Source organism: Streptomyces curacoi (genome assembly GCF_001513975.1).
GTDB classification, from domain to species: domain Bacteria; phylum Actinomycetota; class Actinomycetes; order Streptomycetales; family Streptomycetaceae; genus Streptomyces; species Streptomyces curacoi.
On the sequence record NZ_KQ947985.1, the window covers coordinates 624,187 to 679,796 of the forward strand.

Consider the following 55,610-nt stretch of genomic DNA (forward strand, 5'->3'; position numbering starts at 1 on the left):
AGCCGTCGAGCGTCGATGTGCGGCTGGACCGGTACTTCCGGGTGTTCGAGAACCACCGGTACCCGCACATCGACCCCTCCATCGAGCAGGCGGATCTCACCCGGCTCGTGGAGCCCGAGGGCGATGAGCCGTTCATCCTGCATCCCGGGGAGTTCGTCCTCGCCTCGACGTACGAGGTCATCACGCTGCCCGACGATCTTGCCTCCCGGTTGGAGGGGAAGAGCTCGCTCGGGCGGCTGGGGCTGGTCACCCACTCCACCGCCGGGTTCATCGACCCGGGGTTCAGCGGGCATGTCACCCTCGAACTGTCCAACCTCGCCACCCTGCCCATCAAGCTGTGGCCCGGCATGAAGATCGGGCAGCTGTGTCTGTTCCGGCTCAGCTCGCCCGCCGAGTTCCCGTACGGGAGCGAGCGGTACGGGTCCCGGTACCAGGGGCAGCGTGGGCCCACCGCCTCCCGGTCCTTCATCAACTTCCATCGGACTCAGGTGTGAGTGACGGTATGAGCGAGACAGGTGTGCGGGAGAATCTGACCTACGAGCGGTTCGGCGGTGCCATCCGCGAGCTCGCGCAGACCATCGCCGACGACGGGTACGAGCCGGACATCGTGCTCAGCATCGCCCGTGGCGGCGTGTTCGTCGCCGGTGGGCTCGCCTACGCCCTCGACTGCAAGAACCTTCATCTGGTGAACGTCGAGTTCTACACGGGCGTGGGGACGACCCTCGAAATGCCGGTCATGCTCGCTCCCGTTCCCAACGCCATCGACTTCACCGACAAGAAGGTGTTGATCGCCGACGACGTCGCCGACACCGGCAAGACGCTGAAGCTCGTGCACGACTTCTGCCTCGATCATGTCGCCGAGGTGCGGTCCGCCGTGATCTATGAGAAGTCCCACTCACTCGTGAAGTGCGAGTACGTCTGGAAGCGCACCGATGAGTGGATCAACTTCCCGTGGAGCGTCGAGCCGCCCGTCGTGAAGAGGGCCGGGCAGGTCCTCGACGCCTGAGGCGTCTGGGGCAATTCGAGTCGCCCAAGGCGTCTGGGTCACTCCGAGTCGCCCAAGGCGCCTGGCTCAAGCCGAGTCGCCTGAGCGGCACACCGGGATCCACCGGTTTTCGAGAAGCACAACGGAAAGGGCCCCCGGCCACGAACGCCGGGGGCCCTTTCGCAGCTCCGCAGTGCCTAGAACGTGCCCAGCTTCACGATCGACAGCAGCGCGACCAGCTGGATCGCGCTCGCGCCCAGCGCCTTCGGCCATGGCAGGTCGTGTGACTTGGACACCATCAGCGTCAGCAGGGCGCCGGCCGCCACCCAGGTCGCCCAGCCCAGGGCCTGGACGAACATCGCGTCGCCGCCGGCGAACATCGCGAAGACCAGGCGGGGGGCGTCCGTGAGGGACATGATCAGCATGGAGAGGCCGACCGTGGGCTGCCAGGCTCCGTCGCCGCCCAGCTGGCGGGCCAGGGTGTGGGTGACCACGCCCAGGACGAAGGACGACAGGACCATCGCGACGGCGGTCGTGAGGACGATGGGGACCGCGTTCGAGAGGGTCGCGTTGATCGCGTCCTTCCTCGCGCCGTCGAAGCCGAAGACCGCCAGCAGACCGTAGAGGAAGGTCACGATGAGGGCGGGGCCCCACATCGTGTAGTCCCGCATCTGCAGGAACGTCTGGCTGGGGGAGAGGAAGATGCCGCGGAGCAGTTGCTTCCAGTGCAGGCGGGGGCCGGCCGGGGCGGCCGGGGCCGAGCCGGCGTGGTAGGTCTGGCCCTGGCTGTAGGGGTCGTCGTTGATCGAGAACGCCCGGGTGTGGCCCGGGTTGTTCGCCGCGTACGGGTCCGGGGCGTCGCCCGGTCCCTGCGGGTACCCGCCGTCGCCGAAGTACTCCGGCTCGCCGTGACCGCCGGCGCCGGGGCCGCCGTAGCCTGCGCCGCCGGTCGCCTGCGGCCAGCCGCCCGCGCCGCCGGCCGAGCCGCCGTACGGCTGCGGCGACGGCGGGGGATAGCCGTACGACGGTCCCTGGGGCGCCTGCTGCCCGTACGGAGGTTGTTGGGGGCGCGTTTGCGGGGTGCCGTTGTTCCGGCTGCCGCGTCCGATCCTGAATCCAGCCACGTCTTCGAACGTACCTGGTCCCGGAGAGTCGCGTGCCGGGCCCGGTGGGTCGGGCCCGGCTTTGCTGCCGAGCTGTGACATCCCCTAAGGGGGTTGGCACGCCTTTCCCTTACTTCTCCCGTAAGGGAGTTCACCCGGGGACGGCGGGTCAGCCCGTCAGTACGTCGCCGAAGTACGCGAGGCCCGAGGGGCCGCCCAGCGTCGTGCTGCCGAAGGTCTTCGCGCCGGTGGCCGTGCTGCCGGTGGAGCTGCCGCGCAGGGCCCAGACGGCGCCCGCGCCGCCGTTCTCGCCGCGGGCGCCGGTGATCAGCTCCGCGCGGCCGTCCTTGTCGACGTCGGTGAGGAAGGCCGAGTGGCCGAAGTAGTCGTAGGACTCGGCGCCGCCCGGTACACCGCTGGTGTCCTGCGAGAAGGACTTGGCGCCGCTGCCGGTCAGGCCGGAGGCCGAGCCGCGCAGGACCACGACCGAGCCGGCGTCCGTCCTGCCGCTGAAGTCCTCGTTCGCGACGCCGGCCGCGATGTCGGCGTAGCCGTCGCCGTTGGTGTCGCCGGCGGCGAGGCTCCAGCCGAAGGCGTCGTTCTTCTCCGAGGCGCCCGGCACGCCCGTCGTGTCCTGCGTGATCCGGACCGGGGTGCGGGTGCTCAGGCCGTTCGCGGCGCCGTACGTCACGGTGATCGCGCCGCCGAGGCCGCCGTTGGGCTCGCTCGTGGACTTCTCCATGAAGTTGCCGGTGACGATGTCGCCGTAGCCGTCCTTGTCGACGTCGGCGATGGCCGCGTCGTAGCCGCCCGCGACCTTGCCGCCCGGGATCGGGCCGGAGGGGTAGCCCTTGTAGAGGACGCTGCGGGTGCGCTGGCCGCCGGTGATCTCCTCCTGGCCCATGACCAGGAGGTCCGTCATGCCGTCGCCGGTGACGTCGCCCGCGACGAGCTTCTCGGTGCTGACGCCGGTCTGCTCCTGGGTGTCGATGGAGAGGCACTCCACGACCTCGCCGGAGCGGGTGAAGGGGCCGTTCCAGATGTTCAGGGCGGGAGAGGAGACGCTCGCGGCGGCCAGGTCGGTGGCGCCGTCGCCGTTGAAGTCGCCGGCGGCGACGGACCAGCCGAGCTCGTAGATGTTCTCCGGGAGCGGCGACTTGACGTCGGTGCCGCTCTTGATGCCGGTCGCCCCGCCCCACAGCACCGTCAGCACGCCGAAGTCGTCGGTCGAGCCGATCCGTTCGCTGTGCACGCCGACGACGATGTCCGTGTAGCCGTCGCCGTCCAGGTCCCCGGTGGTGAGGCGGTCACCGAAGTGGTCGCCGGTCTCCGGGACGCCGGGGATGCCGTCGGTGAGCTGGCTGACGACCTGCCGCTTGCCGGTGTCCAGGCCGCCGGCGGTGCCGTAGACGATGCCGACGTAGCCGGCGTTGCTCCTGCCGTCGATCTTGGCGAGGGGCGCGCCGACGGCGAGGTCGCGGTAGCCGTCGCCGTTGAAGTCGCCGGACAGGCCCGAGGGCGCGGCGGTCGCCGTGGCGGCGGGCAGGGCGGTGAGCAGGCCGGTGGTGAGAGTGGCGGCCAGCAGGAGGGTGGTGCGTTTGCGCATGGTGAAGTCCGTAAGTCCGTTTCGGGTGTCAGGAGTCGAGGGCCGCGCCGTACGCCGGGCTGCCCGCCGTGGACACGCCCGTCGTCCCGGGGCCGGAGGCCGCCGCGAGGCCGGCGGTGGTGATACGCGTGCGCACGGTGAATCCACCGGCGGGCCGGCGGTGTGTCACTGGGCGATCACCGAGCCGAAGCTGCGGCCGTACTTGAGGGAGACGTCGGCGGCGGTCAGGCCCTTGGCGCCGGTCGTGGTCAGGCCGGTGGCGGTGCCGCGCAGGGTCCACACGCCGCCGGCGGAGTTCTCGCCGTCGACGCCGATGACGAGGTCGGCCTTGCCGTCCTTGGTCAGGTCGGTGAGGTCGACGGCGGAGCCGAAGCGGTCCCAGGCCTCGGCGGTGCCGGGCACGCCCGAGGTGTTCTGGGTGTAGGACGTGGCGCCCGTGGTGGTCAGTCCGGAGGCCGAGCCGAACAGCACGGTCACCGAGCCGGCCTCGTTCGCCGTGCCGAGGTCCTCGCCGGAGGCGCCGACCGCGACATCGGCGTAGCCGTCGCCGTTGATGTCGCCGGTGCTCAGCGCCGCGCCGAAGGCGTCGTCGGCCTCGCCCGCGCCGGGGACGCCGGCGGTGTCCTGGTGGACGACGGTCGGCGTCTGCGCGGGGTCGGGGCCGTTCGGGCCGCCGTACCAGACGGTGATCTGGCCGCCCAGGTGGCCGCCGGGCTTGTGGCTCGCGGGGTCCGTGTGGTCGCCGAGGACGAGGTCGCCGTAGCCGTCGCCGTTGATGTCGGCGATCGAGCCGGGGAAGCCGTCGGCGTTCGGCAGCTCGTTCAGGGTGTACCCGGCGCCGGGGCCGGAGCTGCGGTAGTAGAAGATCTGGCCGCCGGAGTCGCCGTCCACGGCGTGCGGGTAGACGCGCTCGGCGGCGCCGTCGCCGGACATGTCGCCCGCGGTCACCTCGAAGGTGGTGCCGAGTTCGCCGACGCGGTAGTGGCTCAGCGGGCCGCCGGTGCGGGTGAAGGGGCCCAGGTACAGGCGGGTGTGGCTCTGGCCGGTGAGGGTGACGTCCGTGTCGCCGTCGCCGTCGAAGTCGCCGGCCGCGATGCCCCGGGAGAAGCCGCCCCACTCGGCGAGCGTGGAGGGCTGCGGCAGGCCCTTGCCGCCGGACAGCCCGGACGGGCCGCCCCACAGGACGGTGCCGGAGCCGACGCCCTGGCGGTCGCCGATGCTCTCGCCCGAGGCGCCGACGACGAGGTCGGAGTAGCCGTCCCGGTCCAGGTCGGCGGCGGCCAGTGCGGCGCCGAACACGTCTCCCGACTCGGCCGTGCCCGGCACCCCGGTGGAGTTCTGGGTGATCACGGCCTTGCGGGTGGCGGAGACACCGGACGACGAGCCGTACAGCACGACGACGGCGCCGGCGCAGCTCGCGGAGCCGACATCGGTGCAGGGGGCGCCGACCGCGGCGTCACGGTAGCCGTCGCCGTTGAAGTCGCCGGCCAGCCCGGAGGGGGCGGCGGTGGCGGGGCCGGCGGGCAGGGCGGTGAGGAGGCCGGTGGTGAGGGTGGCGGCGACGAGGAGGGTGCGCTTGCGCAAGGGGAGGCTCCGGGGCGGGAAAGGGGCCGGGCCCGGGGGCCCGGCCTCACAGGTGGTACGACGGGGTGGGGTGGTCTGCGGGCCGCTCAGTCGGCGAAGTTGGAGCCGAAGTACGGCGCGCCGGTCGTCGAGACGCCGGACGTGCTCGGGGAGACGGTGCGGGCGCCGGTGGTGGTGATCTTCGTGCCGTTGGAGGGCAGGTAGAGGACCGCGCCGTTGCCGCTGTTCTCGCCCGAGCCCGCGATGAGGTCGGCCCTGCCGTCGCCGGTGACGTCGTCCAGCTTGACGTCCATGCCGAGCGCGTCGTCGTCCTCGTCCTCGCCCGGGACGCCCGCGGTGCTCTGGGCGAAGGACTGCGCGCCGGAGCTGGTGTTCAGGCCGTCCGCCGTGCCGTAGAGGATCGTGACCATGCCGGTGTCCACGGCGCTGCCGATGTTCTCGCCGGCGACACCGACCGCGAGGTCGAGGTAGCCGTCGCCGTTGACGTCGCCGAGGTCGAGTTCGTAGCCGAAGTAGTCGTTGCCCTCGGAGGTGCCGGGGACGTTGCCGGTGTTCTGGGTGATGCCGGTGGCCGACGAGGTGAGCGGGCCGCCGTCGGAGCCGTACGTCACCCAGACCTTGCCGCCGTTGGCGGAGTCCGGGACGGTCGTGCCGTCCTCCGTGGTGGCGTTCCAGTAGGCGCCGCTGACGATGTCGCCGTAGCCGTCCTTGTCGATGTCGCCGATCGCGGTGATCACGCCGGGCTTGAGGGCCACGGCCTGGGAGACCTGCAGGCCGCTCGCGCTGCCGGGGATGAAGTAGTTGCGGTTCCAGCCGTAGTCGGTCTCGGTCTCGAAGCCGTCGACGACCAGGTCGGTCTCCGGGCCGCCGTTGATGTTGCCGGCGGTCAGGTTCAGCGGGCCGCCCGCGTCGCCCCGGATCGCGGGCTTGAAGGTGTAACGCCCGCCGGCCGTACCGGAGCTGCTGAATCCGCCCTTGAAGACGTGGACGGTGGTGGCGGAGCTGCCGACGGCCAGGTCGGCCTTGCCGTCGCCGTCGAAGTCGCCGGCGGCGAGGGTCCTGCCCCAGCGGTCGTGGGAGGAGGGGGCCGGGTCGGCGACCGTGACGCCCTTGCCGGTGATGCCGGAGGCCGAGCCCCACAGGATGGCCAGGCCGCCGCCGTCGACGTCGCTGCCGACGTCCTCGCCCGGCGAGCCGACGGCGATGTCGTCGTAGCCGTCGCCGTTGAAGTCGGCGTACGCGGTGTCCGCGCCGAACCAGTCGCCGGACTCGGCGGTACCCGGGCTGCCGGTGGTGTTCTGGCTGACGGTGGTGCGCTTGGCGGAGGACACGCCGCTGCCGGTGCCGTAGAGGGCGACGATCTGGCCGGCGCCCTTCTTGCCGCCGACGTAGGCGTCCTGGGCCGAGAAGGCCACGTCACCGATGCCGTCGCCGTTGAAGTCGGCGTGCGGGACGGCGGTGGAGTCGGCGGCGGTCGCCGTGGCCGCCGTGAAGGTGAGCAGTCCGCCCGTGAGCGCGGCCGCGGTGGCCGTCGCGAGGGCGAGACGCAGGTGGTTCTTGTGCATGCGGGTTCTCCTGCTGCATGCGGGGACGCCTGGCGGGCATCCGCAGTCATTGGGGTGCGGACCGCGCCGTGTTCGCCGGGAGTTGTCCTCGGGTTCACGGGCCGGTCGGCGATCAGGAGACCTGCGGTGGGGCGCAAGGGTTGTACGTGAGTTCGGTAAATTTTGAGACCGCTGGGACTCCTCGTGATCCGGTGCCTGTGAAAGCGACGAGCCCGGGACCGTGATCACCACCCCCGGCCACCGGACTCGCCGCCCTCATACGTCACCTCAGTCGCTGAACGCCCCGCCCATCTCCGGCAGCTCCGTCAGCCCCGTCGTCGTCGGCCCACCGGCCGAGCCGCGCAGCAGCACGCTGACGTCCGCCGCACCGATGCCCAGGTCCGCCTTGCCGTCTCCCGTCACGTCACGCAGGCGGAGCGCGTAGCCGAAGGACTCGTGCGAGTCGGCCGCACCCTGAACCGTCTGCGGGATCCACGAGGACCGCGCACCGTCCAGGCCGCCGGAGCCGCCCCGGAACACATGGACGCCGCCCTGGTCCTCCAGCCCGTTCACGTCCTCGTGGGGCACGCCGACCACCAGGTCCGCGTAGCCGTCGCCGTTGGTGTCACCGGCCGAGACGGCGTAGCCGAAGTTGTCGTCCGCCTCGGGGCTGCCGGAGACGCCGGAGCTGGCCTGGTTGTACGTCATCGAGCCGCTCGGGCCGGAGGAGGTGCCGCGCCAGACGCTGACGATGCCCTTGCCGCCGTTGTTCTCGGGCAGGCCGACGGCGATGTCGCCGTAGCCGTCCTTGTTGAAGTCGCCGATCGCCGCGGTCCAGGGAGCGCTGGTGTACGTCTTGGAGGCGCCCGAAGTCAGGCCGCCCGAGGCGCCCTTGAGGAACCAGACGCGGGGGACCGGCTTGTTGTCGATGAACTGCTCGCCGAGCACCACCAGGTCGGTCTTGCCGTCGCCGTTGACCTTGCCGGCCGCGAGGCCGGAGGAGTACCAGCCCTGGCCCGTCTTGTCGATCTTGCTGACGCTGCCCGTCGTACCGGACTTCGTGAAGCCGCCGCGGTACAGCCAGGCCTCGCTGCCGCCGATGGCCGCGAGGTCGGGCGAGCCGTCGCCGTTGAAGTCGCCGGTGGCGAGGTCGCGGCCGAAGTAACTGCCGGCGCCGGACTTCGGGGTCACGTTGGTGCCGCCGGACAGGCCGGAGCGGGAGCCCCAGACGATGGTGACCGAGCCGCGGTACTGCGCGCTGCCGACCGACTCCATCGGGTTGCCGACGACCAGGTCCGCGTAGCCGTCCTTGTTGAGGTCGGCGCTGCTGATCGACTCGCCGAACATGTCGTCTTCTTCGCCGGTGCCGGGGACGCCCGCGCTGTCCTGGTGGACGACCTGGGTGCGGGAGGTGTCGAGGCCGCCGGCCTTGCCGTAGACGACGTTGACGGCGCCGCCCTCCCAGCCGTCGGCGCCGGAGATGCCCTTGAAGTAGTGGCCGTACGCCACGTCGCGGTATCCGTCGCCGTTGAAGTCGTCGTAGTGCTTGGCGACCGCGGCGGACGCCGGGGCGCTCAGGGCGAGCGGGGTGAGGCCCGCGGTGAGGAGGGTGGCGGCCAGGGCCGCCGAGGTGTGTCTGCGCATGGGTGGAGGGAGCTCCTTGGGTCTAGCCGGCCATGATCATGCCGAGTCGGGGGTCGTCGCCGGTGGAGATGCCGAAGGCGCTCGGGCCGTACGTCGTCGCGCCGGACGTCGTGATGCCCGAGGCCGAGCCCTTCAGGACGGTGACGAGGCCGTCGCCGTCGTTCTCGCCGTTCGCGGCGGTCACCAGATCGGCCTTGCCGTCCTTGTTCAGGTCGGTGAGCAGGGTGCTCTCGCCGAAGAAGTCGTTCGTCTCGGCGGAGCCGGGCACACCGGCGGAGTTCTGGGTGAGGGTCACGGCATCCGCGGTCGGACCCGCGGCGGCGCCGTGGTGCAGGTGGACGGCCCCGCCGACCGCCGCCTCGGTGGAGTCGTCGGGGTCGCCGAGCGCCAGGTCCTTGTGGCCGTCGCCGTTGATGTCGCCGACGGACGGGATGCCGGGCCACGGCAGCTGGAGCGTGGAGGTGACGCCGGAGGAGGAGAGGTACGACACCACCGCCGGGCCGTTGCCGGCCATCGTGCCGCCGGTCGCGGTCTGGGTCCAGCCGGTGACGACGTCGCCGTAGCCGTCCTTGTTCAGGTCGGCGATGGCGAGCTGGGTGCCGTACGGCAGTTCGCGCTGCCTGGTCGGGGCCGAAGTCGTGCCGAAGTAGAGGTGGTTGTGGTCGAGGTGGTTCTCGGAGGAGAGCTTGGAGCGGCCGCCGACGACGAGATCGGCCTTGGCGTCGGTGTTGACCTTGCCGGACACGAGCCGGCGTACGCCCCCGCTGCCGGTCCAGGTCGTCGTGTAGGTGATCTTCGCGCCCGTCGTGCCGGACTTGCTGAAGCCGCCCTTGATGATCCACTGGGTGGTACCGGTGGCGCCCACCGCGAGGTCGGGCCGTCCGTCACCGGTGAAGTCGCCGACGGCCAGGGCCTGTCCCCAGCGGTCGTGCTTGGTGGGCGCCGGGTCCTTGACGGTCGTCGCCCCCTTCAGACCGGTCGACGAGCCCCATACGATCACCACGGCACCGCCCTGCTCGTCGTCGCCGACCGTCTCGTACGGGGCGCCGACCACGAGGTCGCTGTAGCCGTCCTTGTTGAGGTCGCCCACCGCCACGGCCTCGCCGAAGCCGTCGTAGTCCTCGGCCGCGCCGGGCACACCGGTGGTGTTCTGGCTGACGGACGCGGTACGGCCGACGCCGCCCGAGGAGCCGTACGCGATGCCGACGGCACCCGCCCACCACATCCCGCCGACCCGGGCCTGGGTGGCGGCGGCGACGGCGTCCTTGTAGCCGTCCCCGTTGAAGTCGGCCGCGTACTGTCCGGTCGCGGCCGTCGCCGGCGTGGCCGTCGTGAGGGTGAGCAGACCGCCCGTCAGCGCGGCGGCGGTCGCCGTCGCGAGGACTAGGCGCGGGTTGCGCTTGTGCATGCGGGGTTCTCCTGCGGCATGCGGGGATGCCCGGCGGGGCATCCGCAGTCGGTGGGACGCCGGTCCGTCCGTGTGTGCCGGGAGTTGTCCCCGCGGTCACGGTCCGGTGGCGATCAGGAGACGCATGGTGGGGCGCAAGGGTTGTACGTGAGTTCGGGAAATTCTTGAGGCGGCGAGGCGATCGAGGCGATCGAGGCGATCGAGGCGGTCGAGGCAGATTGGCCCAGTGGGTTGCCGAGCAGGTTGGCCGAGGCGGGTTGGCCGAGGCGGGTTGGCCGAGGCGGGTTGGCTTTTGCGGCGATGCGCCGCCTCGGCTAGGCCCGGACCCACCGCCTCAGCGCCTCGACCGTGTCCTCCGGCGTCGTGTTGAAGCACAGCCGGATCCCCGGCGCCGTCTCGGTGAGGACGTTGACGAGCCGCTCGAACAGCAGGGTGTGCTCCGGCATCATGCGGACGCCGCCGCCGATCATCGCCAGCCCGAACGCATGCTCCTGGAGGTGCTCCCGGACGGCTGCCTCCGCGCTGTCCGCAGAGGCGTCGATCAGGCACGGGACGGCGTCGAACCCCGCCTCGCGCAGCGCCGCGTTCGCGGCCTCGATCCGGGCGGTGAGCCCCGCCTCGTCGACGCCGTCGGGCATCCGGCTGTAGTCGAGCGCGCGCGGATGCAGCCCGATGGACAGCACCTTGGTGCCGGCCGGCAGCGGAGTCGAGGTCGTCGGACGGTCCACAGGCGGTGGCCTTTCTGCTCGCGGGACGGTGATCTCCCCGGTGTATCACGGGAGTTGGGCGGACGGCCCGCTCGGTTCGAGAGCCTTGCGCAGGAGTGCGCCGAACTCGGCGGGGTGCGTGGTCAGGCCGGTGTGGCCGCCGGGGAAGTGCAGAAGGTCCGTGCCGAGACGCTCGGCCAGGCGGGCGGCCGTACGGTGGGGCAGCTCGCCGCGCGAGTCGTGGCCGCAGGCGAGCACGAGCCGGTCCGACAGCATCCGCAGCCGGGCGAGGTCCGGGACGTGGGCCATGAAGCGGGGCACGATACGGCCGACGAAGTACGGCAGGTTGGCCATCGTCCGCTCGGCCCGCGCCGCCGCCTGTGGCGGGAGTTCGAGCTCGGCCTTCTGTTCGGCGGGGTCGCCGTCCTTCTGCAGGCCGGCGGCGAGAATGGCCATCGCGGGCATGAGCCCCTCGGTGCGGAGCGTCTCCTGCACGCGGGCGAGGAGCGCGCGCTGGGCGGCGGCGTCGGGCAGGACCTCCACGGTCGGCGGCTCGTGCGCCACGACGCGTGCGACGCGGTGGGGATGTGCGGTGAGCAGGTGCAGGGCGGTGATCGCGCCCGAGCTGGCGCCGAACACCCGGGCCGGCTCGTCGGGCGACAGCAGCTCCAGCAGCCGGTACGCGTCGTCGGCGTGCTCGGCCACGTGCTGCTCGGCCTCGGGGTCGTCCAGCGGGCTGCGGGACATGCCGCGCGGGTCGTAGGTCGCGACCGTGTACTCGGCGGCCAGGTCGTCGGCGACGCCGTCGAAGGAGGCCGCGCCGCCCGCCCCGCCGGGAATCAGCAGCAGGAGGGGGCCCCGGCCGCGCACTTCGTAGTGCAGGGTCGCGCCGGGCACGCGCAGGCTGCCGGTGGCCGGGTCGGTCATGAGAGGGCTCCTTTTCTGGGCAGGGCTCAGCTTTCCTAGGGGCTCTAGGTATAACCTAGAGTCCCTAGGAAACCAAACGGAAGGCGTGCCCCTACGGCAGTCCCTACGGCCGTTCCAACGGCAGTTCCGACGACAGTCCCTACGGCACCAGGAACCCCGAGCTGGAGAACGTCACCGACGGCTCCGCCGCCAGCAGCCCCTTCTTCGTCCCCGGATACACGGCCACGGTGTCCTTCGTCTCGCCGACGTACGACCGCACCACCAGGTCCGCCCGCCCGTCCCCGTCGAAGTCGCCGGCCGTCACGACGCGCGTGGTGCCCCGCGCGGGCGGTGCCACGGTCACCATGCCCGACGTCGCGAGTCCTGCCGTACGGCCGCGCAGGACCCGCAACCGCGAGCCGCTGGAGAGGAGTTCGCTCAGGCCGTCGCCGTCGAAGTCGGCGGCGTCGAGCATCGAGCCGGGGACATCCAGGGTCGCGCGTACGGCGGCTGCCGGGAGGTCGTAGCGCAGCAACGTTCCGTCCATGGTGCCGATCGCCGCGTCCAGGCCGGACTTGTCCTTGCCGAAGGTGCCGAGGGCGACGTCGATGCCGGCGGGAAGGACGGCTCCCGTGCGGGTCGGGCCGGCCGGGCCGCCGAGGACGATCGCCGATCCCCCCGTGCCCTGCGCCGTACGGACCACCAGGTCGTCGTACCCGTCGTCGTTGACGTCGGCCGCCGGGCCCGTGGGGGCGTTGCCGGGTGCCGGGACGGGCGCGCCCGCGGCCCGTGGGGCGCCCTTGCGGCTGAACGGGCCGCGCAGAAAGCTCAGTTGGCCGCCCGACGCGTGCACGACCAGGTCCTGCGCGCCGTCGTCGTCGAAGTCACCGCACACCGGCTGGTCGGGCCAGTCGTTGCCGACCCGGGCGCGAGCCGGGATCACCAGCTTGACCGCCTTGCCGGTCAGGCCGTTCGGCGAACCGTAGAGGAGCTGCAACGGCACCGGGGGCCGGCCCTGGCCGTCGTAGGGCGGGTCGGTGGAGACGACCAGGTCCGTGAAACCGTCGCCGTCCAGGTCGCAGGACGCCTCCGCGTCGAAGACCGCGGGGAGCCGGCCCTTGGTCGGGGCCGCCTGCCGCCGGGGGCTGAGCAACTGCCGCGCGCCCGGCACGAGTCCGCGCTCGCTGCCGTAGACGATGCCGATGCCCGCGTCGTCCGCGTGGGCCTGGGCCTTGACCAGGTCGTTGAGAACGAGGTCGCGGTGGCCGTCGCCGTTGAAGTCGTCGGGGGTCTTGCTGCCCTTGCCCTGCGGGACGGGCAGTCGGGCGGGGGCGTCGGCCACCCGGACAGGGGTCTTGCGGGCCGCGGCGGGGTCGTCGCCCGGGGTGGGGCCGCAGGCGGCGAGGACGAGGGCGAGGGCGGTCCCGGTCACGGCCGCCGTGGGTCTCCCGTATTTCCCGTTTCTTCGCGTGCGCACCGCTCACCTCGACAGCATCAGGGGGAACAACTGCGCAATCATGCACGCGTTCGAGAGGGGGCGACAGCCCTGCGCAGGCCTTCTCGGCCCGGGGCGGGTGAGCGGGTGTGCTTTCCGGCCAACGAGTGCTTCGGGAATAACGAGTGCTTCGGGAATGTCGCCGGAGCTGTCACAGACCTGACCGCTGCCCTGTCCTGCTGGTGTGCGCCGTGGCGCACCGGGACCGGCGGGCGTCGCCGGTTCCCGTCGGGAAGTGAATCGGCGAACGGAGACAGTGATGAAGATCGTGGTCGTCGGCGGTACCGGCCTCATCGGCTCGCAAGTGGTGGCGCTCCTGCGCGACCGTGGTCACGAGGCCGTGGCGGCCGCCCCCTCCACGGGCGTCAATACCCTCACCGGCGAGGGCCTGGCCGAGGCCCTCAAGGGCGCCGACGTGGTCGTGGACGTGTCGAACTCGCCGTCCTTCGAGACCGAGGCGGCGCTGGACTTCTTCACCCGCTCGGCGCGGCACCTGATCGAGGCCGAGAAGGACGCGGGGGTCCGCCACCACGTCACGCTGTCCATCGTCGGCGTCGACCAGGTGCCCGACTACGGCTACTACCGGGCCAAGGTCGCCCAGGAGGAGGCCGTGCGCGGCAGCGGCGTCCCCTACAGCATCGTGCGCGCCACGCAGTTCTTCGAATTCATCGCCCCGGTGATGGGCATGTCCACCGAGGGTGCGCAGGTACGCCTGCCCTCCACGCGACTGCGTCCGATCGCTTCCGCCGACGTCGCCGCCGCCGTCGCCGAGGCGGCCCAGGGGGAACCGTCGAACGGCGTGCGCGACGTCGCGGGCCCCGAGGTCCACCGGCTCGACCGGCTCGGTGAGCTCACCCTGGCGGCGAAGCCCGACGGCCGCACGGTCGTCACCGACGAGACCGCCGGCCTGTTCGCCGGCATGCCTGACGGGGTTCTCGTCGGCGACGGCACCGCGCACCTCGCGTCCACCCGCTACGAGGACTGGCTGATGCGGAACTGACCCGTGGGCTACGGGCGGCCGGTGAGCCGGTGTGCCGACCGCTCGTACGCCCTCAGCTTGCCGGGGGCCAGGACCCAGTAGAGCCCGTCGACACCGTCCGCGCCGACGGTGACGCTCACCAGGGCGACCGTGACGCCGTCCTTGACGAGCCGCAGGCCGGGCCGGCCGTTGGCCTCGGCCACCGCGTAGTCGGCCCCGGGGAAGAACTTCCCGGCGAAGGCGGTGACCCTGGCCACGCGCTCGGCGCCCACGATCGCCAGCCGTGCCACGCCGCGCATACCGTTGCCGTCCGCGTAGGCGACGACGTCGGCCGACAGCACCTCCTCCAGCGCGGCGACGTCACCATGCCGCGCCGCCGCGACGAAGGCCTCGACCAGCCGCCGGTGCTCCGCCGTGTCGACGGGAGCACGGCGCTCGGCGGACAGCCGCTTGCGGGCCCGGCTGACGATCTGCCGGGTGTTGGTCTGGCTCAGCCCGAGCATGCCCGCGATGTCCTCGTACGGGTAGTCGAACGCCTCCCGCAGCACATAGGCCGCCCGCTCCACGGGGTTCAGCTTCTCCAGGACCAGCAGCACGGCCAGCTCCAGCGCCTCCCCGCGCTCCGCGCCCACCTGCGGATCCACACCGGTGTCCACGGGCTCCGGCAGCCACGGCCCCACGTAGGCCGCGCGGCGAACCCGTGCCGACTGGGCCACGTTGATCGCCAGCCGCGTGGTGATCTTCGCCAGGAACGCCCCGGGATCCAGCACCGCGCTCCGGTCGGCGCCCTGCCAGCGCACCCACACGTCCTGCACCACGTCCTCCGCCTCGGAGACGCTGCCCAGGACGCGGTAGGCGATGCCGAACAGCCGGGGACGCAGCCGCTGGAACGCGTCCGCCGCCTCGTTCAGCGAGTCGTGGCCGACCGGCTGCCGCTCGTCCATGGTGCCGATGCCTCCGCAGGTCGACCGCCGTGCTCCGGGACGGGCGCACCTCCGGCGCGAGGACGGCCCGCTCGCTGGATCCTACGGCGGCCTTGTCGGGCAAGCAGTCCGCCGGCGCGGGAACCGGATCGCGCGGCGCGGCGTTGAGAAGTACACGAGGCAAAGCCAGGAGTGGTCATGGCGTACGGATCGCAGTACGGGCCTGGGTCTCGGTATGGACCGGACGGCTCGGAGCGCCGCGCACCCGGGTCGCGGGGTGCGCGGATCAGGGACGCCGGCGTTCTGATGGCCGGCTGGGTCGCCCTGCTGTGGGTGCTGGAGGCCGTGGACGTGGCGAGCGGCCACGCCCTGGACACGTTCGGCATCAGCCCGCGCGAGGTCGGCGAGTTCCGGGACGTCGTGCCGGCCGCGTTCGTGCACTTCGGCTTCGACCATGTGGCCGCCAACAGCGTGCCGCTGCTGGTGCTCGGCTTCCTTGCCGCGGTGTCCGGCATACGCCGGTTCCTCGGCGTCGTCGCCGTGATCGTCCTCGCCGGCGGTCTGGGCGTGTGGCTGACGGCGCCCGCGTACTCCACCACCGCGGGCGCGTCCGGCGTCGTCTTCGGGCTGTTCGGCTATCTGCTGACGCGCGGCTTCGTCGATCGCCGCGTCGGGGACATCGTCGTGGGCCTCCTGGTCGGCGTGGTCTACGGCTCGCTGCTGTGGGGCGTGCTGCCGACGGCCGCCGGGGTCAGCTGGCAGGGCCATCTCTTCGGACTGCTCGGCGGAGTGGCCGCGGCCTTCGCCTTCCGGCGGCAGCGCGGAGCCTGACGAGGCCGGTGGCGTGCGGAGTCAGTCCTGGCGTATGGCGTCGGTGCCGGGTCCGCCCGAGAGGGTGCCCCTGCCCGGGCCGCCGTACAGCTTGTCGTTGCCGCTGTTCCCGTACACGGTGTCGTCGCCGCTGTTGGCGGAGTACGGCTGGCAGCTCAAGGACCCGGCGTCCCAGCGCCCGTCGACCGGACTGAAGCTGAGCCGCGTGGCGTGCGGGCAATGTCCTGGTCGTCCGCCTGGCTACCGTGGCCCGGCAGGCCGGGATGTGCCGCGCACCATGAACACATCCACCGGATCCTCCGTCTCGACGGTGAACCCGTGCCGCTCGTACAGCCGTCGGGCCGCGCTGCCCTGAAGGACGTTCAGCCGGACGGGGACACCGCCGCGGTCGCACCGCTCCAGCAGCTCGCGCAGCACGCCGGAGCCGATGCCGCCGCCCTGGTGACGCGGGGCCAGATAGAAGTGCTCCAGCCAGTGGGCGTCCCCGGCCGGTCGCAGGGCGACGCAGCCGGCGAACGTACCGCCCACCTCGATCACCCAGGTGTGGGCGGGGTCGAATCCGTCCCGCAACCGCTGCCGCACCCGCCGGTCGTCGTACCGCCCGAGCCGTTCCAGATCCGCGCGCAGCACCACGGCCCGCAGCTCGGCCACCGCCTCGACGTCCGACGCCACGGCCGGCCGTATCTCCCAGTCCGCCATGATCGGCACGCTAGCGCGCCCGGAATCCCGTTGAGATGCCGCCGTACGTCGGGAAGGGTCCGGGGACATGGAGTTCTTCTGCTACCACCGCGACCGGCCGGGCTCCGTCGCGCTGCGCCACGAACTGCTGGAAGCGCACTGGTCCTACATGGACCGGTACGCGGCGGAGCTGATCGCTCGCGGCCCGACCTTCGCCGCCGACGGGGAAACCCCCACCGGCAGTGTGCACATCGTCGACCTGCCCGACGCCGCTGCCGCCCGCGCGTTCGCCTTCGACGAGCCCAACTACCAGGCGGGCGCGTACCGGGACGTGCTGCTGCGCCGGTGGCGCAACCTGCTGGGGCGCACCATGTGGGAGTTCCCCGGCGGCCGGACCGGTGGCAGCCGCTACCTGGTGCTCGGCCTCGGCTCGGGGGAGCCCGCCGACCTCGTCGTCCCGGCCGACCGGGACGAGCTGATCGCGTACGGCCCGCTGCTGTCCGACGACGGCGCCACCTGGCTGGGTACGGCGGCACTGCTGAGGGCCCCGGACCCGGACACCGCGCGCGCCGTGCTGACCCGGGAGCGCTATGCCGGCATCGAGGTCCACGACTGGGAGTTCGGCGGGCGGCGATGACGCCCCGCACCTGCACGGGCTGTGGCTGCCGGAGGTCGAGATGCTGACCGAGCGAGCTGGGTGTTCCGCCAGGAGGGCGAACGGTGGTGACCGGTCTGGGCTATCCGTAATACCGCGGCATACATTTTCCGAATTTCAGCCCCGGACCGTGCCATTTGATCTTCCCGATAATCACCGTTACGCGTATTCCCCCGAATGCCAGATGTCCTCCCCCGTGTGGCGCTCGTTATGCGGGTCGTGACTTGGCAGGAAACACACGCAGGTGAGACCCGTCCGTTCCGCTCGCGCCAGGCAGTTGATCTGACCGCTACGGAAAGCATCACACACTGCTCGGATCTGCTCGAGGACTTCCTGAAAACCATCAGCCGTATGGAGCGTGAATATCTCCGGGCAGCGATGGAAGGGGATAAGTACTAGCAATGAGGGCCGACTATGACGCGGTAGACGAACAGCCTATTTACACTCAGCAGCTGGACATGCAGCACCTCTGGCAGGTCCCCGACCCGGCGATCTCGCCGGACGGGTGGGACCTGGACGAAGAGCTCGCGCAGATGCTGAGCACGACGCAGGGTCTGGATCCGCTTCGCCCGGATGCTCTCCGCCCGGATCCGGTTCCGCCCCCGCTGGAGAAGGACAGGCCCCCGCACCGCCCGGTCCATCACCGGCGGCCCCAGCCGAGTTCTCAGATCATCGGCGGAAACCCGAAGATCTTCACCGTCGGAATCCTGGTCACCCTCATCACCCTGTGCGCAGTGACGATGCTCACCTGGTCCATTTCGTATTCGTACGATCAGCTGCGCTCCATCGCGCTGCTCGTGGTGTCGCCGAAACTGGCGCATTGGTGGCCCTTGACGGTGTACGGGCCCTGGCTGCTGGCAGGTCTGTCCATTCTGCGAGCATCGTTTCAGCGCAGAACCGCTCGGCGGTCCTGGGCCGTGATGCTCATCTCCTCCGGGACGGCGGTGGCACTGTGCATCGGCCAGTCGGCCGATTCCCTGCTGGGGATGGTCGTCGTCGGCATTCCGCCGATCACCGCGCTGGTCTGCTTTCGCGAGCTGGTCGGCCAGTTCTCGTCGCGGCCCGGCCCCAAGCACGCCGCCGACACGGTGAACGGGCCCAAGCAGTCGAGCTCCTAGGACCGGTACGGCTGCTGAGGCTGCCCGTAGGGCTGCTGCCCGCCGGTGGCGGCCTGCGCCTGCAGCTGCTCCGCCTGCTCCTTGGTCACCTTCTGCTCGGCGCCACAGAAGGTGCACTGCGTCGCGTACTTGGTCGAGAACGGGAACAGCGGCACGAAGAACAGCGTGAACTTCGTGACGCGCTTCCTGAGCGTGTGGGCGGAGGGGTTGCCGCAGTGGCCGCAGACCAGCGTGAGTATCGCGAGCTGGTAGAGGTAGCCCTTGGTGCCGAAGATGATCACGCCGGGTGGTCCTTCCTGATCGATTCCTGCCGTACGTTGCCCACGCGCGACAGTATGTGGTCACACAGCCCAGTTTCATGCATGCCGAGCCCGTAAACCGCCAGGCCCGGCACGACGCGAGGCCCCCTGTCCCGCACGGGACAGGGGGCCTCGCAAGCCGCCGTCAGGGCCGGTAGCCGCCATCGGGGCCGTAGCCGCCGTCAGGGCCGGTCGTCACTTCGCCGGCGCCGGCTCCGGCTCGCTCTCGGTCTCGGCGTTGCCCGCCGGGGGCTCGTCGTCCGGGACCGGGGTCTTGACCGACTCCAGCAGCAGCTGGGCGACGTCGACGACCTGGATCGACTCCTTCGCCTTGCCGTCGTTCTTCTTGCCGTTGACCGAGTCGGTCAGCATGACGAGGCAGAACGGGCAGGCGGTGGAGACGATGTCGGGGTTCAAGGACAGCGCCTCGTCGACACGCTCGTTGTTGATGCGCTTGCCGATCCGCTCCTCCATCCACATCCGCGCACCGCCGGCGCCGCAGCAGAAGCCGCGCTCCTTGTGGCGGTGCATCTCCTCGTTGCGGATGCCCGGGACGCTGGCGATGATCTCGCGCGGGGGCGTGTAGATCTTGTTGTGGCGGCCCAGGTAGCACGGGTCGTGGTAGGTGATGATGCCCTCGACCGGCGTGACCGGGATCAGCTTGCCCTCGTCCACCAGGTGCTGGAGCAGCTGGGTGTGGTGGATGACCTCGTAGTCGCCGCCGATCTGCGGGTACTCGTTGCCGATCGTGTTGAGGCAGTGCGGGCAGGTGGCGACGATCTTCTTCGCCGACTTCGGCTTCTTCGACTCGGGCGTGATGTTGCCCTCGTCGTCCATCTCCTCGCCGAAGGCCATGTTCAGCGCGGCGACGTTCTCCATGCCGAGCTCCTGGAAGAGGGGCTCGTTGCCGAGGCGGCGGGCGGAGTCACCGGTGCACTTCTCGTCGCCGCCCATGATCGCGAACTTGACGCCCGCCATGTGCAGCAGTTCGGCGAAGGCCTTGGTGGTCTTCTTGGCCCGGTCCTCCAGGGCGCCGGCGCAGCCGACCCAGTACAGGTACTCGACCTCGGTGAGGTCCTCGATGTCCTTGCCGACGACCGGGACCTCGAAGTCGACCTCCTTGGTCCACTCCAGGCGCTGCTTCTTGGCCAGGCCCCAGGGGTTGCCCTTCTTCTCCAGGTTCTTGAGCATCGTGCCCGCCTCGGACGGGAACGCGCTTTCGATCATGACCTGGTAGCGGCGCATGTCGACGATGTGGTCGATGTGCTCGATGTCCACCGGGCACTGCTCGACACAGGCGCCGCAGGTGGTGCAGGACCACAGCACGTCCGGGTCGATGACGCCGTTCTCCTCGACGGTGCCGATCAGCGGACGCTCGGCCTCCGCGAGGGCGGCCGCGGGGACGTCCTTGAGCTGCTCCTCGGACGCCTTCTCCTCGCCCTCCATGGTCTTGCCGCCACCGGCCAGCAGATACGGCGCCTTGGCGTGCGCGTGGTCGCGCAGCGACATGATCAGCAGCTTGGGGGAGAGGGGCTTGCCCGTGTTCCAGGCGGGACACTGCGACTGGCAGCGGCCGCACTCGGTGCAGGTGGAGAAGTCCAGCAGACCCTTCCAGGAGAACTGCTCGACCTGGGAGACGCCGAAGACGTCGTCGTCACCGGGGTCGGTGAAGTCGATCGGCTTGCCGCCGGAGGTCATCGGCTGCAGCGCGCCGAGGGCGGTCTCGCCGGTGGCGTTGCGCTTGAACCAGATGTTCGGGAAGGCCAGGAAGCGGTGCCAGGCGACGCCCATGTTGGTGTTGAGCGAGACCGTGATCATCCAGATCATGGTCGTGCTCAGCTTGATCATCGCGAAGAGGTAGACGAGGTTCTGCAGCGTCGCGACGCTCAGGCCCTTCAGGGCGAGGATCACCGGGTACGAGGCGAAGTACGCGGCCTCGTAGTGGTCCACGTGGTGCAGCGCGCCCTCCAGGGCCCGCAGCATGTAGATGGCGAGGCCGATGGTGAGGATGATCCACTCGACGAAGTACGCCTGGCCCATCTTCGAGCCCGCGAACCGCGACTTGCGGCCCGCCCGCGACGGCAGGCTCAGCAGCCGGATGACCATCAGCACGGCGATGCCGAGGGTGGTCATCGCGCCGATGAACTCGATGTACATCTCGTACGGCAGGAAGCCGCCGATGACCGGCAGCGTCCAGTCGGCCTCGAAGAGCTGGCCGTACGCGGTGACGATGGTCGGCGGCAGGGTGAGGAAGCCGATCGCCACGAACCAGTGGGCGATGCCGACGATGCCCCACCGGTTCATCCGGGTGTGGCCGAGGAACTCCCGCACCAGCGTCACACTGCGCGCGTAGGGGTTGTCGGTCCGGCTGCCGGCCGGGACCGGCTGGCCGAGCCTGAAGTACCGGACGAACTGGCCGATGGCGCGTGCGAGCAGCGCAACGCCGACCACGGTCAGGACCAGCGACACGATGATCGCGGCGAGTTGCATTTCGGGGCTCCTCGGGCCTGCGAGGGGTTCTACGAGGGAATCTTCGAGATTACTAAGCGGTAACTTATGCAGTCCGTCTGAGACTACCCCCATCTTCCGTCGCACTGTAGCCAGCGGTGAGGTGATCTGAGTCGCTGAGGCTTGCCTTAAGGCCCGATCGTGTTATTCATCCCGAAATGGTATATACGGCACTAACCTAGGCCCGTGCTTTACGGGATCGCCGCCGCCACCAGCGCCCTCCTCCTCGCCGCCTTCCTCGCGGCGCTGTTCCGGCTGCCCGCTCTGCGCCTCGGCATCGTGGACCGCCGGCGGCTGAGACCCCTGCCGCTGCTCGGCGGTGCGGGTGTCGTGCTCGCGACCTGCATGGTCGTCGCCGGCATGGAGTGGACCGGAGCCGCCCCGCTGGGCCCGGGGATCGGGCGGCTGCTGATCGCCGCCGGCAGCGTCGCCGTGCTCGGGCTGGTCGCCGACGTGCTGCGGGTCAAGGCGCGGTTCCTGATCGGCGGTACGGCCGTGGCGGCGGCCTGCGTGGTGCCGTACCGCGAGACGGGCTTACCGCTCGGCCTGCTGGCCGTCGGCTGGATCGTCCTCGTCACCGTCGCTTTCAAGGCGCTCGACCACGCGGACGCGCTGGCCGGCACCGTCGGGGTCGTCACCGCCTTCGGTGTCGGTCTGTGCGCGGCGGCCGAGGTGATGGACGAACTCGCCGTGCTGCTGAGCGTGCTGGCCGCCGCCCTGACCGGTTTCCTCATGCACAACTGGCATCCCGCGCGGATCGGGCTCGGGGCGTGCGGGTCCCTGTTCGTCGGGTTCGTGCTGGCCTCGTCGGCCGTGATGACGAGGGCCGGGCACGATCCGGTGTCGAGCCTCGCCGTCCTCTATGCGCTCACCGCCCTCGCCACCGCCGACGTACTCCTCGTGGTGCTGTCCCGCCGGCTGGCCGGGCGGCCGCTGCTGCGCCGGGGGCCGGACCATCTCGCCCACCGGCTGCGCCGGCTCGGCCTCACCCCGCAGGGGGTGACCGTCCTGCTGGGTGTCGGGGCCTTCGCCGGGGTACTCGTCGGCGTCCTCGTGCACATGGGCTGGGTCGCGAAGTCCGGGGTGCTCTGGGTGGGGGCGGTGGTCCTCGTCGCCGTACTCGCGCTCCTGCACATCAAGCCCTACGGCCCCCGTCGTCAACCTTCATTTCCCGTCGGGGAACCCGTTCGAGTGCCCGACAGCGTTACATCTGCGCAGGTCAGGGAGCCGTTGCGTGTAAGGAACGGATAAGAGTTGAGTCCCGTCGACTCAGTTCTGTTGACCCGTTGGGGGCCGTCGTGCACACTTGAGTCCGTTCCACTCAAGTCAGCTGGAGGAATCAACCATGGCACGTGCGGTCGGCATCGACCTGGGCACGACTAACTCCGTCGTCAGCGTTCTGGAGGGCGGCGAGCCCACCGTCATCACCAACGCCGAGGGCGCCAGGACCACGCCGTCCGTCGTCGCCTTCGCCAAGAACGGCGAGGTGCTGGTCGGCGAGGTGGCCAAGCGCCAGGCGGTCACCAACGTGGACCGGACCATCCGTTCCGTGAAGCGCCACATGGGCACGGACTGGAAGATCCAGCTGGACGGGAAGGACTTCAACCCGCAGCAGATCTCCGCGTTCATCCTGCAGAAGCTGAAGCGGGACGCCGAGGCCTACCTGGGCGAGAAGGTGACCGACGCGGTCATCACCGTCCCCGCCTACTTCAACGACTCCGAGCGCCAGGCGACGAAGGAGGCCGGCGAGATCGCCGGTCTGAACGTCCTTCGCATCGTCAACGAGCCCACCGCGGCCGCGCTCGCCTACGGCCTCGACAAGGACGACCAGACGATCCTCGTCTTCGACCTCGGTGGCGGCACCTTCGACGTGTCCCTGCTGGAGATCGGCGACGGCGTCGTCGAGGTGAAGGCCACCAACGGTGACAACCACCTCGGTGGTGACGACTGGGACCAGCGCGTCGTCGACTACCTGGTGCAGCAGTTCAAGTCCGGTCACGGCGTGGACCTCGCCAAGGACAAGATGGCCCTCCAGCGCCTGCGTGAGGCCGCCGAGAAGGCCAAGATCGAGCTGTCCTCGTCCACCGAGACCTCGATCAACCTGCCCTACATCACCGCCTCCGCCGAGGGCCCGCTGCACCTGGACGAGAAGCTCACCCGGGCTCAGTTCCAGCAGCTGACGGCCGACCTGCTGGAGCGCTGCAAGACCCCGTTCTTCAACGTCATGAAGGACGCCGGCGTCTCCATCAACGAGATCGACCACGTCGTCCTCGTCGGTGGCTCCACCCGTATGCCCGCCGTCGCCGAGCTCGTCAAGGAGCTGACCGGCGGCAAGGAGGCCAACAAGGGCGTGAACCCGGACGAGGTCGTCGCCATCGGCGCCTCGCTCCAGGCCGGTGTCCTCAAGGGTGAGGTCAAGGACGTCCTGCTCCTCGACGTGACCCCGCTGTCCCTCGGTATTGAGACCAAGGGCGGCATCATGACCAAGCTGATCGAGCGCAACACCACGATCCCTACGAAGCGCTCGGAGATCTTCACGACGGCCGAGGACAACCAGCCGTCCGTGCAGATCCAGGTCTACCAGGGCGAGCGCGAGATCGCGGCGTACAACAAGAAGCTCGGCATGTTCGAGCTGACCGGTCTGCCGCCGGCGCCGCGTGGCGTCCCGCAGATCGAGGTCTCCTTCGACATCGACGCCAACGGCATCATGCACGTCACGGCGAAGGACCTCGGCACCGGCAAGGAGCAGAAGATGACCGTCACCGGCGGCTCCTCGCTCCCGAAGGAAGAGGTCGACCGGATGCGCCAGGAGGCCGAGCAGTACGCGGAGGAGGACCACCGCCGCCGCGAGGCCGCCGAGACCCGCAACCAGGGCGAGCAGCTCGTCTACCAGACGGAGAAGTTCCTCAAGGACAACGAGGACAAGGTCCCCGGCGAGGTCAAGACCGAGGTCGAGGCCGCCGTCGAGGAGCTGAAGACCGCCCTCAAGGGCGAGGACACGGCCGCGATCCGCGCGGCCACCGAGAAGGTCGCCGCGGTCTCGCAGAAGGTGGGCCAGGCCATGTACGCCGACGCCCAGGCCGGGCAGGCCGCGGGCGGCCCCGAGGGCGCGACCGCCGGTGGCAAGGCCGCTGACGACGACGTCGTGGACGCCGAGATCGTGGACGACGAGCGCAAGGACGGTGCCGCGTGACGGAGGAGACCCCGGGCTTCGACGAGAAGCCTGACGTCCCCTCCGGCGCCACCCCTGAAGACGCCGAGCCGGCGGCCGCTCCCCAGGAGGGGGCGGCCCCGGCCGGGGACGCATCAGCACAGATCGCCGGTCTGACGGCCCAGCTGGACCAGGTGCGCAAGGCGCTCGAAGAGCGCACCGCGGACCTCCAGCGGCTCCAGGCCGAGTTCCAGAACTACCGCCGCCGCGTCGAGCGCGACCGGATCACGGTCAAGGAGATCGCCATCGCGAACCTCCTGACCGAGCTCCTGCCCGTGCTCGACGACATCGGCCGCGCACGGGAGCACGGCGAGCTCGTCGGCGGATTCAAGTCCGTCGCGGAGTCGCTGGAGACCGTCGCGGCGAAGATGGGCCTACAGCAGTTCGGCAAGGAGGGCGAGCCCTTCGACCCGACGATCCACGAGGCCCTGATGCACAGTTACGCGCCGGACGTCACCGAGACCACCTGCGTCGCGATCCTCCAGCCGGGGTATCGCATCGGCGAGCGCACCATCCGCCCCGCGCGGGTGGCCGTCGCCGAGCCCCAGCCGGGCGCGCAGACCGTCAAGGCGGAGGAGTCCGACGAGAACACCGCGGCGGCCGACGACAAGGAGAGCGGTGGCCCGGACGAGGGCTGACGTTGAACTGACGAGCAACGCGATCAGGAAGGAGGGACGTCGAGGATGAGCACCAAGGACTTCATCGAGAAGGACTACTACAAGGTCCTCGGCGTCCCCAAGGACGCCACCGAGGCCGAGATCAAGAAGGCGTACCGGAAGCTCGCCCGCGAGTTCCACCCGGACGCCAACAAGGGCAACGCCCGGGCGGAGGAGCGCTTCAAGGAGATCTCCGAGGCGAACGACGTCCTCGGCGACCCCAAGAAGCGCAAGGAGTACGACGAGGCACGCGCCCTCTTCGGCAACGGCGGCTTCCGTCCGGGGCCCGGCGCGGGCGGCGGCTCCTTCAACTTCGACCTGAGCGACCTCTTCGGAGGCGGCGCCCAGGGGCAGGGGGGAGCCGGCGGCTTCGGCGGCGGACTCGGTGACGTCTTCGGGGGCCTGTTCAACCGCGGCGGTACGGGCACCACCCGTACCCAGCCCAGGCGTGGCCAGGACATCGACACCGAGGTCAGCCTCAGCTTCACCGAGGCGATCGAGGGCGCGACGGTCCCGCTGCGCATGTCCTCGCAGTCGCCGTGCAAGGCCTGCGCCGGCACCGGCGACAAGAACGGCACGCCCAGGGTGTGCCCGACCTGTGTCGGCACCGGCCAGGTGGCCCGGGGCTCGGGCGGGGGCTTCTCCCTCACCGACCCGTGCCCGGACTGCAAGGGGCGCGGGCTGATGGCCGAGCACCCCTGCCTGGAGTGCAAGGGCAGCGGCCGGGCGAAGTCGTCCCGCACCATGCAGGTCCGCATCCCGGCCGGGGTGTCCGACGGCCAGCGCATCCGCCTGCGCGGCAAGGGCGCGCCCGGAGAGCGCGGCGGCCCGGCGGGCGACCTGTACGTCACCGTGCATGTCGACGCCCACCCGGTGTTCGGCCGCAAGGGCGACAACCTCACGGTGACCGTCCCCGTGACCTTCGCGGAGGCGGCCCTCGGCGGCGAGGTCAGGGTCCCCACCCTCGGCGGACCGCCGGTCACCCTGAAACTGCCGCCCGGCACGCCCAACGGCCGCACCATGCGGGCGCGGGGCAAGGGCGCGGTCCGCAAGGACGGCACCCGCGGCGACCTGCTGGTCACCGTGGAGGTGAGTGTCCCCAAGGACCTGACGGGGAAGGCTCGTGACGCGCTTGAGGCGTATCGCGAGGCGACCGCGGGCGAGGACCCGCGGGCGGAGCTGTTCCAGGCCGCGAAGGGAGCATGAGTCAGATGGACGGTCGTCGACGCAACCCGTATGAACTGACCGAGGAGACCCCGGTCTACGTCATCTCGGTGGCGGCCCAGCTCTCCGGCCTGCACCCGCAGACGCTGCGCCAGTACGACCGCCTGGGCCTGGTGTCTCCGGACCGCACCGCCGGCCGGGGCCGCCGCTACTCGGCCCGCGACATCGAACTGCTGCGGACCGTCCAGCAGTTGTCGCAGGACGAGGGCATCAACCTGGCCGGCATCAAGCGCATCATCGAACTGGAGAACCAGGTCGCCGCGCTCCAGTCCCGGGTCGCCGAACTCCAGGCGGCCCTGGACGGCGCGGCGGCGGCGATGCAGCAGCGCGAGGCGGCGGTGCACGCGTCGTACCGCCGTGATCTGGTGCCGTACCAGGAGGTGCAGCAGACCAGCGCGCTGGTGGTGTGGCGGCCGAAGAAGGCGAAGGACTGACCGGCAGGCTGCGTATCCAAGGACTGACCGGCAGACGCAGATGTAGGACTGACCGGCAGGCGCACATGTGAAGGGGCCCGGAGGTTTCACCGAACCTCCGGGCCCCTTTCGCATGTTCCGTCAGACCAGGTCCGGCCGGATCACCCACGGGTGCGCGGCCGCGGTCTCGGTGCCGTCGGCGAGGACACCGACGACCCGGTAGTACGAGACCGAGCCCAGCGGCTGCGTCTGGTCGGTGAAGGAGTATTCCTTGGTGCCCGCCACCGCCGCCGCGGTGCCCACCGGCTCGTAGGCCTGCGTCGCGGTGTTCCAGCGGCTCACCCGGTACTCGGTGATGGTGTCGCAGACGTCGCCGTTGCACGACCAGCGGGCCGGGTTGAGCTGCTCGGAGACGGTCCAGCCGCCGCCGGCGGTCACCGGGCCGGTGTCCTTGCCGATGGGTTCGCCCGGGACGATGTCCAGCTCCGTCGCGGTGACGGTGGGGACGGAGGGGTCAAGGAGGGAGAGCGTGTTGCCCCAGACGTCCGTGGCGATCACCGTGTAGACGTAGGTCTCGCCGTCCGGGATGTCGATGCACATCATGGCCAGCGGGTCGTCGCCCTTGTCCGCGCAGCGCGCCGGCTCACCGAGCCACTTCACCGACCCGTCGCTCTGCCGCACCCCGCGGAACGCGCGGTAGGAGGCGATGTCGTCGTCGGCCGGCGGGTCCCAGCGCAGGACCGTGCCGTCGGCGCGGGGCGTCGCGGTGAGACCGGTGAGGGGCAGCGGCGGGTGGGTGTCCTCGGTGGTCACGGTGACCGTGTTGGAGACCGCCGACTCATTGCCCGCGCCGTCGGTGAGGGTGACGCCGTAGGTGTAGGTGGTGTCGAGCTCGAAGCTCTCGTCGGTGCAGTAGAGCGAGTACGTCTCCAGGCTGGTGTTGATCGACCGGTCCTCCTCCGCGCAGGTGACCCGCACCGGGTCGGCGCCGAGTGCGGTGCCCTCCGAACGGAGCACGCTGAAGCGCGCGCCGTTGGCCAGCTCGTCCTGCGTGGGGTTCTGCGGCGCGCTCCACCACAGACGCGTGACGCCGGACTCCGCCTTCACCACCAGGTTCTGGGGCGCCGCCGGGGCCGTCCGGTCGACGCCGTCGGAGGTGACGGACGCCGAGTACGCGCCCGCGTTCCCGGCCGTGTCGTAGGCGCGCACCACATAGGTGCGCGGCGTCTCCCGGTCGCCCACGCCGTGGACGTACGACGTGCCCGTGACCTTCTCGACGAGGGTGTACCCGCCGGTGGCCGAATCCTTCTCGTACAGCTCGTAACCGGCCGCGTCGGCCACCGGGTTCCAGCCGAGCACCATCCCGTGCAGATCGCCGTGCGCGGTGAGCCCCGTCGGCGCGGCCGGGCCCGTGCGGTCCGGGGTGACGACGGCGAGATCGGCGGTGCCCGTCGACTCGTTGCCGGCTCTGTCGTGGGCGCGGACCTCGTAGTAGTACGTCTGCCCGGTCGCGGGCGGGGTGTCGCTGTACGACGTGGAGGTGGTCGTCGCCAGCGGAGCGCTGCCGAAACTCTGGCCCTTGAGGCGGCGGTAGACGCGGTATCCGGCGAGGTCCATCTCCTTGTTCTTCGCCCACCGGATCGTGGCCTTGCCCGTCGCCGTGTCGTACGAGACGGAGGCGCCCGTGGGGGCGAGCGGCTTGACCTTGTCGACGGTCGCCGAAGTCCTCGGCGTGTAGGCGAACTTGACCTTGGCGCTGCCGGTCCAGTTGGCGTAGTCGATGCGCAGGGTGTGTTTGCCGGAGGGGATGGTGAGGTTGACGGTCTTGGAGACGGTTGTGGAGGTGTTCTTCCACAGGTCGATCTTGCGGGTGCCGTCGAGGTAGACCCGGATGCCGTCCAGCCCGGAGGCGGAAAGAGCGAACGGGCCGCCGGAGCCGAAGTCCCGTGTCACGCTCCAGCGGACGCCGAAGTAGTTGCTCGGCAGGCCGGAGGCCGGGGCGCCGGTGCCCCAGTTCTGGTCGATGACGCTGTCGCAGTCGGTCTTCTTCGGCGTGCCGGAGAAGGTGGTGTTCGCGAAGAACTGCCGTGTGAAGACCGGCGAGGTGCAGGTCGTGGCGGCGGAGGCGGGAGCGGCGGTCGCGGTGAGGAGGCCGCCCGCGGTGGCGAGCACGACAGCGGCGGCGGCCGCGGTGGTCGTGCTTCTTGCTGGGTTCATGGATCCTCGGTCGTGATCGTCGTTGGCCGGGGAAGGGGGGCGACGATCACGACTCGTGGAGCGGGCTGGGGGTTGTACGGGTTCGCCTGTGACTTTGGGCGGACTGCCAGGCGTCCAAGGCGTGCCGTGCCCGCCTCCGCCCACCTCCGCCGCACGAAAAGCGAAGGCGTGGTGCCGGGACTCGGTGCGATAGTGCGGACATGACCGTTGACCATGAGCCCACCGGCCCCTCGTTGCAGGTCGGTGGGGAGGACGAGGAGCTTTCCCGGCGGCTCGATCAGGAACTGACCGCGTTCAACGCCCGGGCCACCGGAGCCGGCGAACCCGTCGAGTTCTCGGTCCGGGCCACCGACGCCGCGGGTGAACTCGCCGGAGGCCTCACCGGATGGGTCTGGGGCACTCTGTGCGGCATCGAGATGCTTTGGGTGCGGGAGGACCAGCGGAACGCGGGATGGGGCACGAAGCTCATGCGGGAGGCCGAGGCGGAGGCGGGGCGCCGGGGGTGCACCGACATCCTCGTGTCGTCCTACTCCTTCCAGGCACCCGAGTTCTACAAGCGCCTGGGGTATCACGAGACGGGGCGCCTCGACGGGGTGCCGGGTGGTCATCAGGACGTGTACCTGCAGAAAACGGTCGGCGTGGACCGTTAGCGCCACTCATCACAGTCCAGGGACCCGTACGACCCCTCTCATTGCTCTGACCATTCGACAGGACACGACAGTTCAGTTCTCGCACGGTTCGGGGAGCACGACACCACCGACACCGACAGAAACGAGGGGCGTTCGAGGTGAAAGCCGTGGCATACGTCGCCGCCTCCGCGCAGTCGCTCGGCTGCGGAGTCGACCAGTCGGGCCAGGTAAGTCGTGTCGCGTTGTGTCTCGGCGGTGAACCGGGCTGAGTACTGGGCCAGTTGTTCTCCCAGCCAGGCCGCCGCCTCCTTCGGCTCGTGCCATGTTCCCCGCACCAGCGCTCGGGGCTTGATCAGCCAGTAGGCCGTCTCCAGTGGCGGCAGGTCTACGACGGGGAACTCTGCGACCACTTCCCTGTACCGCTGGATCAGCTCGGGTCGGCTTCCGGCCGGGGGCGGCTCGGGATGCGGAGGCCGCCGTAGGGCCTCCTGGTCGAAGCGCGCTTTCGGGCCGGTCCACAGATAGCCGTGATGGTGCACCCGTCGTTCCTGTCGGACTCGGAGGTGAAGGTGACCAGTCGGCCTCGTTGGGTGGACGGGGCCGACTGGAGGGGGGAGGGTCAGACGTGCAGGCCGAAGCGCGCGGGGTCGATGCCGGCGGCGTCCAGTTCCTCCGTGGTGAAGCGGAGCGGTTGCGCGTCGGGCTGCTTGCTGTCGCCGAGGGCCCAGGCATCGTCGCCGATTCGGGCCAGGGTCACGCATCCCTCGGTGCAGGGGCCGCCGCATGCCTTCGCGAAGGAGGCCCCGTTGATGTCGAGTGCGTACAGGTCGGTTCCGTTCAGCATTTACTGCACCTTCCTGCTCAACTGATCGCGGCCATGGCTGACCGCCGCCGCCCGGGGCGTCGGGCGGGAGTTCATGGGGGGGAGGAGGGCGGTTCAAGGGCCGGATCGCTTGCAGCGATGGTGACTGCTCAGGGTTTCGTAGTGATCGCACAGGGCGTTGAGGACGCGGGCGATACGCCGTGCGTAGGAGACGCCGGAGCTGAGCTCCGAAGGTGGGCTGATCCGCAGCCTTCCCCACGCCTCGCCGACGCAGGCGAGAGCGCAGTAGCGGAGGGCCTCGTTCTTGGGGATTACGAGGGCTGCCTGCTCGACTTCGGGGGCGAGAAGTTCCAGGTGCCCACGGAGCTTGAGGGTGAGCGTGTCCAACTCGGCACGGCTAGGGGGGAGCACGTCCGGCACCGAATCCGGGTCGAGCAGCTGGCGCGCGCTCTCCCGCATCACCTCAAGATCGGCACCTTGTCTCACGTTGGCGCTCCTCAGCGTCGGCCATGCCTCGGGGGGCGTGCTGCCTCGCCGAGGTCCGGTGGCAAGCCCGACGCTACGACGGTGGTGGGCAGTACGACCATTGATGTGCACCAATGTGCGTGGAGCGTAGTGACTGGCCAACTGGCCACTTCGTGCTCTTGACCCGGCGCCAATAGAGCTTGAGTGTGGTGCACATCCATGCACGGACCGCCAGGGAAGGCAGCCATGGACCTACAGTTCATCGGGATCGACCCGGACACAGGCAAGAACGGGTCACCAACGGCATGGGTGGATCTGGAGAGCGCGGACATCGTGATCCAGAGCTACACGGCCGACAAGGAGACACAGACCCAGTGCGTGGAGAACACTGCACCGGGGCACACCAAGGGCATTCCCGCCCACGAGACAGTGATCCGCATCCCTGCCCGCCTGGTGCCTGTACTCAGGGAGGCCTGCGATGTCGCAGAACGCGCTCAGCTTTGACGAGCTCATGGAAGCCGCACAACACTCGGCCGTGCACCTCGAGATGCGCGACCAGTACGCCGTGGGTGACGAGGCGGACGACTTCAACGCCTGGCTCCGTAACGGGCAGCGCGACGCCGATCCCAACTCCGAATACTGGGCGCCCTGGGTCGACATGATCTCCCGAGCCGTCGCCCGCGGAGTCGTCGTACGGCGTGCCCGCATCGTGTCCGAACCCGTCACCGACTACATCCGATACGAGCACGCCGGAACCGCAGTCAACGTGCAGGCCGGCGAACAGGTCCGCTGGTTGCCCCGCCGACGCGCCGTAGACCTGGTACTTCCAGGAGCCGACCTGTGGATCTTTGACGGGACGCAAGTCCTCTTCAATCACTTCACCGGGGATGGCAACTGGGGCGATCCGCCCATGGAACTGCGAGCCGAGCCGGGCATCGTCAAACAGTGCGCGGACGCTTTTGAGGCAGTCTGGGAACGCGCCGTCCCGCATGACGAGTACGAGATTCACTGACAGAAAGCACTACTGGCCAGCTCATGCCCCTCTCTCCGTCTTCCTCAGCCCAGGCCGCGCGCGAAAACGTGGCACGGCAACTACGCGATCTGAGGAAAAACGCCGGTCTGACGGTCACTGAGCTGGCCTCTCGATGCGGCTGGCACCATTCCAAGACCTCCCGTATCGAGAACGCAAGGACACCGCCATCGCCCACCGACATCCGTCTGTGGTGTCGTGCCACCGGCGCCACCGACCAGGCCCCCGACCTGATCGCAGCCTCACAGCATGCGGAATCCCTCTACCGGGAGTGGCGCCAGCGCGTGCGCACGGGCCTGCGGAAGCTGCAGGACAGTTACGTGGAGCTGTACAAGTCGACGAGCCTGCTGCGCGTGTACTCGCCGGTCTTGGTCCCGGGGCTACTGCAGACCGAGGGGTATGCGCAGGCTTTGCTCAGTAGCAACGCCCGATTTCTCGGCGTCCCCGACGATGCGGCTGAAGCCGCCGCAGCACGCCTGCAGCGCTCACAGATCATCCACGAACCAGGGCACCGATTCGTGATGGTCGTCGAGGAAGCCGTGCTCTATTACCAGCTCGGGGACTCGGAGGCGATGGCCGCACAGCTGGGCTACCTGCTCACCGCAGGCGCGCTGCCGGCGGTGTCGTTCGGCATCATCCCGATGTCGACGCGCGAGCGTGCCCTGTGGCCACAGGAGACGTTCGACGTGCACGACGACACACTCGTGTCCGTCGAACTTCTCTCCGCCGAGGTGAACATCACCCAGCCCTCTGAGATTGCCCTGTACCTCAAGGCCTTTGAGCAACTGCGCAGCATGGCTGTGTATGGAGCGGAGGCACGGGCCTTGATCCTGAAGGCCATCGAGGCCCTGCGGTGACGCAGCCTGTACGGATGGCCGGTGTCCAGCCATCAAGGGAGTTCAGATGAAGTTGGAACCAGCATCCGGGGCGGCCAGAGTCCAGCATGAACTCTCAACACCTTCACCCTGTACGACACCACTCTGGCGACGTTGGAAGGCTTCACCGGGCGCGCGGTGCTGCGCCAGGCGATGGACATCCCCACTACGACCGGATCTTCGACTACTTCGCCGAACACGCGCTTGCGGAGCGTGCGGCGAGACGGTCGCTCGCCGAATGGGCTGAGGTCTTTGAGGCCGGTACGTGACGATGCGGACGAGTGGTGGTGCCCTGACACGTCACTGATCGGCCTTAAGGGTGCGCAGGAGGGCGGCGAGGCCATCGGGGGCCGTGGTCAGGATGACGTCCGGGGCGTCGCTCTCGCGGAGGCGGATCGTTCCGTCGGGGGCGGTGGCGACGTAGAGGCAGTTGCCTTCGGGGCCGCCGCTGTATGACGACTTCTGCCAGTGCAGTTCGGGCATCCGAGCCTCCTCAGAGGGTGTAGAGCACGTGCTGAATAAGGGCCAGCGAGTCCTTCACCGAGTGTGCTTCGGGGGCCAACGATACGTCGATGGGCGCGAGTGCGTTCTCCGCGATTCGGTCGAACAGGGAGCGGTACTCGTCAAGTTCGTGCTGCTGCACCAAGTAGTGGGAGCCGAGGAGCTGTTCCACCACGACGGTGCCCAACCGCGGCTCGGCGGGGATGACATGCGCGAAGTTGCCGGTGAGTGCGGCATGCGCCTGTGCCGTGAAGGGATAGATCTGGATGGTCACATTCGGCAGTCGCGCCAGCTCGATCAGGTGCAGCAACTGCTCCCGTACGACCTTGGCGCTGCCGAACCTCATGTGCAACGCGGACTCGTGGATGATGGCGTGCACGGACGGCGGGTTGTCGCGCGTCAGGATGTGCTGCCGTTCCATGCGGAACCGCAACCCCTCCTCGATGTTCGTGAAACCCAGGTCGGGGCTCGTGAAGATGGAGCGCGTGTAGTCCTCGGTCTGGAAGAGGCCCGGGATGAACAGCGGCTCGTGCGTCCGGATGGCCACAGCCTCCGATTCGAGCTCGGCCAGGTTCAGGGGGTCGGGCCCGAGGTGCTTCCTGTATGTACGCCACCAGCCTTTGCCGCTGGCCTCGGACATGGCGACCAGTGCCTGGATATAGGGATCCTCCGAGCAACCGTAGATTCGGCATAGGTCGAGCAGTCGCTCGGTGAGGACCGACGTCCGGCCGGCCTCGATGTGGCCCAGCTGCCCGCGCGTCATGCCGATCCGGTCGGCAGCTTCAGTGGTGGTCAACCCGGCCTGCTCGCGCAGTTGTTTGAGCTCGAAGCCGAGTCGTCGCTGTCGTTCGCTGATGGTGGTGCGCAGTCCCACGGGTTCTCCTTGGCGGTCGGCCAAAAGTCTGCCCCCTCAAGAGGGGTTAGTCCATCGGCTACAGCGAACAGGTTGCTCGCGAGAACCCTATATCGCTACGGTGAGTGCGCTTCCGATAACAAGTCGGAGTCGCTCAACTTCCCCTGCCCATAAGCCGACAGAGCACCCGCCCCTCCCCCCAGGCGCGCGCGGGCGACGCCATCGCCGGGTGACGGGAATCCCACTCGACAGGAGCCACTGCTCATGGACGCATCCCGCCGTGCCGCCCACCGCTGCACTCAACTCAGCCACGAGTACAGCCTCTTCGCCCCCGGCGACGCCACCGCCCCCCGCGTCTGCCGCGACTTCGTACGCGCCGTCCTCTTCACCCACGACCGGGAGCACCTCGTCATGCCCGCCGCCCTGTGCACCTCCGAACTCGTCACCAACGTCCACCTGCACACCAAGGGCACCGCCATGCTCCGCATCCGGCTCACCCCGGCCCGCTTCCGGGTCAGCGTCTTCGACGAGAGTCCCGACCCGCCGGTCGTCGCGTACCCGGCGGGCAGGGTTGTCGCCTGCTGGGGAAGGGGGCTCGCGCTCGTCGAGGAGATGGCGGACCTGTGGGGCGTCGCCGAGGAGAGGGCGGGGCGGTTCGCCAAGGGGGTGTGGTTCGAGCTGGGTGTGAAGGGCGGGCCCCGCCAAGGGCGTCGTGACCGGGGTGGCGATCACGGGACCGAGGCGGGGCAGCGGTGGGTCAGCGGTTGACCATGAACTCCAGCGACGCGCTCTGCTGGCTCATGCGCCCGTAGGCGTCCACCGCGAACACCGTCGCCATGCAGGGGCCGTTGTACGGCGGCGTCCACTCGATGGTGCCCGTGGTGGACAGGCGGGTGCCGCTGACGCCGCAGGCGCCGGAGATCTCCCAGGAGTACCCCTTGAGCAGCCGTCCCTCGTCACCCGCGCCGGGCTTGGCCGTGATCTGGATGGGGAACCGGGTGCCGCCCGCGGACACCAGCGTCAGCCGCGGTGCCGCCGGGCCGATCTGGCTGGCCGGGGTGAGCCGGTCGACGGTGATCTCGGCGGAGGGCGCCGACTCGGCACCCGTGCCGCTCTCCACGGCGACGACGTAGTAGGACGCCTTGCCCGCCGGAGCGACGCGGTCCTCCCACCCGCCGCCACGCACACTGCCGATGGCGGTCCAGCCGCCGTCGGTGCGGCGGTAGACGTTGTACTGGCCGGAGTCCTCGGGCAGATCCCAGTGGATCTCGGTCCGGTCGTCGTAGACGGCGGTGGTGAGCCCGGTCGGGGCGGGGGCGCCTGAGGGCGCGGGGCGGGTGGCCGTCACCGGGGCGGAGACCGGGGAGACGTTCCCGGCGCCGTCGACCGCGTGCACCTTGTACGTGTAGCCCGTACCCGCCTCGGCGCGGCCGTCCGTGTAGGACGCGGCGAGCACGATATCGGGTCCGTCGGTGTCCTGCTGCCCGTCGGGCGCGGCCCACACCTCGTAGTGATGGACGTCCGTCGCGGCGGAGGCCTGCCAGGTGAGCGTGTTGCCCGCCGTGGTGCCCTTCGCCGTGAGGCCGGTGACCTGCTCCGGGCTGGTGCGGTCGACGGTGGTGACGGGCTGGTCGGCGGTGCCGGTCGAGATGTTGCCGGCCTTGTCGTAGGCGCGGACCTCGTAGTAGTACGTGTCGCCGGTCACCGGCAGGGTCGTGTCGGTGTACGTCGTCGCCGTCGTCGTGACCGGGGTGCTGCCGAATCCCTGGCCCTTGAGGCGGCGGTAGACGCGGTATCCGGCGAGGTCCATCTCCTTGTTCTTCGCCCAGGTGAGCTTCGCCGTGCCGGTGGCGGGGTCGTAGGAGACGGAGGCGCCCGTGGGGGCGAGTGGCTTGACGGTGTCGACGGTCGCCGAAGTGCGCGGTGTGTAGGCGAACTTGACCTTGGCGCTGCCGGTCCAGTTGGCGTAGTCGATGCGGAGGGTGTGTTTGCCGGAGGGGATGGTGAGGTTGACGGTCTTGGAGACGGTTGTGGAGGTGTTCTTCCACAGGTCGATCTTGCGGGTGCCGTCGAGGTAGACGCGGATGCCGTCGAGGCCGGAGGCGGAGAGGGTGAAGGGGCCGCCGGAGCCGAAGTCCCGTGTCACGCTCCAGCGGACGCCGAAGTAGTTGGTCGGCAGGCCGGAGGCGGGGGCGCCGGTGCCCCAGTTCTGGTCGATGACGCTGTCGCAGTCGGTCTTCTTCGGCGTGCCGGAGAAGGTGGTGTTCGCGAAGAACTGCCGTGTGAAGACCGGCGAGGTGCAGGTCGTGGCGGCGGATGCGGGTGCGGCGGTGGCGGTGAGGAGGCCGCCCGCGGTGGCGAGCACGACGGCCGTCGCGGCTGCGGCGGTCGTGCTTCTTGCTGGGTTCATGCGGTCCTTCAGTCCTGTTCGGCGACGGTGGTGATCACTGTCGCCGAACAGGACTCGCCGGGCCGGGGATTGGTTGTACGGTCAGCCGGCCGGTGCGGTGACCGCCCAGTCGCCCGCGGGCAGGGACTCGGTGCCGTCGTCGGCCACGGCGGTCACCCAGTAGTAGGACGTGGTGCCGCGGCGGGCGCCGGTGTCGAAGTACTGGACGGCTCCGGAGGCCGGGGCGGCGATCTTCTCGTACGCCGAGGTCGCCGGGTTCCAGCGGTAGATACGGAAACCGCCCGCCTGCTCCGGCGCGGACTCGCCCAGCCCGTGCCACTCCAGCAGGTTCCCCTCGTCGCCCTCCGCGCCGGTCGCGGTGAGCGTCAGCGGCGAGCCCTCCGGCGTCGCCACGCTCGGCGTCGTGTCGAACTCGGTCGCCGTCACGATCTGGGCCTCGCCGGTCCACTGGAAGGAGGAGTTCCCGGCGTCGTCGATGGCGTCGACGATGAAGCAGGACTCCTCGCCGTCCGGGAGCGTGGTGTACGCGTACGAAGTGGTGTCGGCCGAGACGTGGAAGCCCGGGTAGAGGGAGCACACCTGCTCCTCCTCGTCCCCCCACAGCTCGCCCCGGCGCACCGCGTAGCTCGCCAGGTCGGCGGTCGGGTTGGCGTCCCAGCGCACCTCGAAGCCGTACTCGGTCGGCGTGACGGTCACCCCGGTGACGGCGGACGGCGGTGTGAGGTCCCGGCGCTTTCCGGTGACGGCGGCGGACCACGGGGACTCGTTGCCCGCCGCGTCGAGGGCGGTCACCCGGTAGTAGTAGGTGGTGTCCTCGACGGCCGAGGCGTCGAGGTACGACAGCCCGCTAGTGGTCCCGAGGCGGTTGTAGGCCCCGTCCGCACTGGCCGCCCGGTACACCTGGTACGACGCCGCTCCCTCGACCGCGCTCCACCCGACCCGCAGCCCCTCCGCCTCGGAGGCGGTGCTCAGCCCGGTGGGCAGGGCGGGCGCGGACCGGTCGACGGTGGTGACGGCCAGATCGGCGGTACCGGACGACACGTTGCCCGCCTTGTCGTAGGCGCGGACCTCGTAGTAGTACGTGTCGCCGCTCACCGGCAGGGCCGTGTCGGTGTACGTCGTCGCCGTCGTCGTCGCCAGGGGAGTGCTGCCGAAGGACGCGCCCTTGAGGCGCCGGAACACGCGGTATCCGGCGAGGTCCATCTCCTTGTTCTTCGCCCAACGGATCGTGGCCTTGCCCGTCGCCGTGTCGTATGACACCGAAGCCCCGGTCGGAGCGAGCGGCTTGACGGTGTCCACGGTCGCCGAAGTGCGCGGCACGTAGCCGAACTTGACCTTGGCGCTGCCGGTCCAGTTGACGTAGTCGACGCGCAGGGTGTGGGTGCCGGACGGGATCGTGAGGTTGACGGTCTTGGAGACGGTCGTGGAGGTGTTCTTCCACAGGTCGATCTTGCGGGTGCCGTCGAGGTAGACCCGTATGCCGTCCAGGCCGGAGGCGGAGAGGGTGAAGGGGCCGCCGGAGCCGAAGTCGCGGGTGACCGTCCAGCGGACGCCGAAGTAGTTGGTCGGCAAGCCGGAGGCCGGGGCGCCCGTGCCCCAGTTCTGGTCGATCGCGGAGTCGCAGTCCGTTTTCTTCGGCGTGCCGGAGAATGTCGTATTCGCGAAGAACTGTCGCTTGAAGACCGGCGAGGTGCAGGTCGTGGCGGCGGAGGCGGGTGCGGCGGTCGCGGTGAGGAGGCCGCCCGCGGTGGCGAGCACGACGGCCGTCGCGGCTGCGGCGGTCGTGCGTCTGGCTGGGTTCATTCGGTCCTCTGGTCGAGAATTGGACAGCCGTCGAAGAAGCTGTCCTGATCACGACTCGCGAGGAATGGCGTTGGTTGTACGGATCTCCGACCGGTGTTCGAGGCGTAGGGGTGGAGAGGGCGTAAACGGTGTTTGGAGAGGATTCCGTCTTGTCTTCACGGGCGCAGCGGAGCGTGGTGTTGCGCACTCGTTAAGTAGTTCCGCTTGACGCTGGGGGCCGTCGGCGCGTTGGCTTTTCAGTCATCTGGGCGCAATGGCGCGCCCGTGACCCGATGGCACCAGAAGTGAGCTCCTCATATGCGTCCCATGCGCCCCATGCGCCGTATCGCCACAGCCGTGGCCGCCGCGTCCACGATGACCCTCTCGCTGGCAGCGTGCGGGGCACTGGGCGTCGCCGGGGACGGCAGTGAGGCGAGCCCGACCAAGGGCAACGACATCACGGTGGGGCTGCTGCTGCCGGAGACGGCGAACACGCGCTACGACAAGTTCGACTACCCCATCATCAAGAACAAGGTCCAGGAGCTCACGGACAGGCAGGGCAAGGTCGTCTACCGGAACGCCGACGCGGACGCGGCCAAGCAGGCGAGTCAGCTGCAGAAGATGATCGACGACCAGGTCGACGTGATCCTGCTGGACGCCGTCGACGCGCACGCCATCGCCGACGGGGTGCAGAAGGCCAAGGACGCCGGGATCCCGGTCATCGCCTACGACCGCCTGGCCGAGGGGCCGATCGACGCCTACGTCTCCTTCGACAACGAGCTGGTCGGCGAGGTCCAGGGCCGCACGCTCCTGGAGGCCATGGGCGGCACCGACGTCGACTCCGCCGACAAGATCGTCATGATGAACGGCTCGCCCACCGACCCGAACGCCAAGCAGTTCAAGGCGGGTGCCCTGTCCGAGCTCAACGGCACGGTGACGATCGCCAAGTCGTACGACACCAAGGACTGGAAGCCGGAGAACGCCCAGGCCAACATGGCCCAGGCGATCAAGGCGATCGGCTCGAACAACATCAAGGGCGTCTACTCCGCCAACGACGGCATGGCCGCCGGTGTCATCAAGGCCCTTGAGGCCGCGGGGGTGACCGAACTGCCGCCGATCACCGGGCAGGACGCCGAACTGGACGCCGTGCAGCGGATCCTGACCGGCGAGCAGTACATGAGCGTGTACAAGTCGTACCCGCAGGAGGCCGAGAGCGCCGCGGAGATGGCCGTGGCCAAGGTCCAGGGCCGGGACATCCAGTTCGACTCGCTCACCCAGGACCAGGTCGACAGCCCGACCGACAAGGACATTCCGGCGCTGCTGGTGCCCGTGGTCGCCCTGACGAAGAACAACATCGAGGAGACCGTCCTCGCCGACGGCATCTACCAGCTGTCCGAAATCTGCACCACCAAGTACAAGGCCGCCTGCCTGGCGGCGGGCCTCGACAAGTAGCAGCGCCCGGGCCCCGGGGCCCCCTTCCCCGGGCCTTCGCCCTGCCCCGTACCCCGCTGTCCGGCCTGACGCGGCCGCGGTGCCGCCCCGCCCCATCCCAACCGCGGCGGAACGGGCACACCACCTCTGCTTCACCGCTACCTTCAGCTTGTTGCACGGCAAGAGAACGGAGGGGGTGACATCGCACGCTTCATGGGGCGTTTCGGGCCATGGGCCGAGGCGAGCCGTGTTGCGGAGCAGAGACGGTCCGCGCATAGTTGCGCTGCGGAAGCGCGGGTGAGCGAGCCGACGCACGAGGCGGGAACCGGGGGTGGGATGGGCGATGGCCGGGCACGGGACGGAGGAGCATCCACACGGTGCCGACCGACTGTGCGAGGCCGGGGATCGCGTGTATTCCCGGGCCGTACGGCGGGGCCGGGTGCCGCGCCGGGACGCGGAGCCGGTGCCCTGCCTGCTGGAGCTGGCCCTGCTGCACCCCGACCCCGACGACATGGACTGGCTGGTGCCCACCTCCCCGCAGGAGGTCATGACCCGGCTGCTGCGTGGGGTGTACGACGAGGTCAGCGCGAGCCAGCGGCGGATGGGCTCGGCGGTTGCGGCGTTCGAGTGGTACGCCGGGCTCGGCCCCCGTCCGCCGCAGACGGCCGGCGCGGAGGGCACGGCGATCCGGGTACTGGAGGGTGACGCGCGCATCCAGGGCGCGCTGGACGAGGCCACCCAGGCGTGCACGACGGAGGTGCTGACGGTTCAGCCCGGCGGCATCCGTCCCGAGCACGAGCTGACGGAGGGCCTGCACCGGGCGCTGGCGCTGCGGGGCCGGGGCGTGCGGATGCGCGACCTGTACACCCATGTGGCCCGGCACGGCCAGGGACTGCTCAACTACCTTGAGCTGATGGGCGATTCGGTGGAGGCCCGCACACTCGACGAGGTGATCGACCGGCTGATCCTCTTCGACCGTACGGTCGCCTTCATCCCGGCGAACGCGGACCGCACGATGGCGCTGGAGCTTCGGCATCCGGCGCTGGTGCACTATCTGGTCACGGTCTTCGAGCGGCTGTGGCGGCTGGCGATCCCCCTGACGGCCCCGCTTCCCGACACCGGCATCGAGGGGATCTCCCATCGTGAGCAGTCCATCGCGGCACTGCTCGCTGAGGGCCACCAGGACGCGGTGATCGCGGAGCGGCTGGGGATAAGCGTCCGTACCTGCCGGGCGCACATCGCACGGCTCTCGGAGACGCTGGGGGCGGCGAGCCGTACGCAACTCGGTGTCCGTATCGCCCAGGTGGGGCTGGACGGGCGGCGCTCGCCGTCACCGGCCCCGGCGACAACGCCGGCGCAGTCGTCCGGCGGCGACGGGCCGGCCATGCTCAGGAGTCCTGGTCTGCCTGGTCAAGAATCCCGGACTGCCCGATGAGATAGCCGAGTTGGGCGCGGCTCTCGCTGCCCAGGGTGACGGCGAGTTTGGCGATGTGCACGCGGACGGTCCGGATGTTCATGCCGAGTCGGTCGGCTATGGACGCGTCGGTGTGGCCCTCGATGAGAAGGCTCGCGATGGCGCGCTGGCGCGGGGTGACGCCGTTCAGGGTGGGCTGCTGCACGGCCTGGGGGTACATGGGGGTCGCCAGCCGCCACAGCCGATCGAAGGTGGTGACGAGGTAGCCGATCAGGGCGGGGTGGCGGATCTCCAGGGCGAGGGTGCGGTCCTTGTTGCCGGGGATGAAGGCGACCGTACGGTCGAGGACGATGAGCCGGTCGGTGACCTCGTCCAGGGTGCGGGCCTCGGCGTCGCCTCTGAGCTGCTCGTAACGCGCCATGACGAGCGGCCGGTAGCGCTGTGTGTGCTGGTAGAGGGTGCGGATGCGGCCACCGCGGTCCAGCAGGGCCTGGTCGCGGTCCAGCGCGAGGGCCTGGGCGTTCTCGACGCGCCCGTCGCCGTGGTGGGTGGTGGGCTGGATGCTCAGCAGTTCCTGGGACGCGCTGGTCATGGCCTCGGTGATGGCCTCGTTGATCCGGCGGGTGCCGCTGAGCACCGTGATCGCCGGGTTGTCCGAGGCCGCCGTGCGCCGGCCGTCGATCCGCATGAGCGGCTCGAAGGTGTCGGCCAGCAACTGCTCGCGTCGCCGCTCGTCCGCGATGCGGTCCTCGGAGGCCCTCAGCAGTCGGTGGAGCACGACGGCGGGGGCGACGGGTTCCAGCCAGTCGAGGTCCTCCGCGGTGGGCTGGAGGAGGCCGAGATCGGCCAGGCAGGGGGCGGGCGCGGCGTCCTCGGCGCGCAGTCGGCCGTCGTGCAGGGCCCGTTCGTACAGCTTCAGGCCCGCCTCGCACAGTTCCTTGTCCGGGTGGGGATGCGCCTCGGTCACGGGTGGGCGTCTCCCCCCGGTATCGGGTGGTCCTCGTCCAGGAGCCCGGACTGGGCGATGAGGTAGCCGAGCTGGGCGCGGCTGCCGCTGCCCAGGGCGGTCGCGAGCTTGGCTATGTGGGCGCGGCAGGTGCGGACGTTCATGCCGAGGCGGCGCGCGATCGCCTCGTCGACGTGCCCCTCGACGAGCAGTCGCGCGATGGAGCGCTGGACGCCGGTGATGCCGTCGCGGGTGGGCTCGTAGGGGGCCTCCTCGCGCAGGGGGGTCGCCCGGCTCCAGAGGTTCTCGAACACCTTGATCAGGTACTTGACGAGCCCGGGATGCCGCAGTTCGAGGGCGACCTGCTGATCGTCGTGGGCCGGTACGAAGGCGACCGTCTCGTCGCAGATGATGAGCCGCCCTATGAGCTCCTCCAGCGTGCGGATCTCGACCTTGCCGCGTGACATGACGTCCACGTAGGCCATGGTCCCCAGGCTGTGCCGCACGGTGTGCTGGTAGAGCGTCCGCATGCGCACGCCCCGCTCCATCAGCGGGCGGTCCCGTTCCAGGGCCTGCTTGAGTATGTGCTCGCTGCGCCCGCCCCCCGGCTGCACGGTCAGCACCTCGTGGCGGCACTCGGCTGTCGCGAGGTTGAGCGCCGCGTTGATCCGCTTGGCTCCTTCGAGCACCGTGATGGCGTGCGTGGGCGCGGGCGCGAGCGCGCTGAGCGCCATGAATGGCTCGAAGGATTCGGTCAGTTCGATGGACATCCGCCGGCGGTCCAGGATCTCGCGCTCCAGCGGATGAAGACGCTGGGCGAGGACGACGGAGGGCGGAACCGGGCGCAGCCAGTTCTCGTCGTCAGGATCCGGGTGCAGCAGGGCGAAGTCGAGCAGGCAGGGGGCTTCGGCGATCTCGGCCCGTGCGATGCGGCCGGTGCTCAACGCGGTCGCATACAGCTGCGTCCCTTCCTCACAGAGATCTGTGATCGCATGGGGATGTATCCCTTTTGTGTGATTGTTAGGCAAATCTCCACCCCCCAGGGTCCTGAACATGCAGGAACATGATGCATCGCCCCTGTGGCATTGACGTGTCCGAATGAGCCATCGTCTTCGTGGCACGGGGGAAGGGAACTCGTTGAGTGAGGACGAAGCCGACTATGTTCAAGAGAATGCTTCGATCGGCGCTTGCCGTTGCCTTCTCTGCGGCCGTGGTCTTCGGTGCTGGGGCGGGAGTGGTGGAAGCGGCCAGCACGACCCAGACGGACACCGGCTGGGGGGCCACTGAGCCGAAGGGAGTCGTCGCGACGGACGACACCGGCTGGGGCTCCGCGCCGGCCGACCCGAGTGGTGCGACCTCATGACCAATCCACCCGACGATCGTTCCTTTCGTCGAGAAATGGCCACCGCCTACCGCTCCGGCTGGCACTTCATCGACCTGGTCACCGCGATCCCCCACCCCGGTGACTCGCTGATGGTGACCGTCTTCGGTGAGCCGGTCGTCGTCACCCGGGACGAGGACGAGGACGTCCGGGCCTACCGGTGTCTGCGGCGGCCTCGGGGGGCGCCGCAGCCCGTACGGTGCGCCATCCGGTACGGAATGATCTTCGTGAACCTCGATCAGCGCGACCACCGACTGGTGGAGCCGGAAGCCCCGGCTGCCCAAAGGACCATCTCAGCCACCCCCCGCAGTGCCTGACGCGATTCCCCCGTCGTAACAGATCGCTCAGGTGCTTCCCCCCGCAGCGGCGTCACCGTGACCTGAACACGGTGACGCCGCTGCAGTTTTCCGGGGACATTTCCCCGTATGCGCCGGTTCTGGCAGCGGCTGGAACCGATCGTCGGTGAACCGGTCAGCCCCGCCCCATGGCCCGCCTCAGCGCGATCTCGATCACCACCCGGTCGGGATTCGGCGAGGGCGTGCGCCCGTACCGCCGCGCGTACCGCCGCTCCGCCTCCGCGACCCGCTCCGGGTCGGTCCGCACGTGCGCCAGCCCCTCCAGCGTCGCCCATCTGCGCCCGTCCAACTGGCAGACCGCGACCCGCGCCCCGTCCGGGCCGGCGGCCAGCACATGGCCCACCTTCCGGCTCGACTTGTTCGCGATCACCCGAGCCAGCCGCGCCTCGGGGTCGTATGTCACTCCGACGGGTACGACATGCGGAGTGCCGTCCGGACGCAGGGTCGTCAGGGTGCACAGGTGCTTCTCCTGCCAGAAGGAGAGGTAGGGCGCGTCCGGCGCGCCGGGATCCTGAGGGTATGCCGCCATGGCCACGAACCCTAGACCCTGCCGCCCGAACGCCAGCCCTGGCCATCTTGAGCGGAATGGACTCAACTTTGTGTACGCTGATTCAGTCAGTACTGGGAGACGCTGACGCCAGGAGGAGAACGCCAACGTGGACGCCGAGCTGACCAACAGGAGCCGGGACGCGATCAACGCGGCCGGCAACCGGGCCGTGACCGAGGGGCACCCGGACCTCACCCCTGCCCACCTGCTCCTGGCTCTGCTCCAGGGGCAGGACAACGAGAACATCATCGATCTGCTGGCCGCCGTCGACGCGGACCAGGCCTCCGTGCGCGCCGGTGCGGAGAAGGTGCTCGCCGCGCTGCCCAGCGTGACCGGGTCCACCGTCGCGCCGCCGCAGCCCAACCGTGAGCTGCTCGCCGTGATCGCCGACGCCCAGGCGCGGGCCAAGGAGCTCGGGGACGAGTACCTCTCGACCGAGCACCTCCTCATCGGCATCGCCGCCAAGGGCGGCCAGGCCGGCGAGGTGCTCGCCCAGCAGGGGGCCAGTGCGAAGAAGCTGCTGGAGGCCTTCCGGAAGGCCCGCGGCGGGCGCCGGGTGACCACCGCCGACCCCGAGGGGCAGTACAAGGCGCTGGAGAAGTTCGGCACCGACTTCACCGCCGCGGCCCGCGAGGGCAAGCTCGACCCCGTCATCGGGCGCGACCAGGAGATCCGGCGGGTCGTGCAGGTGCTCAGCCGCCGTACCAAGAACAACCCCGTCCTCATCGGTGAGCCGGGCGTGGGCAAGACCGCCGTCGTGGAGGGACTCGCCCAGCGGATCGTGAAGGGGGACGTGCCCGAGTCCCTCAAGGACAAGCGGCTCGTCGCGCTCGACCTCTCCGCCATGGTCGCCGGGGCCAAGTACCGGGGTGAGTTCGAGGAGCGGCTGAAGACCGTGCTCGCGGAGATCAAGGACTCCGACGGGCAGATCATCACCTTCATCGACGAGCTGCACACCGTCGTGGGCGCCGGTGCCGGCGGGGACTCCGCCATGGACGCGGGCAACATGCTCAAGCCGATGCTCGCGCGTGGTGAGCTGCGCATGGTGGGTGCGACGACCCTCGACGAGTACCGCGAGCGGATCGAGAAGGACCCGGCTCTGGAGCGCCGCTTCCAGCAGGTGCTGGTGGCGGAGCCGACCGTCGAGGACACCATCGCGATCCTGCGCGGGCTCAAGGGCCGCTACGAGGCCCACCACAAGGTGCAGATCGCGGACAGCGCGCTGGTCGCGGCCGCCACGCTGTCCGACCGGTACATCACCTCCCGCTTCCTGCCGGACAAGGCAATCGACCTGGTCGACGAGGCGGCCTCCCGCCTCCGTATGGAGATCGACTCGTCCCCCGTCGAGATCGACGAACTCCAGCGTGCCGTCGACCGGTTGAAGATGGAGGAGCTGGCGCTGGACAAGGAGACCGACCCGGCCTCCCGCGAGCGCCTGGAGAAGCTGCGCCGCGACCTCGCCGACAAGGAGGAGGAGCTGCGGGGCCTGACCGCCCGCTGGGAGAAGGAGAAGCAGTCCCTCAACCGCGTCGGCGAGCTGAAGGAACGGCTCGACGAGGTGCGCGGGCAGGCCGAACGCGCCCAGCGCGACGGCGACTTCGACACCGCGTCCAAGCTGCTCTACGGCGAGATCCCGGCCCTGGAGAAGGAGCTGGAGGCCGCCTCCGCCGCCGAGGAGGAAGTCGCCAAGGACACCATGGTCAAGGAAGAGGTCGGCTCCGACGACATCGCCGACGTCGTCGCGGCCTGGACCGGCATTCCGGCCGGACGGCTCCTGGAGGGCGAGACCCAGAAGCTCCTGCGCATGGAGGACGAGCTGGGCAAGCGGCTCATCGGCCAGACGGAGGCCGTGCGGGCCGTGTCCGACGCCGTACGCCGCACCCGCGCCGGCATCGCCGACCCGGACCGCCCGACCGGCTCCTTCCTCTTCCTCGGCCCGACCGGTGTCGGCAAGACCGAACTGGCCAAGGCGCTCGCCGACTTCCTCTTCGACGACGAGCGGGCGATGGTCCGCATCGACATGTCGGAGTACGGCGAGAAGCACAGCGTGGCCCGGCTGGTCGGCGCGCCGCCCGGGTACGTCGGCTACGAGGAGGGCGGCCAGCTGACGGAGGCGGTGCGGCGCAGGCCGTACAGCGTGATCCTGCTGGACGAGGTGGAGAAGGCGCACCCCGAGGTCTTCGACATCCTCCTGCAGGTGCTCGACGACGGGCGGCTGACGGACGGTCAGGGCCGCACGGTCGACTTCCGCAACACGATCCTGGTACTGACCTCGAACCTGGGCAGCCAGTTCCTGGTCGACCCGCTCACGAGCGAGGCGGAGAAGAAGGAGCAGGTCCTGGAGGTGGTCCGGGCCTCCTTCAAGCCGGAGTTCCTCAACCGCCTGGACGACCTGGTGGTCTTCTCCGCCCTGACCAAGGACGACCTGGGCCGTATCGCCCGGCTCCAGATCGACCGCCTGGCCAAGCGGCTCGCGGAACGCCGGCTGGCCCTGGAGGTCACCCCGCAGGCCCTGGCCTGGCTCGCCGACGAGGGCAACGACCCGGCCTACGGCGCCCGCCCGCTGCGCCGCCTCATCCAGACCGCCATCGGCGACCGCCTGGCCAAGGAGATCCTGGCCGGGGAGGTCAAGGACGGCGACACGGTCCGGGTGGACGCGTTCGGGGACGGGCTGATCGTGGGGCCGGCGACGGCGAAGACGCTGTAAGGAGCGGCGCCCTGGCAGGCCCGTCACCCGCTGGGGGCCGCCCGTTGGTCATGGCCTTGTCACCCCCGATGACCGGATCGAGTCAGCTGAGGGCTGACAGGCCCGTCAGGGCTTGCCACCCCCCTCCCCGCATGGGGGAGGATGGCGGGATCCGTACGAAGGGAAAATCACGGTGAGCATCGACCCGTCCTCGATTCCGAACTTCGGGGGGCAGCAGCCGCAGCCCGGGCCGCCGCCCGGCCCCGTTGTCCCGGATCAGGACCTCGTGAAGCAGCTCCTCGACCAGATGGAGCTGAAGTACGTCGTCGACGACGAGGGTGACCTCGCGGCGCCGTGGGAGCAGTTCCGTACGTACTTCATGTTCCGCGGCGAGGGCGAACAGCAGGTCTTCTCGGTGCGGACGTTCTACGACCGGCCCCACAAGATCGACGAGAAGCCCCAGCTCCTGGAGTCGATCGACGACTGGAACCGCCGGACCCTGTGGCCCAAGGTGTACAGCCACACGCATGACGACGGCACCGTCCGCCTGATCGGCGAGGCGCAGATGCTGATCGGCACCGGCGTGAGCCTGGAGCACTTCGTCTCGTCGACGGTCAGCTGGGTGCGGGCCGCCATCGAGTTCGACAAGTGGCTCGTCGAGCAGCTCGGCCTTGAGCAGGAGGTCAACGAGGCGGAGAAGCCCGAGGACGAAGACGGCGAGTAAGCCGCCCGACAGCAGACGTGCCTACAGCGGCGTATCGGCGATCACGACCAGATACGCGCCGTAGGTGAGGGAGAGCCCGGCCAGGGCACCGGCCACCACGGCCGCGTGCCAGGGCCGGGCTCTCGCCGTCCGCACCAGCGCCCGCGCGAGCGGCAGCAGGAGCGGGAAGGCGGGCAGCAGGAAGCGGGGCTTGGACTCGAAGAACCCGGACCCGCCGAGCGCGACCAGCAGCAATACGCCGCTGTAGACCAGCAGCACCAGCGGGGCGCGGTCGGCCAGCAGCAGCCCGTACAGCAGGACCGCCGCCGCGACGATCACCATCGTCATCGGGAAGACGAAGCGGTCGCCGTGCAGGAGCACATGCCGGACGAAGCGCGCCGATCCCCGGCCGAAGTCGAACGTCGACCCCCACCGGCGCTGCACCTCGAAGTACCCGCCGAGCAGGTCGCCCGTGCGATGGCCCACCCACAGCACATACGCGGCCCAGCCGAGCGGCGCGAGCGCGGCGCCCGTCCACAGCCTGTGGGTGACCCCGCCGGTCTGCCGTCGGCCGCGCCACGCCTCGTACGCCGCCGCGGCCAGCACGGCCGCCGCGACCGCGAACCCGTTGGGCCGCGCCAGCCCCGCCAGCGCGGCCAGCGCCCCGGCCCACAGCCAGCGCCCGCCGAGCACCGCGTACAGCGACCAGGCGGCGAAGGCGGTGAGGACGGGTTCGGTGTACGCCATGGACAGCACGACCGAGTGGGGCAGCAGGCCCCACAGCAGCACGAGCGCCGTGCCCACCGCCCGCCCGTGCAGCCGGGCGCCGAGGGCGTAGACGCCGCACGCGGCCACCCCGGCCGCCGACCACGACACGAGCAGCCCGCAGGCGCCGCCGCCCAGCGGGGTCAGCGTGGCGACGGCCCGCACCAGCGCCGGGTACAGCGGGAAGAACGCCAGGTCGCTCTGGACGGCACCGGGCTCGAAGCGCAGGGTGCGGCCGTATCCGTGCGCGGCGATCCCCAGGTACCACAGCGAGTCCCAGGACCGTCCGAGCAGCGCCAGCGGCCGCTTGTCCCCGGTGGCCCAGGCGACGGCCGCGACCACGGTCAGGCCGGCGAGCCGGGCGACGGCGAACAGACCGAGAGCGGTACCGGCCGCGACCGGCAGAGACCTGCGAGGGGCCGTGCGCCCGGCGGTTTCGCGCGGGGTGACGGCGGGCGGCGCGAGGGTGCTGACATGAGTCACACCGGAACATTGCAGGGCAAAAGCGGCATACGCGAGCATTGCCCGTCCAGCGTGTACGGTTTCGCAGGGCTCACCCCGCCAGGGACTTGAGCCGCTTCACCGCCTCCTGGAGCACCTCCGCCTGCTTGCAGAACGCGAACCGCACGAAGGGTGCCCCCGCCTCCCGGTGGTCGTAGAAGACCGCGTTGGGGATGGCGACGACCCCGGCCCGCTCCGGCAGCGCGCGGCAGAAGGCGAAGCCGTCCCTCTCGCCGAGAGGGCGGATGTCGGTGGTGATGAAGTAGGTGCCCGCGGGCTTGAACACCCCGAATCCCGCCTCCGCCAGCCCCGCCGCCAGCAGGTCCCGCTTGGCCAGCATGTCCGCGCGGAAGGCCGTGAAGTAGCTGTCGGGCAGGGCGAGCGCCTCGGCGACCGCGTACTGGAACGGCCCCGACGAGACATACGTCAGGAACTGCTTCGCCGAGCGGGCCGCCGCCACCAGCCCGGGCGCGGCCGTGATCCAGCCGACCTTCCAGCCGGTGAAGGAGAAGCTCTTGCCCGCCGACCCGATGGTCACCGTCCGCTCGCGCATGCCCGGGAAGCCGGCGAGCGGCAGGTGCTCGGCGTCGTCGAAGACCAGGTGCTCGTACACCTCGTCCGTCACGACCAGCAGATCCCGCTCGACGGCCAGCTCGGCGATCGCGGCCAGCTCCGCGCGGGTGAGGACCGTGCCGGTGGGGTTGTGCGGGGTGTTGATCAGCAGCAGCCGGGTGCGGTCGGTGACGGCGGCACGCAACTCGTCGAGGTCGAGCCGGAAGCTCGCGCCGCCCTCGTCGACGTGCGGGCGCAGGGTGACCGGCACCCGCGTCCCGCCCGCCATCGCGATGCAGGCCGCGTACGAGTCGTAGTACGGCTCGAAGGCGATGACCTCGTCGCCCGGCTCCAGCAGCGCGAGCAGCGCCGCCGCGATGGCCTCGGTGGCGCCCGCCGTGACCAGGACCTCGGTGTCGGGGTCGTACGACAGCCCGTAGCGCCGCTCCTGGTGCGCGGCGATCGCCGTGCGCAGCTCGGGGATGCCCGGGCCCGGCGGGTACTGGTTGCCGCGGCCCTCCCGCAGGGCCCGCACGGCCGCCTCGCGGACCTCCTCGGGGCCGTCCGTGTCGGGGAAACCCTGACCGAGGTTGATGGACCCGGTCCGCAGGGCCAGCGCGGACATCTCGGCGAAGATCGTCGTCCCGAACTCGGCGAGCCGGCGGTTGAGCAAGGGGCGGGTGGTGGAGGTCATGGCGGTCATCCTGCGCCCAAGCTCTGGAGTTCCTCAACTCTGCTTCATTGATCGGCACCTGCGCCGATACCAGATGCACGGCTTCTGAGCAGGGGAGGAGCCGTCGCCGACTGTCGTCGTCTGTCGTCGTTGAGCACCCCCGCACGGCCCAGAGACGGCCCGGGCGGGGGTGTCGCGGTGCTCCTCGATGCGAACTACGGGCGGGACGGTTGCTGAGGCTTTCTGTACTGGTCAACCGGTTCGGGACAAGCAGGGACGGTCGGTGCTGTTCGGCGAGGTTGCTGTACATCGCTGCTGTACGGCATCAGCGGAGCCGTCGTTGATCTTGCGGCGGAACTTCTCTGACGATCTAATAGCCCGCCATGGATTCCGGGATAGCGGCAGTGATCGGGGCCGCAGTAGGTGCGGTGGGTGGACTCGGCGGCAGCCTGTTCACAATGCTCGGGCAGCGTGGGCAACAACGCGCAGATCGGGACCGTTGGCGCGACGACATGCGTCGTCAGGCATATACGGCGTTACTGGACTGCTGTGAGCGACTCGCAGCCGGATGGTGGGTGGCTGCTGACACCTTGCGCACCAACGGCGCTGACGAGGCGGTGCGTGAGGAACGTTACCTTCGAGCACATGAACTGTGGACTGAGTTCAGCTCTGCTGTCGCTGCAGTTTCTGTCGCTGGCCCTTCGCAGGTTACCGCTGCGGCCGAGCCTCTTATCAGTGCTCTCTTCGAACTAGACGCAGCAGGAACCGACTGGCGGGACGCTCTGAGGAGTGGTCGACAGCGGGGGCTGTCCAGATGGGAAGAAAGATTCGATGCCGCGATGGAGGCGATTCAAGCGCCCAGAGCAAACTTCAGGCGCGCCGTTCGGGAAGCCCTCGACACCGCCTAGCGCGGCTGCAACGAGGTCGGTGGAGCGGCTTTGGGCTGGAGCTGCTTTGGGGCGAGTGATCTTGGCCCCTTAAGCTTCCGGCGAGTCGGGCAGTCTGTGGACCTGCCCGTTAAAGCACGACGTTGGGGCCAAGATCTTAGAGGCTCGCCCCAAAGTGGCTGCCTAAAGCCGTGGAGCCGACCGCCCCAGCCACAGAGGGTTTCCCCGTCCCACGCCCCCGCAGTCGTCGGCGCCCCGCCGTACAGGCGGCGCGCTCCCGCGCCGTGCGCGGGGGCCTTGATGATGTAGGGAAACTTCCACCGCATGGCGCTTCGGGTGCCTAGATGACGGCACTCCGCTCGGCCAAGCTGCGCAGCGACTCGGGGATGCGAGGGTCCGAGAGCTGGATCAAGTCGCGGATGACCTCTCGGGCCAGGTGGTGGTCGTGGATCTGCTCGGGCGCCAGGGCTTCGGCCTCCATGAGTGCGGCTGTGGCCTCGCCGACGTGTCGCCGCTGCGCGTGTGCCCGCGCCACGTCAAGCAGGAAACGTGACTGCCGCTCAGGGGAAAGGCCTGATGCGTCAACTTGCTGGGCCACCTCTAGGGCAAGCCCCGCATCGCCCAACTCCACCGCCGTGCTCACGGCGTGGATCTCGACGTTCGTCGGCCCGAACTCCGTGTCGAAGTCGTTGCGGTCACCGCCCAACCGCGCTGCGATTCCGCGCGCTCGGTCGATGTGCTCATGGGTCCGCCCTCGGTTGCCCTCCCTCGCGTTGATCACTGCAAGAACGAGGTTCATGGCACCGAAGAGCGACAGCTCTTCCGCCGGGCACGTCGGGGACTCTGTCTTCGGACCCATGACGGCCACGGCGGATTGCGCTGCCTGCTCGGCCTGGTCCATGTGCTGCTGCCGCATGAAGGCGTGCGCCATTCGGAACAGACTCGCGACGACTTCCAACGGCTGCCCCGCAAGTTCGGCTGCCTGTAGTGCTCGGTCGGCCGCGACCCACGCCGCATCCGCCTGATCTTGCCGGGTGAAGCTTGCTGCGGCCACCTGGTACGCCTTGGCGCGTAGGGCGTGAAGTTCCGTGCGCTCGCCTGCTGGCGCGTGCCGTACGGCGGCCTCGATGCTCGGGAGCAGCTTGGCGAGATGATCACTCAGCGCCGCGTAACTCGACGCATGGACGAGAGTCCACGCCTCGTCTACTTGCTGACGGAACTCGGCAAGCGATGGAGTCGGTTCGGCCGGGGGCTGCTCGAAGAGGCTGCCCAGCGCGGGGTGACCGGTAAGGGCTACCCGCAGACCGTCGAGGTCGTTGCTCTTCGTCAGCTCCTCTGGCTCGGCTTCCTCCGCCGGAGCAGCGTCGGACCGAAGGTCGCGGAGGGGCACGTTGAGCGCATCGGCGAGAGCCTGAAGGACTGATAGCCGCTCGACGGGCTGTACGCCTCTTTCGACCTGCGAAACCCAGCTCTCGGAACGTCCCATCGCGGCGGCAAGGTCGCTCTGAGACATGCCTGCGGCGCGGCGCAGCTCCTTAACCCTCTGGCCGACAGTCTTGGTGTCTGAAGCCGTCACTTCTCGGCTCCGGCGGGGTACTTGCCTGCATACGGCTGGAGGCGGTCAACCTCGGTCTTTTCCACGTACTTGGCGCGCTCCGCCAGGAAGTGACGCGTGTGGGGCTGACGCTCGTGCTCCTCGAAGGCGGCCTGGTCGGCGTACAGCTCAAAGAAGATCCGCTCATTGGGTGCACCCTCGACCTCGTGGCACGCATAGACCAGCGTGCCGGGCTCGTGGGCCCGGATCCCTGCAGTGGTCTCTCGGATCAGCGCATCGAATGCCCCGCCTGCCCCGTCGCGCAGCGTGAAGCGAACAAAGAGCCCATAGTTGGCCATTCCTGTCTCCTCTCGTCGCACTCAGTCTCCCAGACTCGGAGTTCTGCTACTAGTCGCAGTTTTTCTGCGAGTAGCTTCGGTGGTGTCGCAACAACAAGCCGCCCCGGGCTGCGTGCCATCCGCCAAGATCACAACGCAGCCCGGGGCTCATCCCAAAAGGGAGACTCCATCATGCGTCAGATCCCCGTCGACACCTCCGCCGCGACCGTGATGGTCGCCAAGACCCCGCAGCCCAAGGTCAAGGACCGCCGTACCGGCGAGATCGCCACCGACGCCGACACCGGCGCGAAGCTGATGACGGTCGACGTGATGTTCGCGGCGAACGACGAGGTCGAGATCCTGTCCATCACCGTCCCCGAGCCGGGCATCTCCGGCGAGCTGGTGATGGGTACCTCGGTCGCGCTCACCGGCTTGATCGCCCGGCCGTGGGAGAACGAGTTCAACGGCCAGAAGCGGCACGGGATCGCCTTCCGCGCGGTCGCCGTCACGTCGTTGGCCGCCGGTGCCTCGAAGCCGAAGGCGGCCTGAGCCATGACGTGGCTGACCGTCGCCCTGGTGCTGGTCGTCGCCGCTGCGGGTCTCCTGCGGTGGCGGCGCCCCGCCTGGTACTGGCTGGCCTTCGGGGCCACCCTCGCCGCGTTGCGGGTCCTGGTCCGCTACCCGTCCGTGATGGACGCCTGCGGCCTGACCGTCCCGCCCTCGCGCTGGCGTCTGGCCCTGGCCCGGGCCACCGACTGGCCCGTTCCTGGTCCTCGCGCTCCGCGCATCCTGCGGCTGCGGCCGACCCGGACCGGCCTGGTGCTGCGGCTGAAGCTCCGGCCCGGTCAGGACGCCTTCGACGTGGCGGCCTCGTGTGACCGGCTGCGGCACTCGTTCGCCATGTACGGCGTCACCTCCCGTGAACTGCGCTCCGGCGTGGTTGAGGTGCGGATGACCGGCTATGACGTGCTCAAGCGGGTGCAGATGCCCGCCAAGACGGACACCCGCCCGATGCGGGTCCCGGTCGCCCTGCGCGAGGACGGCGCCGTGCACTACCGCGACTACCGGGCCGTTCCGCACGGTCTCACGCTCGGCGCCACGGAGTCCGGCAAGAGCGTGTATCAGCGCAACCTGGTGGCCGCGCTCGCCCCGCAACACGTCGCCCTGGTCGGCATCGACTGCAAACAGGGCGTGGAGCTGTTCTCGATGGCCCGCCGGTTCTCCGCGTTGGCCGACAACCCCGACAACGCCGCCGAGCTGCTGGATGCGCTGGTTGCCCACATGGGGGACGTCTACCAACTCATCCGGGCTGAGCAGCGGATCACCGCTGACGTGCCGGATGCGGAGATCGCCGCGAACATCTGGGACCTGCCTGAAGACCTGCGCCCGGTGCCGATCGTGGTCCTGGTCGACGAGGTCGCCGAACTCGCCCTGTTCACCAACAAGGAGGAAGAGAGGCGGCGGGACCGGATCATCACCGCCCTGGTCCGCCTGGCCCAGCTCGGTAGGGCTGCCGGGATCTACCTGGAGATCTGCGGGCAGCGCTTCGGCTCCGAACTCGGCAAGGGCATCACCATGCTCCGCGCCCAGCTCACCGGCCGCACCGCGCACCGCGTCAACGACGAGACCAGCGCGAATATGGCCTTCGGCGACATCGCCCCGGACGCCGTGCTCGCCGCCATCCAGATCCCCGCCGAGATGCGTGGGATAGCCATCGCCGCGGACTCCACCGGTGGCTGGCACCGCATCCGCGCCCCGCACACCTCGCTGCGCCAAGCCGTGAACACCTGCAACCGGCACGCCGACCTGACCCCGGACCTGCCCGCCCTGGCCCCGTTCCGGCCTGCCCTTGGCGGTCCGAAGTCCGTCCCGGGCCCGGCCGTCGAGTCCGCCCCGGCCGCTGCCTGATCACTCCTCGTTCCACGGTCTGCGCGACCGCTTCGCGCCACGTCCCTACCCGAGCCATGCCCAAAGGAAGGGAGAGCGCCCGCCATGTGCCCCCGCTGTGAGGACTTCGCCCGCACCGTGGCGCTGCTCGGCGACCTGGCCCTGTACGCCCACACCGACGGTGCCGACCTGGACTTCGTCGACGCCGTGGGCTCGTGCCTGGCCGTCTCGCTGCCCGAGCCGCCGCCCGGCTTCGACCCGAACGAGGGTCCCGAGTACCCCGGCCAGGGGTGGTGACCATGCCCGCCGCGAAGAAGCCCGCCGCCCGCCGCCGGACCGCGAAGCCGAAGCCCGCGACGTGCCCGGACTGCGACGGCAACGGCGAGATCACCGAAGCCGTCCGGGTCGGCACCCGCAAGGGCCGCACCACCGACGACCACCAGACCGGCCTGTGCCTGACCTGCTGGGGCACCGGCGAAGCCCCCACCGACTGAACACCGCCCGGGGCCGGGCGGCCGGACACCGATCCCCGCCCGCCCCTGGCCCAACCCCAGGAAGGAGACCCCGCGATGCGCCCCGCACTCCGCCCGGACGCCGTCCTCGTACAGGCCGTGATCGCCGGTGCCCTGTCGTTCGCCCACCTGCACGACCTTGCTGCCGCTGCCGGACAGACCGGCTGGAAAGCCTGGGCCTACCCGGTCAGCGTCGACCTGCTTTTGGTCGCTGCCTGGCGACGGCTGCGGACCGATGGCCCGTCCCGGCTGGCCTGGTGCTGGTTTGTCGTCGCCCTGGTGGCCTCGCTCGGCGCCAACGTCGCGACCGCCGGATTCCTCGACCTGGACCACCCGCCCGCCCTGCTCCGGCTCGGCGTCGCCGGATGGCCTGCCCTCGCCTTCCTCGGCGGCACGCTCCTTGCGCACTCGCCGACTCCGGCCCGGGACCGGGTG

At 70.0% G+C, this 55,610-nt stretch carries 54 protein-coding genes and 1 pseudogene (2 of these 55 only partly in view); 26 read left to right on the forward strand and 29 right to left on the reverse strand.

All coding sequences use genetic code 11. The annotated features are described in order from the left end of the window. Positions 1-494, forward strand: partial view of a dCTP deaminase gene (dcd, locus tag AQI70_RS08345; protein ID WP_003999377.1) — the 3' portion only. It extends 82 nt beyond the left edge of the window; the window shows 494 of its 576 coding nt (coding positions 83-576); its start codon lies beyond the left edge, outside the window; it ends in the stop codon at positions 492-494. A gap of 8 nt (positions 495-502) precedes the next feature. Further along, positions 503-1,006: a phosphoribosyltransferase gene (locus tag AQI70_RS08350; RefSeq protein ID WP_062146002.1), complete on the forward strand. Its 504-nt coding sequence runs from the start codon at positions 503-505 to the stop codon at positions 1,004-1,006. 176 nt (positions 1,007-1,182) lie between these two features. On the opposite strand, the gene AQI70_RS08355 is transcribed toward AQI70_RS08350, so the two are convergent. The 9 genes from AQI70_RS08355 to AQI70_RS08395 form a co-directional block, all read right to left on the reverse strand. Further along, positions 1,183-2,190: a Yip1 family protein gene (locus AQI70_RS08355; protein WP_062146003.1), complete on the reverse strand. Its 1,008-nt coding sequence runs from the start codon at positions 2,188-2,190 to the stop codon at positions 1,183-1,185. A 67-nt stretch (positions 2,191-2,257) separates the two neighbouring features. After that, a complete protein-coding gene (locus AQI70_RS08360; protein WP_062146009.1) occupies positions 2,258-3,694 on the reverse strand; it encodes an FG-GAP-like repeat-containing protein in 1,437 nt (478 codons plus the stop codon). Between the two features lie 165 nt (positions 3,695-3,859). After that, positions 3,860-5,278 (reverse strand): FG-GAP-like repeat-containing protein, encoded by a 1,419-nt coding sequence (locus tag AQI70_RS08365; protein ID WP_062146011.1) that lies wholly within the window; start codon positions 5,276-5,278, stop codon positions 3,860-3,862. Positions 5,279-5,364: 86 nt separating this feature from the next. Next, positions 5,365-6,843 carry a VCBS repeat-containing protein gene (locus tag AQI70_RS08370; RefSeq protein ID WP_062146013.1) on the reverse strand — a complete coding sequence of 493 codons (1,479 nt, stop codon included), beginning with the start codon at positions 6,841-6,843 and terminating at the stop codon, positions 5,365-5,367. A 267-nt stretch (positions 6,844-7,110) separates the two neighbouring features. Further along, positions 7,111-8,466: an FG-GAP and VCBS repeat-containing protein gene (locus AQI70_RS08375; protein WP_062146015.1), complete on the reverse strand. Its 1,356-nt coding sequence runs from the start codon at positions 8,464-8,466 to the stop codon at positions 7,111-7,113. Positions 8,467-8,488: 22 nt separating this feature from the next. Continuing rightward, on the reverse strand, positions 8,489-9,874 hold the full coding sequence (locus AQI70_RS08380) for an FG-GAP-like repeat-containing protein (RefSeq protein ID WP_062146017.1): 1,386 nt from the start codon (positions 9,872-9,874) through the stop codon (positions 8,489-8,491). Positions 9,875-10,188: 314 nt separating this feature from the next. Continuing rightward, positions 10,189-10,602, reverse strand: coding sequence for a hypothetical protein (locus AQI70_RS08385; protein ID WP_062146019.1), 414 nt, complete (start codon positions 10,600-10,602; stop codon positions 10,189-10,191). A gap of 45 nt (positions 10,603-10,647) precedes the next feature. Continuing rightward, positions 10,648-11,508, reverse strand: a complete 861-nt coding sequence (locus tag AQI70_RS08390; protein WP_062146021.1) for an alpha/beta fold hydrolase — start codon at positions 11,506-11,508, stop codon at positions 10,648-10,650. 139 nt (positions 11,509-11,647) lie between these two features. Further along, positions 11,648-12,919 carry an FG-GAP repeat domain-containing protein gene (locus tag AQI70_RS08395; RefSeq protein ID WP_062146023.1) on the reverse strand — a complete coding sequence of 424 codons (1,272 nt, stop codon included), beginning with the start codon at positions 12,917-12,919 and terminating at the stop codon, positions 11,648-11,650. Between the two features lie 322 nt (positions 12,920-13,241). Between AQI70_RS08395 and AQI70_RS08400 the strand changes: the two genes are divergently transcribed. Beyond that, the gene (locus AQI70_RS08400; RefSeq protein ID WP_062146025.1) at positions 13,242-13,982 is read left to right on the forward strand and encodes an SDR family oxidoreductase; all 741 of its coding nucleotides are present in this window, start codon (positions 13,242-13,244) and stop codon (positions 13,980-13,982) included. An 8-nt stretch (positions 13,983-13,990) separates the two neighbouring features. Here the strand turns inward: AQI70_RS08400 and sigJ are convergent, their stop codons facing one another. After that, entirely contained in the window at positions 13,991-14,905 is a 915-nt protein-coding gene (gene sigJ / locus AQI70_RS08405) for an RNA polymerase sigma factor SigJ (RefSeq protein ID WP_062146027.1), read from the reverse strand. 285 nt (positions 14,906-15,190) lie between these two features. On the opposite strand from sigJ, the gene AQI70_RS08410 reads away from it, so the two are divergent. Further along, complete coding sequence (locus AQI70_RS08410; RefSeq protein WP_062146029.1) at positions 15,191-15,715, forward strand: rhomboid family intramembrane serine protease; 525 nt, start codon at positions 15,191-15,193, stop codon at positions 15,713-15,715. Positions 15,716-15,736: 21 nt separating this feature from the next. Here AQI70_RS08410 and AQI70_RS38405 read toward each other — a convergent pair. Beyond that, positions 15,737-15,850 (reverse strand): annotated as a pseudogene (locus AQI70_RS38405) (calcium-binding protein); the annotation flags it as partial. A gap of 105 nt (positions 15,851-15,955) precedes the next feature. After that, on the reverse strand, positions 15,956-16,414 hold the full coding sequence (locus tag AQI70_RS08415; protein WP_062146545.1) for a GNAT family N-acetyltransferase: 459 nt from the start codon (positions 16,412-16,414) through the stop codon (positions 15,956-15,958). Positions 16,415-16,481: 67 nt separating this feature from the next. Here AQI70_RS08415 and AQI70_RS08420 point away from each other — a divergent pair, with 67 nt between their 5' ends. After that, positions 16,482-17,030 (forward strand): YciI family protein, encoded by a 549-nt coding sequence (locus tag AQI70_RS08420; RefSeq protein WP_062146031.1) that lies wholly within the window; start codon positions 16,482-16,484, stop codon positions 17,028-17,030. 419 nt (positions 17,031-17,449) lie between these two features. Further along, positions 17,450-18,166, forward strand: a complete 717-nt coding sequence (locus AQI70_RS08425) for a DUF2637 domain-containing protein (protein ID WP_244181525.1) — start codon at positions 17,450-17,452, stop codon at positions 18,164-18,166. On the opposite strand, the gene AQI70_RS08430 is transcribed toward AQI70_RS08425, so the two are convergent. After that, the gene (locus AQI70_RS08430) at positions 18,163-18,447 is read right to left on the reverse strand and encodes a zinc-ribbon domain-containing protein (protein WP_003999360.1); all 285 of its coding nucleotides are present in this window, start codon (positions 18,445-18,447) and stop codon (positions 18,163-18,165) included. The genes AQI70_RS08425 and AQI70_RS08430 overlap by 4 nt on opposite strands. Before the next feature lie 213 nt (positions 18,448-18,660). After that, on the reverse strand, positions 18,661-20,955 hold the full coding sequence (locus AQI70_RS08435) for a (Fe-S)-binding protein (protein WP_062146033.1): 2,295 nt from the start codon (positions 20,953-20,955) through the stop codon (positions 18,661-18,663). A gap of 204 nt (positions 20,956-21,159) precedes the next feature. Between AQI70_RS08435 and AQI70_RS08440 the strand changes: the two genes are divergently transcribed. The 5 genes from AQI70_RS08440 (at position 21,160) to AQI70_RS08460 (ending at position 26,498) form a co-directional block, all read left to right on the forward strand. After that, positions 21,160-22,224 (forward strand): MraY family glycosyltransferase, encoded by a 1,065-nt coding sequence (locus tag AQI70_RS08440; protein WP_062146035.1) that lies wholly within the window; start codon positions 21,160-21,162, stop codon positions 22,222-22,224. A 94-nt stretch (positions 22,225-22,318) separates the two neighbouring features. Then, complete coding sequence (gene dnaK / locus AQI70_RS08445) at positions 22,319-24,166, forward strand: molecular chaperone DnaK (RefSeq protein WP_062146037.1); 1,848 nt, start codon at positions 22,319-22,321, stop codon at positions 24,164-24,166. After that, a complete protein-coding gene (grpE, locus tag AQI70_RS08450; protein ID WP_062146039.1) occupies positions 24,163-24,822 on the forward strand; it encodes a nucleotide exchange factor GrpE in 660 nt (219 codons plus the stop codon). The genes dnaK and grpE overlap by 4 nt, the downstream gene beginning before the upstream one ends. 45 nt (positions 24,823-24,867) lie before the next feature. Next, positions 24,868-26,046 (forward strand): molecular chaperone DnaJ, encoded by a 1,179-nt coding sequence (gene dnaJ / locus AQI70_RS08455; RefSeq protein WP_062146041.1) that lies wholly within the window; start codon positions 24,868-24,870, stop codon positions 26,044-26,046. Positions 26,047-26,051: 5 nt separating this feature from the next. Next, positions 26,052-26,498, forward strand: coding sequence for a heat shock protein transcriptional repressor HspR (locus AQI70_RS08460; RefSeq protein ID WP_003999354.1), 447 nt, complete (start codon positions 26,052-26,054; stop codon positions 26,496-26,498). A 120-nt stretch (positions 26,499-26,618) separates the two neighbouring features. Here AQI70_RS08460 and AQI70_RS08465 read toward each other — a convergent pair whose 3' ends face one another. Then, positions 26,619-28,694, reverse strand: coding sequence for a fibronectin type III domain-containing protein (locus AQI70_RS08465; protein WP_062146043.1), 2,076 nt, complete (start codon positions 28,692-28,694; stop codon positions 26,619-26,621). A 200-nt stretch (positions 28,695-28,894) separates the two neighbouring features. On the opposite strand from AQI70_RS08465, the gene AQI70_RS08470 reads away from it, so the two are divergent. After that, positions 28,895-29,344, forward strand: a complete 450-nt coding sequence (locus tag AQI70_RS08470; RefSeq protein WP_062146045.1) for a GNAT family N-acetyltransferase — start codon at positions 28,895-28,897, stop codon at positions 29,342-29,344. Positions 29,345-29,382: 38 nt separating this feature from the next. On the opposite strand, the gene AQI70_RS37160 is transcribed toward AQI70_RS08470, so the two are convergent. The 3 genes from AQI70_RS37160 to AQI70_RS08480 form a co-directional block, all read right to left on the reverse strand. Then, a complete protein-coding gene (locus AQI70_RS37160) occupies positions 29,383-29,862 on the reverse strand; it encodes a hypothetical protein (RefSeq protein WP_079051197.1) in 480 nt (159 codons plus the stop codon). Between the two features lie 80 nt (positions 29,863-29,942). After that, positions 29,943-30,167 (reverse strand): DUF397 domain-containing protein, encoded by a 225-nt coding sequence (locus AQI70_RS08475; protein WP_062146047.1) that lies wholly within the window; start codon positions 30,165-30,167, stop codon positions 29,943-29,945. A gap of 93 nt (positions 30,168-30,260) precedes the next feature. After that, positions 30,261-30,632 carry a DUF6415 family natural product biosynthesis protein gene (locus AQI70_RS08480; RefSeq protein WP_159042636.1) on the reverse strand — a complete coding sequence of 124 codons (372 nt, stop codon included), beginning with the start codon at positions 30,630-30,632 and terminating at the stop codon, positions 30,261-30,263. A 225-nt stretch (positions 30,633-30,857) separates the two neighbouring features. Here AQI70_RS08480 and AQI70_RS08485 point away from each other — a divergent pair, with 225 nt between their 5' ends. Genes AQI70_RS08485 through AQI70_RS08495 form a run of 3 tightly spaced genes read left to right on the forward strand, consistent with a single transcriptional unit; the run spans position 30,858 to position 32,498 of the window. Continuing rightward, the gene (locus AQI70_RS08485) at positions 30,858-31,115 is read left to right on the forward strand and encodes a hypothetical protein (RefSeq protein ID WP_062146051.1); all 258 of its coding nucleotides are present in this window, start codon (positions 30,858-30,860) and stop codon (positions 31,113-31,115) included. Next, the gene (locus AQI70_RS08490; RefSeq protein ID WP_062146053.1) at positions 31,090-31,623 is read left to right on the forward strand and encodes a DUF6879 family protein; all 534 of its coding nucleotides are present in this window, start codon (positions 31,090-31,092) and stop codon (positions 31,621-31,623) included. The genes AQI70_RS08485 and AQI70_RS08490 overlap by 26 nt, the downstream gene beginning before the upstream one ends. Before the next feature lie 23 nt (positions 31,624-31,646). Continuing rightward, entirely contained in the window at positions 31,647-32,498 is an 852-nt protein-coding gene (locus AQI70_RS08495) for a helix-turn-helix domain-containing protein (protein ID WP_062146055.1), read from the forward strand. A 318-nt stretch (positions 32,499-32,816) separates the two neighbouring features. On the opposite strand, the gene AQI70_RS08500 is transcribed toward AQI70_RS08495, so the two are convergent. Both AQI70_RS08500 and AQI70_RS08505 read right to left on the reverse strand, forming a co-directional pair. After that, on the reverse strand, positions 32,817-32,999 hold the full coding sequence (locus AQI70_RS08500; protein WP_062146057.1) for a DUF397 domain-containing protein: 183 nt from the start codon (positions 32,997-32,999) through the stop codon (positions 32,817-32,819). A 10-nt stretch (positions 33,000-33,009) separates the two neighbouring features. Continuing rightward, positions 33,010-33,891, reverse strand: a complete 882-nt coding sequence (locus tag AQI70_RS08505; protein ID WP_062146058.1) for a helix-turn-helix domain-containing protein — start codon at positions 33,889-33,891, stop codon at positions 33,010-33,012. Positions 33,892-34,134: 243 nt separating this feature from the next. On the opposite strand from AQI70_RS08505, the gene AQI70_RS08510 reads away from it, so the two are divergent. Beyond that, a complete protein-coding gene (locus AQI70_RS08510) occupies positions 34,135-34,638 on the forward strand; it encodes an ATP-binding protein (RefSeq protein ID WP_062146060.1) in 504 nt (167 codons plus the stop codon). Here AQI70_RS08510 and AQI70_RS38410 read toward each other — a convergent pair. Both AQI70_RS38410 and AQI70_RS08520 read right to left on the reverse strand, forming a co-directional pair. Further along, the gene (locus AQI70_RS38410) at positions 34,628-36,280 is read right to left on the reverse strand and encodes a fibronectin type III domain-containing protein (RefSeq protein WP_062146062.1); all 1,653 of its coding nucleotides are present in this window, start codon (positions 36,278-36,280) and stop codon (positions 34,628-34,630) included. The two genes, AQI70_RS08510 and AQI70_RS38410, sit on opposite strands and share 11 nt — an antisense overlap. A gap of 81 nt (positions 36,281-36,361) precedes the next feature. After that, a complete protein-coding gene (locus AQI70_RS08520) occupies positions 36,362-38,083 on the reverse strand; it encodes a fibronectin type III domain-containing protein (protein WP_062146064.1) in 1,722 nt (573 codons plus the stop codon). A 315-nt stretch (positions 38,084-38,398) separates the two neighbouring features. Here AQI70_RS08520 and AQI70_RS08525 point away from each other — a divergent pair, with 315 nt between their 5' ends. Both AQI70_RS08525 and AQI70_RS08530 read left to right on the forward strand, forming a co-directional pair. After that, positions 38,399-39,514, forward strand: a complete 1,116-nt coding sequence (locus AQI70_RS08525) for a sugar ABC transporter substrate-binding protein (protein WP_062146066.1) — start codon at positions 38,399-38,401, stop codon at positions 39,512-39,514. 322 nt (positions 39,515-39,836) lie between these two features. Continuing rightward, positions 39,837-40,928 carry a helix-turn-helix transcriptional regulator gene (locus tag AQI70_RS08530; protein WP_062146068.1) on the forward strand — a complete coding sequence of 364 codons (1,092 nt, stop codon included), beginning with the start codon at positions 39,837-39,839 and terminating at the stop codon, positions 40,926-40,928. On the opposite strand, the gene AQI70_RS08535 is transcribed toward AQI70_RS08530, so the two are convergent. Beyond that, positions 40,882-41,874 (reverse strand): helix-turn-helix transcriptional regulator, encoded by a 993-nt coding sequence (locus tag AQI70_RS08535; RefSeq protein WP_062146070.1) that lies wholly within the window; start codon positions 41,872-41,874, stop codon positions 40,882-40,884. The two genes, AQI70_RS08530 and AQI70_RS08535, sit on opposite strands and share 47 nt — an antisense overlap. Next, complete coding sequence (locus AQI70_RS08540; protein ID WP_079051198.1) at positions 41,871-42,908, reverse strand: helix-turn-helix transcriptional regulator; 1,038 nt, start codon at positions 42,906-42,908, stop codon at positions 41,871-41,873. Before AQI70_RS08540 ends, AQI70_RS08535 begins: the two co-directional genes overlap by 4 nt. A 304-nt stretch (positions 42,909-43,212) precedes the next feature. Between AQI70_RS08540 and AQI70_RS08550 the strand changes: the two genes are divergently transcribed. Beyond that, complete coding sequence (locus AQI70_RS08550) at positions 43,213-43,551, forward strand: Rieske (2Fe-2S) protein (RefSeq protein ID WP_037887237.1); 339 nt, start codon at positions 43,213-43,215, stop codon at positions 43,549-43,551. 154 nt (positions 43,552-43,705) lie between these two features. On the opposite strand, the gene AQI70_RS08555 is transcribed toward AQI70_RS08550, so the two are convergent. After that, a complete protein-coding gene (locus tag AQI70_RS08555; RefSeq protein ID WP_062146072.1) occupies positions 43,706-44,119 on the reverse strand; it encodes a pyridoxamine 5'-phosphate oxidase family protein in 414 nt (137 codons plus the stop codon). 127 nt (positions 44,120-44,246) lie between these two features. On the opposite strand from AQI70_RS08555, the gene clpB reads away from it, so the two are divergent. Next, positions 44,247-46,844, forward strand: a complete 2,598-nt coding sequence (gene clpB / locus AQI70_RS08560; protein WP_062146074.1) for an ATP-dependent chaperone ClpB — start codon at positions 44,247-44,249, stop codon at positions 46,842-46,844. Positions 46,845-47,016: 172 nt separating this feature from the next. After that, the gene (locus AQI70_RS08565; protein WP_062146076.1) at positions 47,017-47,547 is read left to right on the forward strand and encodes a YbjN domain-containing protein; all 531 of its coding nucleotides are present in this window, start codon (positions 47,017-47,019) and stop codon (positions 47,545-47,547) included. Positions 47,548-47,568: 21 nt separating this feature from the next. Here the strand turns inward: AQI70_RS08565 and AQI70_RS08570 are convergent, their stop codons facing one another. The 4 genes from AQI70_RS08570 to AQI70_RS08585 all read right to left on the reverse strand — a co-directional run bounded on the left by AQI70_RS08570 (position 47,569) and on the right by AQI70_RS08585 (position 52,797). After that, on the reverse strand, positions 47,569-48,774 hold the full coding sequence (locus tag AQI70_RS08570) for a hypothetical protein (RefSeq protein WP_062146078.1): 1,206 nt from the start codon (positions 48,772-48,774) through the stop codon (positions 47,569-47,571). Between the two features lie 70 nt (positions 48,775-48,844). Continuing rightward, positions 48,845-50,047, reverse strand: a complete 1,203-nt coding sequence (locus tag AQI70_RS08575; protein WP_062146079.1) for a pyridoxal phosphate-dependent aminotransferase — start codon at positions 50,045-50,047, stop codon at positions 48,845-48,847. Positions 50,048-51,244: 1,197 nt separating this feature from the next. Beyond that, positions 51,245-52,480 carry a helix-turn-helix domain-containing protein gene (locus AQI70_RS08580; RefSeq protein WP_062146081.1) on the reverse strand — a complete coding sequence of 412 codons (1,236 nt, stop codon included), beginning with the start codon at positions 52,478-52,480 and terminating at the stop codon, positions 51,245-51,247. Continuing rightward, the gene (locus AQI70_RS08585; RefSeq protein ID WP_062146083.1) at positions 52,477-52,797 is read right to left on the reverse strand and encodes a putative quinol monooxygenase; all 321 of its coding nucleotides are present in this window, start codon (positions 52,795-52,797) and stop codon (positions 52,477-52,479) included. The genes AQI70_RS08580 and AQI70_RS08585 overlap by 4 nt, the downstream gene beginning before the upstream one ends. A 171-nt stretch (positions 52,798-52,968) precedes the next feature. Here AQI70_RS08585 and AQI70_RS08590 point away from each other — a divergent pair, with 171 nt between their 5' ends. The 5 genes from AQI70_RS08590 to AQI70_RS08610 form a co-directional block, all read left to right on the forward strand. After that, positions 52,969-53,325 carry an SCO3933 family regulatory protein gene (locus tag AQI70_RS08590; protein ID WP_062146085.1) on the forward strand — a complete coding sequence of 119 codons (357 nt, stop codon included), beginning with the start codon at positions 52,969-52,971 and terminating at the stop codon, positions 53,323-53,325. 3 nt (positions 53,326-53,328) lie between these two features. After that, complete coding sequence (locus AQI70_RS08595; RefSeq protein ID WP_062146087.1) at positions 53,329-54,684, forward strand: FtsK/SpoIIIE domain-containing protein; 1,356 nt, start codon at positions 53,329-53,331, stop codon at positions 54,682-54,684. An 84-nt stretch (positions 54,685-54,768) separates the two neighbouring features. Beyond that, positions 54,769-54,960: a hypothetical protein gene (locus AQI70_RS08600; RefSeq protein WP_062146089.1), complete on the forward strand. Its 192-nt coding sequence runs from the start codon at positions 54,769-54,771 to the stop codon at positions 54,958-54,960. Positions 54,961-54,962: 2 nt separating this feature from the next. Further along, positions 54,963-55,157, forward strand: a complete 195-nt coding sequence (locus tag AQI70_RS08605; RefSeq protein WP_062146091.1) for a hypothetical protein — start codon at positions 54,963-54,965, stop codon at positions 55,155-55,157. A 75-nt stretch (positions 55,158-55,232) separates the two neighbouring features. After that, positions 55,233-55,610 carry the 5' portion of a DUF2637 domain-containing protein gene (locus AQI70_RS08610; RefSeq protein ID WP_062146093.1) on the forward strand. Its footprint extends 270 nt past the window's final position, so only the first 378 of its 648 coding nucleotides appear in the window; the start codon lies at positions 55,233-55,235; its stop codon lies off the right edge, out of view.

Coding starts and splice junctions, on each gene's coding strand:
- AQI70_RS08555 (WP_062146072.1), bottom strand. CDS start 44,119: ATGGCGGCATACCCTCAGGATCCCGGCGCGCCGGACGCGCCCTACCTC.
- AQI70_RS08485 (WP_062146051.1), top strand. CDS start 30,858: ATGGACCTACAGTTCATCGGGATCGACCCGGACACAGGCAAGAACGGG.
- AQI70_RS08550 (WP_037887237.1), top strand. CDS start 43,213: ATGACCAATCCACCCGACGATCGTTCCTTTCGTCGAGAAATGGCCACC.
- AQI70_RS08370 (WP_062146013.1), bottom strand. CDS start 6,843: ATGCACAAGAACCACCTGCGTCTCGCCCTCGCGACGGCCACCGCGGCC.
- AQI70_RS08520 (WP_062146064.1), bottom strand. CDS start 38,083: ATGAACCCAGCCAGACGCACGACCGCCGCAGCCGCGACGGCCGTCGTG.
- AQI70_RS08435 (WP_062146033.1), bottom strand. CDS start 20,955: ATGCAACTCGCCGCGATCATCGTGTCGCTGGTCCTGACCGTGGTCGGC.
- AQI70_RS08530 (WP_062146068.1), top strand. CDS start 39,837: ATGGCCGGGCACGGGACGGAGGAGCATCCACACGGTGCCGACCGACTG.
- sigJ (WP_062146027.1), bottom strand. CDS start 14,905: ATGGACGAGCGGCAGCCGGTCGGCCACGACTCGCTGAACGAGGCGGCG.
- AQI70_RS08375 (WP_062146015.1), bottom strand. CDS start 8,466: ATGCGCAGACACACCTCGGCGGCCCTGGCCGCCACCCTCCTCACCGCG.
- AQI70_RS08510 (WP_062146060.1), top strand. CDS start 34,135: ATGGACGCATCCCGCCGTGCCGCCCACCGCTGCACTCAACTCAGCCAC.
- AQI70_RS08490 (WP_062146053.1), top strand. CDS start 31,090: ATGTCGCAGAACGCGCTCAGCTTTGACGAGCTCATGGAAGCCGCACAA.
- AQI70_RS08605 (WP_062146091.1), top strand. CDS start 54,963: ATGCCCGCCGCGAAGAAGCCCGCCGCCCGCCGCCGGACCGCGAAGCCG.
- AQI70_RS08595 (WP_062146087.1), top strand. CDS start 53,329: ATGACGTGGCTGACCGTCGCCCTGGTGCTGGTCGTCGCCGCTGCGGGT.
- AQI70_RS08470 (WP_062146045.1), top strand. CDS start 28,895: ATGACCGTTGACCATGAGCCCACCGGCCCCTCGTTGCAGGTCGGTGGG.
- dnaJ (WP_062146041.1), top strand. CDS start 24,868: ATGAGCACCAAGGACTTCATCGAGAAGGACTACTACAAGGTCCTCGGC.
- dnaK (WP_062146037.1), top strand. CDS start 22,319: ATGGCACGTGCGGTCGGCATCGACCTGGGCACGACTAACTCCGTCGTC.
- AQI70_RS08600 (WP_062146089.1), top strand. CDS start 54,769: ATGTGCCCCCGCTGTGAGGACTTCGCCCGCACCGTGGCGCTGCTCGGC.
- AQI70_RS08400 (WP_062146025.1), top strand. CDS start 13,242: ATGAAGATCGTGGTCGTCGGCGGTACCGGCCTCATCGGCTCGCAAGTG.
- AQI70_RS08495 (WP_062146055.1), top strand. CDS start 31,647: ATGCCCCTCTCTCCGTCTTCCTCAGCCCAGGCCGCGCGCGAAAACGTG.
- AQI70_RS08540 (WP_079051198.1), bottom strand. CDS start 42,908: ATGTTCAGGACCCTGGGGGGTGGAGATTTGCCTAACAATCACACAAAA.
- AQI70_RS08360 (WP_062146009.1), bottom strand. CDS start 3,694: ATGCGCAAACGCACCACCCTCCTGCTGGCCGCCACTCTCACCACCGGC.
- AQI70_RS38410 (WP_062146062.1), bottom strand. CDS start 36,280: ATGAACCCAGCAAGAAGCACGACCGCCGCAGCCGCGACGGCCGTCGTG.
- AQI70_RS08575 (WP_062146079.1), bottom strand. CDS start 50,047: ATGACCGCCATGACCTCCACCACCCGCCCCTTGCTCAACCGCCGGCTC.
- AQI70_RS08500 (WP_062146057.1), bottom strand. CDS start 32,999: ATGCCCGAACTGCACTGGCAGAAGTCGTCATACAGCGGCGGCCCCGAA.
- AQI70_RS08350 (WP_062146002.1), top strand. CDS start 503: ATGAGCGAGACAGGTGTGCGGGAGAATCTGACCTACGAGCGGTTCGGC.
- AQI70_RS08410 (WP_062146029.1), top strand. CDS start 15,191: ATGGCCGGCTGGGTCGCCCTGCTGTGGGTGCTGGAGGCCGTGGACGTG.
- AQI70_RS08380 (WP_062146017.1), bottom strand. CDS start 9,874: ATGCACAAGCGCAACCCGCGCCTAGTCCTCGCGACGGCGACCGCCGCC.
- AQI70_RS08355 (WP_062146003.1), bottom strand. CDS start 2,190: ATGTCACAGCTCGGCAGCAAAGCCGGGCCCGACCCACCGGGCCCGGCA.
- AQI70_RS08475 (WP_062146047.1), bottom strand. CDS start 30,167: ATGCTGAACGGAACCGACCTGTACGCACTCGACATCAACGGGGCCTCC.
- AQI70_RS08420 (WP_062146031.1), top strand. CDS start 16,482: ATGGAGTTCTTCTGCTACCACCGCGACCGGCCGGGCTCCGTCGCGCTG.
- AQI70_RS08425 (WP_244181525.1), top strand. CDS start 17,450: ATGAGGGCCGACTATGACGCGGTAGACGAACAGCCTATTTACACTCAG.
- AQI70_RS08390 (WP_062146021.1), bottom strand. CDS start 11,508: ATGACCGACCCGGCCACCGGCAGCCTGCGCGTGCCCGGCGCGACCCTG.
- AQI70_RS08460 (WP_003999354.1), top strand. CDS start 26,052: ATGGACGGTCGTCGACGCAACCCGTATGAACTGACCGAGGAGACCCCG.
- AQI70_RS08590 (WP_062146085.1), top strand. CDS start 52,969: ATGCGTCAGATCCCCGTCGACACCTCCGCCGCGACCGTGATGGTCGCC.
- AQI70_RS08525 (WP_062146066.1), top strand. CDS start 38,399: ATGCGCCGTATCGCCACAGCCGTGGCCGCCGCGTCCACGATGACCCTC.
- AQI70_RS08415 (WP_062146545.1), bottom strand. CDS start 16,414: ATGGCGGACTGGGAGATACGGCCGGCCGTGGCGTCGGACGTCGAGGCG.
- AQI70_RS08585 (WP_062146083.1), bottom strand. CDS start 52,797: ATGGCCAACTATGGGCTCTTTGTTCGCTTCACGCTGCGCGACGGGGCA.
- AQI70_RS08465 (WP_062146043.1), bottom strand. CDS start 28,694: ATGAACCCAGCAAGAAGCACGACCACCGCGGCCGCCGCCGCTGTCGTG.